Origin of the sequence: Teredinibacter turnerae T7901 (assembly GCF_000023025.1) — a bacterium.
GTDB lineage: Bacteria > Pseudomonadota > Gammaproteobacteria > Pseudomonadales > Cellvibrionaceae > Teredinibacter > Teredinibacter turnerae_B.
This window is the reverse complement of sequence record NC_012997.1, coordinates 692,059-749,729: the sequence shown is the minus strand read 5'-3', so window position 1 is coordinate 749,729 and position 57,671 is coordinate 692,059. Positions and strand designations below refer to the sequence as shown.

General features: G+C 50.6%; 41 protein-coding genes and 3 rRNA genes. 16 read left to right on the top strand and 28 right to left on the bottom strand.

Features of this window, described 5'->3' with window-relative positions:
* The first annotated feature begins 31 nt into the window (after positions 1-31).
* Together gcvP and TERTU_RS03140 are read left to right on the top strand one after the other, a co-directional pair.
* A complete protein-coding gene (gene gcvP, locus TERTU_RS03145) occupies positions 32-2,917 on the top strand; it encodes an aminomethyl-transferring glycine dehydrogenase (protein WP_015820082.1) in 2,886 nt (961 codons plus the stop codon).
* Between the two features lie 58 nt (positions 2,918-2,975).
* Positions 2,976-3,833 carry a type 2 periplasmic-binding domain-containing protein gene (locus TERTU_RS03140; protein ID WP_015817377.1) on the top strand — a complete coding sequence of 286 codons (858 nt, stop codon included), beginning with the start codon at positions 2,976-2,978 and terminating at the stop codon, positions 3,831-3,833.
* Positions 3,834-4,100: 267 nt separating this feature from the next.
* Here TERTU_RS03140 and TERTU_RS03135 read toward each other — a convergent pair whose 3' ends face one another.
* On the bottom strand, positions 4,101-4,517 hold the full coding sequence (locus TERTU_RS03135) for an ExbD/TolR family protein (protein ID WP_015820376.1): 417 nt from the start codon (positions 4,515-4,517) through the stop codon (positions 4,101-4,103).
* 783 nt (positions 4,518-5,300) lie between these two features.
* The gene (dinB, locus tag TERTU_RS03130; protein WP_015816804.1) at positions 5,301-6,383 is read right to left on the bottom strand and encodes a DNA polymerase IV; all 1,083 of its coding nucleotides are present in this window, start codon (positions 6,381-6,383) and stop codon (positions 5,301-5,303) included.
* 348 nt (positions 6,384-6,731) lie between these two features.
* On the opposite strand from dinB, the gene TERTU_RS03125 reads away from it, so the two are divergent.
* Complete coding sequence (locus tag TERTU_RS03125; protein ID WP_015817399.1) at positions 6,732-7,610, top strand: hypothetical protein; 879 nt, start codon at positions 6,732-6,734, stop codon at positions 7,608-7,610.
* A 289-nt stretch (positions 7,611-7,899) separates the two neighbouring features.
* Here the strand turns inward: TERTU_RS03125 and TERTU_RS03120 are convergent, their stop codons facing one another.
* The 3 genes from TERTU_RS03120 to TERTU_RS03110 form a co-directional block, all read right to left on the bottom strand.
* Positions 7,900-8,394 carry a hypothetical protein gene (locus TERTU_RS03120; RefSeq protein ID WP_018015857.1) on the bottom strand — a complete coding sequence of 165 codons (495 nt, stop codon included), beginning with the start codon at positions 8,392-8,394 and terminating at the stop codon, positions 7,900-7,902.
* Positions 8,395-8,413: 19 nt separating this feature from the next.
* Positions 8,414-9,085 (bottom strand): flagellar brake protein, encoded by a 672-nt coding sequence (locus TERTU_RS03115; protein ID WP_015818574.1) that lies wholly within the window; start codon positions 9,083-9,085, stop codon positions 8,414-8,416.
* A gap of 827 nt (positions 9,086-9,912) precedes the next feature.
* A complete protein-coding gene (locus TERTU_RS03110; RefSeq protein ID WP_015818238.1) occupies positions 9,913-10,608 on the bottom strand; it encodes a cyclic nucleotide-binding domain-containing protein in 696 nt (231 codons plus the stop codon).
* Between the two features lie 485 nt (positions 10,609-11,093).
* Here TERTU_RS03110 and TERTU_RS22330 point away from each other — a divergent pair, with 485 nt between their 5' ends.
* On the top strand, positions 11,094-12,305 hold the full coding sequence (locus TERTU_RS22330) for a TonB family protein (protein WP_015818867.1): 1,212 nt from the start codon (positions 11,094-11,096) through the stop codon (positions 12,303-12,305).
* A 132-nt stretch (positions 12,306-12,437) separates the two neighbouring features.
* On the opposite strand, the gene TERTU_RS03095 is transcribed toward TERTU_RS22330, so the two are convergent.
* Both TERTU_RS03095 and TERTU_RS03090 read right to left on the bottom strand, forming a co-directional pair.
* Positions 12,438-13,004, bottom strand: coding sequence for a hypothetical protein (locus TERTU_RS03095; RefSeq protein WP_015819826.1), 567 nt, complete (start codon positions 13,002-13,004; stop codon positions 12,438-12,440).
* 395 nt (positions 13,005-13,399) lie between these two features.
* A complete protein-coding gene (locus TERTU_RS03090) occupies positions 13,400-14,599 on the bottom strand; it encodes a response regulator (protein ID WP_015817508.1) in 1,200 nt (399 codons plus the stop codon).
* Between the two features lie 202 nt (positions 14,600-14,801).
* On the opposite strand from TERTU_RS03090, the gene TERTU_RS03085 reads away from it, so the two are divergent.
* Both TERTU_RS03085 and sthA read left to right on the top strand, forming a co-directional pair.
* Positions 14,802-15,677: an HDOD domain-containing protein gene (locus TERTU_RS03085; protein ID WP_015820193.1), complete on the top strand. Its 876-nt coding sequence runs from the start codon at positions 14,802-14,804 to the stop codon at positions 15,675-15,677.
* Complete coding sequence (gene sthA / locus TERTU_RS03080; protein WP_015818464.1) at positions 15,674-17,095, top strand: Si-specific NAD(P)(+) transhydrogenase; 1,422 nt, start codon at positions 15,674-15,676, stop codon at positions 17,093-17,095. Before TERTU_RS03085 ends, sthA begins: the two co-directional genes overlap by 4 nt.
* 73 nt (positions 17,096-17,168) lie before the next feature.
* Here sthA and TERTU_RS03075 read toward each other — a convergent pair whose 3' ends face one another.
* The 7 genes from TERTU_RS03075 to TERTU_RS03045 all read right to left on the bottom strand — a co-directional run bounded on the left by TERTU_RS03075 (position 17,169) and on the right by TERTU_RS03045 (position 25,463).
* Entirely contained in the window at positions 17,169-18,242 is a 1,074-nt protein-coding gene (locus TERTU_RS03075) for an AI-2E family transporter (protein ID WP_015816948.1), read from the bottom strand.
* Between the two features lie 22 nt (positions 18,243-18,264).
* A complete protein-coding gene (locus TERTU_RS03070; RefSeq protein ID WP_026160632.1) occupies positions 18,265-18,837 on the bottom strand; it encodes a lysophospholipid acyltransferase family protein in 573 nt (190 codons plus the stop codon).
* A 53-nt stretch (positions 18,838-18,890) separates the two neighbouring features.
* Complete coding sequence (prfC, locus tag TERTU_RS03065; RefSeq protein WP_015819801.1) at positions 18,891-20,474, bottom strand: peptide chain release factor 3; 1,584 nt, start codon at positions 20,472-20,474, stop codon at positions 18,891-18,893.
* 201 nt (positions 20,475-20,675) lie between these two features.
* Positions 20,676-21,008, bottom strand: a complete 333-nt coding sequence (locus TERTU_RS03060) for a DUF3019 domain-containing protein (protein WP_228378252.1) — start codon at positions 21,006-21,008, stop codon at positions 20,676-20,678.
* A 91-nt stretch (positions 21,009-21,099) separates the two neighbouring features.
* A complete protein-coding gene (locus TERTU_RS03055; protein WP_015819765.1) occupies positions 21,100-21,969 on the bottom strand; it encodes a MipA/OmpV family protein in 870 nt (289 codons plus the stop codon).
* A gap of 263 nt (positions 21,970-22,232) precedes the next feature.
* Positions 22,233-22,348: ribosomal RNA gene (rrf, locus tag TERTU_RS03050) — 5S ribosomal RNA — on the bottom strand.
* A gap of 249 nt (positions 22,349-22,597) precedes the next feature.
* Positions 22,598-25,463 (bottom strand): 23S ribosomal RNA (locus tag TERTU_RS03045).
* A gap of 576 nt (positions 25,464-26,039) precedes the next feature.
* Here TERTU_RS03045 and TERTU_RS03040 point away from each other — a divergent pair.
* Genes TERTU_RS03040 through TERTU_RS03030 form a run of 3 tightly spaced genes read left to right on the top strand, consistent with a single transcriptional unit; the run spans position 26,040 to position 29,124 of the window.
* On the top strand, positions 26,040-27,128 hold the full coding sequence (locus tag TERTU_RS03040) for a glycosyltransferase family 9 protein (RefSeq protein WP_015820250.1): 1,089 nt from the start codon (positions 26,040-26,042) through the stop codon (positions 27,126-27,128).
* 20 nt (positions 27,129-27,148) lie between these two features.
* Positions 27,149-28,585, top strand: a complete 1,437-nt coding sequence (locus TERTU_RS03035) for a capsule assembly Wzi family protein (protein ID WP_015817467.1) — start codon at positions 27,149-27,151, stop codon at positions 28,583-28,585.
* Complete coding sequence (locus TERTU_RS03030; RefSeq protein ID WP_015817002.1) at positions 28,579-29,124, top strand: hypothetical protein; 546 nt, start codon at positions 28,579-28,581, stop codon at positions 29,122-29,124. The genes TERTU_RS03035 and TERTU_RS03030 overlap by 7 nt, the downstream gene beginning before the upstream one ends.
* A gap of 36 nt (positions 29,125-29,160) precedes the next feature.
* Here TERTU_RS03030 and lpxL read toward each other — a convergent pair whose 3' ends face one another.
* Complete coding sequence (gene lpxL / locus TERTU_RS03025; protein ID WP_015818339.1) at positions 29,161-30,084, bottom strand: LpxL/LpxP family Kdo(2)-lipid IV(A) lauroyl/palmitoleoyl acyltransferase; 924 nt, start codon at positions 30,082-30,084, stop codon at positions 29,161-29,163.
* A 9-nt stretch (positions 30,085-30,093) separates the two neighbouring features.
* Positions 30,094-31,152, bottom strand: coding sequence for a glycosyltransferase family 4 protein (locus TERTU_RS03020; protein WP_015817895.1), 1,059 nt, complete (start codon positions 31,150-31,152; stop codon positions 30,094-30,096).
* A gap of 114 nt (positions 31,153-31,266) precedes the next feature.
* Between TERTU_RS03020 and TERTU_RS03015 the strand changes: the two genes are divergently transcribed.
* Entirely contained in the window at positions 31,267-32,361 is a 1,095-nt protein-coding gene (locus tag TERTU_RS03015; RefSeq protein ID WP_041590037.1) for a glycosyltransferase, read from the top strand.
* A 4-nt stretch (positions 32,362-32,365) separates the two neighbouring features.
* Here the strand turns inward: TERTU_RS03015 and TERTU_RS03010 are convergent, their stop codons facing one another.
* The 5 genes from TERTU_RS03010 to TERTU_RS02990 form a co-directional block, all read right to left on the bottom strand.
* Complete coding sequence (locus TERTU_RS03010; RefSeq protein ID WP_015819689.1) at positions 32,366-33,184, bottom strand: glycosyltransferase family 2 protein; 819 nt, start codon at positions 33,182-33,184, stop codon at positions 32,366-32,368.
* 47 nt (positions 33,185-33,231) lie between these two features.
* The gene (locus TERTU_RS03005) at positions 33,232-34,071 is read right to left on the bottom strand and encodes a glycosyltransferase family A protein (RefSeq protein ID WP_015819188.1); all 840 of its coding nucleotides are present in this window, start codon (positions 34,069-34,071) and stop codon (positions 33,232-33,234) included.
* A gap of 189 nt (positions 34,072-34,260) precedes the next feature.
* Positions 34,261-35,791 (bottom strand): 16S ribosomal RNA (locus TERTU_RS03000).
* A gap of 776 nt (positions 35,792-36,567) precedes the next feature.
* Positions 36,568-37,488: a type 2 periplasmic-binding domain-containing protein gene (locus TERTU_RS02995; RefSeq protein WP_018016199.1), complete on the bottom strand. Its 921-nt coding sequence runs from the start codon at positions 37,486-37,488 to the stop codon at positions 36,568-36,570.
* 402 nt (positions 37,489-37,890) lie between these two features.
* The gene (locus tag TERTU_RS02990; protein ID WP_028876285.1) at positions 37,891-38,319 is read right to left on the bottom strand and encodes a hypothetical protein; all 429 of its coding nucleotides are present in this window, start codon (positions 38,317-38,319) and stop codon (positions 37,891-37,893) included.
* A gap of 86 nt (positions 38,320-38,405) precedes the next feature.
* On the opposite strand from TERTU_RS02990, the gene TERTU_RS02985 reads away from it, so the two are divergent.
* A complete protein-coding gene (locus TERTU_RS02985; RefSeq protein ID WP_015819706.1) occupies positions 38,406-38,639 on the top strand; it encodes a hypothetical protein in 234 nt (77 codons plus the stop codon).
* A gap of 140 nt (positions 38,640-38,779) precedes the next feature.
* On the top strand, positions 38,780-40,099 hold the full coding sequence (locus TERTU_RS02980; protein WP_015818146.1) for a GGDEF domain-containing protein: 1,320 nt from the start codon (positions 38,780-38,782) through the stop codon (positions 40,097-40,099).
* On the opposite strand, the gene tyrS is transcribed toward TERTU_RS02980, so the two are convergent.
* The gene (gene tyrS / locus TERTU_RS02975) at positions 40,096-41,394 is read right to left on the bottom strand and encodes a tyrosine--tRNA ligase (RefSeq protein ID WP_015819788.1); all 1,299 of its coding nucleotides are present in this window, start codon (positions 41,392-41,394) and stop codon (positions 40,096-40,098) included. The genes TERTU_RS02980 and tyrS overlap by 4 nt on opposite strands.
* Positions 41,395-41,765: 371 nt before the next feature.
* Between tyrS and TERTU_RS02970 the strand changes: the two genes are divergently transcribed.
* A complete protein-coding gene (locus tag TERTU_RS02970) occupies positions 41,766-43,076 on the top strand; it encodes an OapA family protein (RefSeq protein WP_187148800.1) in 1,311 nt (436 codons plus the stop codon).
* Between the two features lie 110 nt (positions 43,077-43,186).
* Positions 43,187-44,311, top strand: coding sequence for an anhydro-N-acetylmuramic acid kinase (locus TERTU_RS02965; RefSeq protein ID WP_015819570.1), 1,125 nt, complete (start codon positions 43,187-43,189; stop codon positions 44,309-44,311).
* On the opposite strand, the gene TERTU_RS02960 is transcribed toward TERTU_RS02965, so the two are convergent.
* On the bottom strand, positions 44,299-44,976 hold the full coding sequence (locus TERTU_RS02960; RefSeq protein WP_041590036.1) for an SOS response-associated peptidase: 678 nt from the start codon (positions 44,974-44,976) through the stop codon (positions 44,299-44,301). The two genes, TERTU_RS02965 and TERTU_RS02960, sit on opposite strands and share 13 nt — an antisense overlap.
* 90 nt (positions 44,977-45,066) lie before the next feature.
* Between TERTU_RS02960 and TERTU_RS02955 the strand changes: the two genes are divergently transcribed.
* The gene (locus TERTU_RS02955) at positions 45,067-47,004 is read left to right on the top strand and encodes a sialate O-acetylesterase (protein ID WP_041590035.1); all 1,938 of its coding nucleotides are present in this window, start codon (positions 45,067-45,069) and stop codon (positions 47,002-47,004) included.
* Between the two features lie 170 nt (positions 47,005-47,174).
* On the opposite strand, the gene TERTU_RS02950 is transcribed toward TERTU_RS02955, so the two are convergent.
* The 5 genes from TERTU_RS02950 to TERTU_RS02930 all read right to left on the bottom strand — a co-directional run bounded on the left by TERTU_RS02950 (position 47,175) and on the right by TERTU_RS02930 (position 56,682).
* Positions 47,175-48,518, bottom strand: a complete 1,344-nt coding sequence (locus TERTU_RS02950; RefSeq protein WP_015817477.1) for a DASH family cryptochrome — start codon at positions 48,516-48,518, stop codon at positions 47,175-47,177.
* A gap of 38 nt (positions 48,519-48,556) precedes the next feature.
* Entirely contained in the window at positions 48,557-49,555 is a 999-nt protein-coding gene (locus tag TERTU_RS02945; protein WP_015820387.1) for an NAD(P)/FAD-dependent oxidoreductase, read from the bottom strand.
* 297 nt (positions 49,556-49,852) lie between these two features.
* Positions 49,853-52,603, bottom strand: coding sequence for a beta-galactosidase GalB (gene galB, locus TERTU_RS02940; protein WP_015819694.1), 2,751 nt, complete (start codon positions 52,601-52,603; stop codon positions 49,853-49,855).
* Between the two features lie 340 nt (positions 52,604-52,943).
* Entirely contained in the window at positions 52,944-54,218 is a 1,275-nt protein-coding gene (locus TERTU_RS02935; RefSeq protein WP_015818324.1) for a hypothetical protein, read from the bottom strand.
* 289 nt (positions 54,219-54,507) lie between these two features.
* Complete coding sequence (locus TERTU_RS02930) at positions 54,508-56,682, bottom strand: YgiQ family radical SAM protein (RefSeq protein ID WP_015818046.1); 2,175 nt, start codon at positions 56,680-56,682, stop codon at positions 54,508-54,510.
* A gap of 271 nt (positions 56,683-56,953) precedes the next feature.
* Between TERTU_RS02930 and TERTU_RS02925 the strand changes: the two genes are divergently transcribed.
* Positions 56,954-57,667 (top strand): GntR family transcriptional regulator, encoded by a 714-nt coding sequence (locus TERTU_RS02925; protein ID WP_015817763.1) that lies wholly within the window; start codon positions 56,954-56,956, stop codon positions 57,665-57,667.
* Positions 57,668-57,671: the final 4 nt, after the last annotated feature.

Here is a 57,671-nt window from a genome sequence, read left to right as displayed (position 1 = left end):
ATCACCCGTTATATCTTACGGAAATAACTGTATGCCGAACACCGACTCTTTAAACAATTTATTTGCCAGCGATGAATTTATCTCGCGTCACATTGGCCCTGACCAAAATCAGGTAGAAAAGATGTTGGCCACGCTGGAAGTGGATTCGCTGGATGCGCTCATCGAAAAAACAGTTCCAGCAACAATTCGGGAGGCACAGCCACTGCCACTGGCAGAGCCCGTTGCCGAGCATACAGCGCTCGAAGAATTAAAAAGTCTGGCAGCGAAAAACGACGTATTTACCTCGTATATTGGGCTCGGGTACCACCCCACTCGCGTACCTAATGTAATTTTACGCAATGTGCTGGAAAACCCCGGCTGGTACACAGCCTACACCCCCTACCAGCCTGAAATCGCGCAGGGTCGACTCGAAGGTTTACTAAATTTTCAACAAATGATTACTGATCTCACCGGCATGGAAATGGCCAATGCTTCCATGCTGGATGAAGCGACTGCTGCCGCAGAAGCCATGGCCATGGCCAAACGAGTCGGCAGAAAAAATTCGAGCAACTGCTTTTTTATTGATAAAAACTGCTACCCGCAAACCATCGCAGTAATGCGTACCCGCGCCGAACATTTCGGCTTCGACATTATTGTCGATGCGCCCGAAAAAGCACTGGCGGGGGAAGATTATTTCGGTGCAATTTTACAATATCCCGGTGCCGATGGCGGTATCGGCGATATTGAGAGCTGGATTAAAACGATCCAGAGCAAAGATGCGCTCGCGATTGTTGCCGCCGACATTATGAGCCTGGTGTTATTGCGCTCGCCCGGCGATATGGGCGCAGATATTGTTATCGGTTGCAATCAACGCTTTGGAATTCCCATGGGCTTTGGCGGCCCGCACGCGGCTTTTTTCGCGTTTAAAGAAAAGCATAAACGTTCAACGCCAGGTCGTATTATTGGTGTGTCAGTAGACAGCCGAGGCAAGCAGGCACTGCGCATGGCGATGCAAACCCGAGAGCAGCATATACGGCGAGAAAAAGCGAACTCCAATATTTGTACTTCGCAAGTTTTGCTCGCCGTTATGAGTGCCTTTTATGCGATGTATCACGGTGCCGAAGGTGTGGACCGTATCGCCCGGCGTATTCACATACTGACCAAAATGCTCAGCGAGGGGCTGATTTCTCTTGGCTACAAACTTCGCCACACAACCTTTTTTGACACCCTGTGTATTGAAGTTGGGGACCAGCAAAAACCGCTGCTGGACCGAGCCCAGCATGCGCGCATCAATCTTTGCGCCATGGGTAGCGGAGCGCTATCTATCAGCTTAAGTGAGTGCACTACGCTGGACGACCTTACAGCCCTGATCGCCGTTTTTGCGGGTGGCGAATCGCCGCTGGATATGCCCAGCCTGGAAGCTAAAGCACAACAAAAAGCCGTGCTTTCGGAAAACCTTCTGCGCGATGGCCGCGCCTTACAGCACGAAATATTCTCGCAGTATCACTCTGAAACAGAAATGCTGCGTTATTTAAAAAGACTCGAATCCCGCGATATCGCGTTAAACCACGCGATGATTCCGCTCGGTTCCTGCACCATGAAGCTGAATGCTACAGCAGAAATGATTCCGGTCACCTGGCCGGAGTTCGGCAATATGCATCCGTTTGCACCTATTTCGCAAGCGGCAGGCTACGCCGAAATGTTCAACCAGCTACAGCACATGTTGGCAGCCTGCACCGGCTACGATGCTATCAGCCTGCAACCAAATGCTGGCTCGCAGGGCGAATATGCTGGCTTGTTGACCATTAAAAAATATTTCGAAGCCAAGGGCGAAGTGCGCAGCATCTGCCTTATTCCGCAATCTGCGCACGGCACCAATCCGGCATCGGCGCAGATGGCTTCAATGAAAGTCGTGGTTGTAAACTGTGACGATGACGGCAATGTCGACATCGCCGATCTTGACGCAAAAATTGCACAGCACGGCGAAAATATTGCTGCAATTATGGTTACCTACCCTTCAACCCACGGTGTTTTTGAAGAAAATATCACGCAAATCTGCGACAAAATCCATGCAGTTGGTGCACAAGTGTATATTGATGGCGCCAATATGAATGCTCTCGTGGGCATCGCCTCACCCGGGCATTTCGGCGGCGACGTTTCCCACCTGAATCTACATAAAACATTTTGTATTCCTCACGGCGGCGGCGGTCCTGGCATGGGCCCCATCGGCGTTAAGGATCACCTCGCACCCTATCTCGCTGCACATCCATTGCAAGAAATACCGGGCACGGTTGCGGCCAACGGTACTGTGTCTGCGGCCCCTTGGGGCTCGGCGAGCATCCTCCCGATCAGTTGGATGTATATCCGCATGATGGGTGCCAAAGGCATGAAAATGGCCAGTGAGTACGCTATTCTAAATGCAAACTACATTGCAAAACGCCTTAAAAATCACTTCCCTATTTTGTATTCGGGCAAGCACGGTTTTGTGGCGCACGAGTGCTTGTTAGATCTGCGTCCTTTAAAAGAGGCGAGTGGCGTATCGGAAGAAGATATTGCCAAGCGGCTGATGGACTTTGGTTTCCACGCACCAACGATGAGTTTTCCGGTGGCTGGTACATTAATGATCGAGCCTACAGAATCTGAAAATCAATTTGAGCTGGATCGCTTTTGCGACGCGATGATTCAAATCCGCGAAGAAATTCGCAAAATCGAACAGGGAGAACTTCCTGCGGACGATAACCCGCTGGTCAATGCACCACACACCCTCGATGATGTGTGCAACAGTGAGTGGAATCGCAGTTATACACGCGACCAGGCCTGCAGACCCTTGGATTATTTAAAACACCACAAAGTATGGCCCACGGTAAATCGTATCGATAATGTCTACGGAGATAGAAACCTTATTTGTTCCTGCCCCGGGGTCGACGACTACCGCTAACCCTCACTTGCCGCCCCGTAAACAGCGAAAGCGGGGCGGCGTAAAAACGTTACTATTTGTGTCTTTTATTGCAGGCGCCAGTGCCTGCAATAGCCAAAGCAAGCCCTACACCCCGCCCCCTACCAAGCTCCATGTCACCTACCCCGAGCCCAGCGACCGAAACCCTCATGGATTTGATGCCTATGTACTCACGCTGCTGCGCCTGGCGCTGGAAAACAGCGGTCACCCGTTTGCGCTCACCCCAGTAAAGCGGCCAAGTTTTGGCGAAACCCGCAGCGAAAACTTTTTGCAAATGCGTGAATACAACCTGCATTGGCTCAATACCAACCTCCACAGGGAGAAACTGTTGCGGCCAATTCGTTTACCGCTTTTTCGGGGGCTGATAGGCTGGAGGCTTGCTCTGGTAAAACTGGGTGATGAGAGACAATTCGAAAATACGCACAATCTCACCCATCTGAGCCACTTTAAAGCGGGCCAGGGACACAACTGGCCCGATAATCCAATACTGCGCCGCAACGGTATCCCACTCCAGCTTTCCGCCAGTTGGGAAGGTTTATTCAAAATGCTCGACCAGGGCCGCATTGATTACTTTCCCCGCTCGGTTATTGAAATTTGGGATGAACAATCGTTGCCGCTTGCTCGTGGGCTTACGGTGGAACCCAATATCGTTTTGCACTACCGCGCCGCCTATTACTTTTTCACCAGAAGGGATTCGCCAGAACTGGCAACCGCCATAGAAAGCGGCCTTTACGCCGCAATCGCCAACGGCGACTTCGAGCGCACATTCAACCAGTTTTATGGACGCGCAATCCAGCGCTCGCAACTCGGTACACGTCGTATCATTGCATTGGAGCGGAACGACCTGAATTTTCCTGTTGCCGAGTTGCTCTGGTACAAGCCACCTAAACGCGAATAACCGAGTTTCTAACTCAATATTTTGCTAGCGATTGAAAATCGCTCTAACTGGCTCGCTCAAAGCATACCTGCGGTGCTGAAAGCGGTTGTAGTGTTTAGGAACCTCTTAACCCAGTGATTCCTGTAAGCCCTGTAACACCCACGGGAATAAAAGCGCGGCCTGCAGCAATCATTTGTGGCGCAGCCTTTTCAAGTTTTGCGTCACGTCAACTTACAGACATAAAAAAAGCCGCACAAGTGCGGCTTTTCGTAACCTAGATTTGCCAAATTATTTAGCGCGCGGCACCAGCGATACGTTGTAGATATTAGCTTCGCGGGCAGCATCTGCTATAGCGACGTAAGTTGAGGTAGACGCTTGCTCGTTCGCCATAACAACAACGCCACCCTCAGGGTTTTCTGCGCTCTTCTGTGCGATAAGTGAACGTACCGAGCGAATATCAACACGACGCGAATCGATGAAAATTTCATCGTTAGCATTCACCTGAATAAGGATACTTTTGCTTTCGCTATCGGGTGGTGGTGGGTTATCAGTGTTCTCGGGAACATTCAAACCCAGCGACTTCTCCTTCACAAAAGAAGCAGTCACAATGAAGAAGATCAACATGATGAACACCACGTCGAGCATGGGTGTCAAATCGATTTCAGCCTTGTCTTCGGCTGATTGCTTACGTTTTCTACGACTCACAGTTTATTCTCCAGTTAAAATAGCGTGATCGCGGAGTTCATGGCCTATCTGCTGATAAGTGCCACCCCGATTGTACTCCACAGCGCACTGCGAGCATCGCGACCTCATCGAAAGGCTACCAGCAAGCTGACAACAAAGCGCTAAGTGTAGCACCGGTTTAACCGGCCGGCTGCTGCGGCGCAGCAGGTTTATCGACAGCTAAGTCAGCGCATTCTACACGATCTTTTCTAAGACTGCTTGCATCCAATGCATTCACTCAGTATCCAGGTCAAATTTCTGTCTGTAAGGGCTCTAGCGCCCAATTATGATCAATAATTGGCCTAATATCCTGGGGCTGAGTCCATCAGCCTCGTTAATCAGTCATCCGTCCAACAACGTCCGGTAACCGAATGGGGGGATACCATCATAAAAAACATGGATTTATCGCCATACCAGAATCAAGAACAAACAGGTTATCGAGCTATTTTGATCAGTATTCAGCGCTACATGACTCACAGCACTTACCGTACATTGAGCTCGAACAGCACACTCTGAATTGAATTTTCGAATGGAGGCTCAATTTCAAGTAAACCGTTGGTAAAAGATCGACTTGAAGTAGTTATTTGGATGTATAAAAGCCCCAAGCGTCTCCACGTTTTGGTGGACAAATAACTGCCGAAGCAAATGTATAATCCGAGCCAATGCCGTCGCGCCTAAACAAATAACGGCCTCAAGACTCGCCTATTTCACAACTGAAACGAAGCAATCACAATTCCAGCGCATTAGCGTTAACAGGTAATTGGCTTAGTTCGCAAAAGGAAAACTCAATTGCGCTTGAGGGTGAGACCGCTCCGCAAAACTCAAACCGACGCCCAGCAACCTTAGAGGTCTTTTTTGACGAGCCCAAGCGGCGTAGCACATTCGCTCAAACTCTTGCGAGGAGAATATTTTCCCGCACCGGCTCACCGACGATTCGAGTGTAGTTTGAGTGAAGTCGTCGAACTTTAGTTTCACAAATTTCTTACTGACAGCAACTTTTCTCTGGAGTTTGTTGTAGCGCTCCTCAAGGCCAACAACCAACTGGTCAATTTGATCCGCAATTTCCCCTGGGGAAGAAATGTCCCTAGCAAAAGTTGTTTCGATACTGAGCGATTTTCTCTCTCGGGAGGATTTTACCTCTCGCTCATCGATCCCCACGGACATGCGTTTGAGATTCGCGCCGAATCGTCCAAAACGTTGCACCAACTCATGTTCGGAATAAGACTCCAGATCGCGGCAATACAATAAACCTTCACGAGCCAGTTTTTCGCGAGTGACTTTACCTACGCCAGGGAGCTTTTGAAGCGGTAGATCCTTGACAAATTCTGTCACTTTATCTGGAGTAACCGTAAATAACCCGTTCGGTTTAGACCAATCGCTTGCAATTTTCGCTAAAAACTTTATTGGAGCCACTCCTGCAGACACCGTAATCCCCAACTCAGTCTCTACCTGCCGCCTTATTTCTCTCGCGATAAGCGTAGCGCTGCCATGGAACTGCTGACAGTCGGACACATCTAAAAACGCCTCATCGAGCGACAGCGGCTCAATTTTTTCACTAAAGCGGGTAAAAATTTCAAACATTTGCGCAGAGACCTGCTTATAAAGTGGGAAATTCGAACTCCGAATCACCAATTCAGGGCAAAGACGTTTAGCGTGTGCAGAAGGCATTGCGGAATGAACCCCGTATTGACGCGCTAGATAATTACACGTGGAAATAACGCCTCGGCGTCCTGGATCACCGCCTACCGCCAATGGGAAATCGGCCAGATCAGGGTTTTCCCGGATTTCCAGCGCGGCAAAAAAACAATCTGCATCCAAATGAATAATTTTACGAGGAGAGTTCAACATGGCTCACCGCCTGAAACTGAAATTTTGTAAGGATAACCCGCCGACAAATACTGTATTATTATACAGTTAATTTGGTGAAAATTTATTGCTTTTTTAGTGTTTAAATCCTAAAAAAACGTCTCCATATTGAGCGCACTAATTTTTTTCAAAAATCGTCCGTCATCCCGTTTTTTTTGAAGAATTAATTAAATTTCGCTAATTCTCCCCCCGCGACTTAAAAAATTTAAAGAAAAACACCATAAATCGTCTCTAAATCGATGAAAAAACTTGAATTTTTCTTGTTATTTCGTAATGTAGTGCTACAACTTCAAATAACATGATCAACCAAGGGTAAAAAAGGTAACTACTATGGCCGCTAAGAAAGCAAAAGTTGTAGATTCCGTGGCTGCGCTGGAGAAGGAACTCTCCGCGTTAAAAGCCAAGTTAGAACAGGCACGAACTTCAGCTGTTAAAGCTGCTGAAATGTCCGTCGCCAAAGTAACAAAAACCGCTGAAGCTGCAATCAAAAAAGCTGACGCTGCGAAAACCAAACTTGCTGCGGTTCGCGGCAAGAAGAAAACTCCAGCGCAAGCTAAACAATTGGAAGCTGCCCGCACCAGCGCTACTGCCGCGAATGCCGCAGCTGCAGCCGCAAAAAAAGAGCTTTCTCAAGTAAAAGCCGAATTGGCAGCAGCTAAAGCCGAAGCTCAGCAAGCCGCTGCGCTGGCAAAAGCGGTAGCTAAAGAAGAGGCTGCATACCTGAAAAAGGCTAATGCCGAAGCAAAAGCGGCAGCCAAGAAGCAGGCGGTGAAAGACAAGGCCGCAGCCAAAAAGGCCGCGGTAAAAGCCAAGGCGCAAGCGAAGAAAACCGCCGCAGCCGAAAAAGCTAAGGCCAAAAAAGCAGCGATTGCCGAAAAAGCCAAAGCAAAGAAAGCCGCCGTTAAAGCAAAAGCCGCTAAAACTCCCGGCAAACGCGGGCGTCCAGCGACCAAGGCAACAGCAACCGGCACCGCCGCCGCACCTAAAAAAACTCCGGGTAAACGCGGACGTCCAGCCACCAAGAAAGCCGTAGATACAACCACAGCGGCAGCACCTAAAAAGACCCCAGGTCGCCGCGGTCGCCCGGCAACTAAGACTGCAGCACCTAAAACTGCTGCAAAACGCGGACGTCCAGCAGCGAAAAAAGCTGCACCAGCTGCAACCGGCGCAGCACCTAAGCGTCGCGGTCGTCCACCTAAAAACCCATAATTGGCGTTTTAACTTAGCGACCAAGCAAAAAGGCCGATCACTGATCGGCCTTTTTCGTATCTGTTCGTGGTGTGCAAATCAATACCTGCACAACAAGTACCTGTCTAATACACCCCAAAGGTATAGGTAATAGGAAGCAGACTCCAAAAGTCAAAAGTCGGTGTTTCCACAGAATAGAGCCCGTAAAGCGGCGTATAAAGAAAGTAAGATAGGGCTGAAGTTACTTTTTGGCAGGAATCTGCATAATAGCCCCAGGAAACCTGGCTTGCTCAGATGCGAGCGCGATGGTTCAGTCTGAAGCTTTTCTTGCGCGAATAAAAAACCGGATTGTGTCCTTCTCTACAATGCATTTCGCTCGATACTTTAATGCTACACCTGCAATGTCTTTTGCGTTGAAGTCAACAATATATAGTGTACGGTCTTCGGTGAGGCGCTGTGCGACAGGCGGCATTTCGGTCAAAACGTTCATCGCGCGCATTAATCTGGTTTCGTTTTCGAAAGTATCTTTACACTTTTCCCAAAAGACTTCTTTCGGAACAGGAGGTTCAACTCCAGCAATATTATAACTTTTACCGGCTTGATCCCTGCAAATTATACTAAATACGGGGTTACTCGGTGTCGATTTTGAGAAGTTCAACTCTCCTCTGATGACTTTCACACAGCGATCTGAGAGTTCGGCACGTTCAGCTTCTGTTTTTAGTTGTAAATAATATTTCTGATACTTCAAAGGCAGCCACAACCGACTTTCATCGACAGCGGGCGCTACGGATGAAATTGTAAGCATATACAAAACGCCAATCCGCTTACTCCAACTTATTGGCGTCAGACATGGCAAGTGCACTGTAGATAAAGCCGAACAGCACCAGCTGCTTGTCTTCATCCTGCTCAAAAAACTGAATTCCATATTCATACCCCTGAGGCGTCTGCTTTTCAGTGCGAATCTGGGCAGATACAGAAAGTATGCGCTTGATCTGTGCTATTTCAAATTTACCTTTTAACTCAACTTCGTCGCCAATAGCACCAACCTGTTGGTCAAACACGACTTTGGCCCCACCGAGACTAATGTCCGACGCACGCCCGGCAATCGGGCCCAATTGCCCACTGGTTAGGTTAGACAACAGCACAGGAAGGGCGACATTTACCCGCGCAGCAACACGCACCTGACGGTACTTAATGGCGTTCGGGAAATCCAAATAAAGGATATAAAGCGGAACTTCGGCTATATGGAGAATCTGAGTAGGGAACATAGCGACGCCACCACTGGTCGTTACGCGAATAACGACGCGCTGCCCTTCCGAAAGCAGCGGGTATTCACCGTCAGGCGGCGGGGTGATCATAACCGTTTCACCAGGCAGGCAACCAAGTAACAGTGATTCGTATCTCTCACCGGGTTCCGAGGGATTGGGGAGCAGCTGGAGGCGCTGCCCAAATTTGAGATTCAGCTGATCAAAATGTAAATGGGTTTCTTCCGTCATATGTCGCGGTGTATTTACTGTGGGAAATGAAGTTATCGTTAATTTGCCATACCCAAAACAGGCGGGGTATTTCTGCCTTTCGATGCTGCACGGGTTTCGGGGTATATAGGCTAAAAACCGGGTTAGGGCTATCCAAAAGCTGGCGCTTTATATAACCTATTTAAAGATAGCTCAAATCCTGGGGAAACTCGGGGGAATCCAATGCCTTTATTCGTGCCGGTAAAACCCACCGACCTGCAATCTGGTATTCGCCTAAAATAGGTACTCCAGCATCCCCTCATGGTCAGACCGAAAATGCAGCTCGAACGCTGCGAGTTTAGATGTCGATCTCAATCGAGCATTTCATTGCCTTAATTGGCAGTATTGGCAGGAAAGCACTCGTCGGCCGACCTATTTTGGTTATGCGCCGTCTGTGGAAGACTGGCTGCTCATCCCGCCGCACATCAGGGCCCCGTAAACGTCGCACCTCTACCAGAGTCAGAACGCCACACCCTATTTGCTAGCTTTGCGGAAAGCTTGCCACAAACCAATTAAACAAGCGTTTTGACCTTAAGGAGGAGACTATATTGAGCAGTTGTTACGGAAGAGTGCGAAACCTCCACTACACAGCCTTGCTTGTCTGGGAAATAGAAATTTGGTGGGGTTGAGGCTATTAATAATATTTTGCTTAACACCGCAGGTAATACTAATCGCGGCTTCAAAGCCCTATGCATCGGAAAACGCACCTCGCACCTCGCAGCTCGCAGCAAAGTCAGCAAGTGATTATTAACATTGCAGGCAACAAAATATTTTATATCCTGTTGGAGGTTGTGTATCGGCTAAGCGGCTCAATCGCCCAAAGCAATCATCGATTGATAATCGAAATGTTCACGCGGAGCAATAGAGAGCCGTTCAAATTCCAAATTCCAATACACTAACATCCGGGCTAGCGCACGAGCCTGCTCATCAAGGCTCACCAGCTCGTCGAGCGTGCCTTTTGTCCCCATGTAGAGTTTTACTTTGCGATGGTTGGATGCGAATGATTGATCGGGATAGGTCATGCGATATACCTCCAGTTTCCAGCGCAAGTTATGAACCATATTCCGGTAGTATTCGAGTTTGGTCGCCAAAGTAATCTGGGTAAAATCACGCAATTCTCCGAACACACAAAAATCAGTCGCGAACACGCGAACAGATTTGCAGTGCGGATCGGCTACCACCGTTGCAGTGCGCCGGTGATCTATCAGTACAGCGAGATCACCAAATACTTCCCCGGGGGTAATGTAATTAACCACCTTGCGTGATTGCGACTCATCGCCAACCACTACCGCCAGCTGCCCCCGCATTAAAAAGTAGAGCCACTGATCAGGTTGACTTTGCTCAAGTACAATTTCGCCTGGCCGATACTCGATAATTCGGGAATAACTCATCAACAGATCGTATTGCCATTGATCCCGCAGACGAACCGCTTTATAAAAGGGGATGGAGGAAAGCAGAGTGTCCAGCGACGCCTGCCCATAGCGGTGGAGTGAATGTACTTCCATAACCTGCCTTTGCTGCTTAGAGGTTAGAGATTACTCTCGCTTATCTTTATAGTGACTGCCAACCGATTGGTGAGCGGTTGCGAGAAAGCCAAGATTCTCATAAAAAATAGCTGCTTATCCGCTTGGTGATGCGTTTTTGGGAGGTGTCTCGCGCTCTTTTCACAGAGTTGCCGTGAGTATCACGGGTCGGATTTGAACTGAGCCACATTTCACGACTACAATCGGTTAGCCGCTCCATTTTTGGCGCGCTAAACAACACAAATAACAAACGTCGCAGCAGAACGACGTTTGTCTGCAATTTCGGCCTAACTCGCTTGAGTTGCGGTATATTTTGTGTAAAGTGGTACTTTAGTTTTAATACAGATACATCCTCCATCCGCGCCCTGCGTTCATCCGAATAGCCCGACATGCGGTTACGTTAGGCTGCTGGTACGCAGCGATAAAAAACTATTAAAAGTGAGTGAATACTAACTAACGGGTGCTATATGCGAATACCGACAATCCCAAAATCATTGATTTTGCTAGCCATGCTATTACTCGCGGGCAAAGCGTTGGCTGCGCCAGCGCTTAACGGCCTCGCGATACATACTGAGCTCGGCAAAGAGCAGTTTATAGCTGCACTTCTGGTTGCAAATCCGTCCACCGATGGTCGCGACATTCTGATTAACAACGAACCCAAGCAAATCCAGGTGCGCATTGTTGCGCCGCGAGTCTCCTCGCGCAGCTTCAAGCGAATGTGGATTGAGGGCATGGCGATTAACTCCAGCTCAAGCGAACTGTCAGAGAACGCGGAGGCCATGGCCAGATTCAGTAACCTGCTGAAAATAAAGCTAATGGAAGGCGATATATTCACCATTGACCGGGGTACAGACGCTGTAACTATCTACTTGAATAGCGTGAAGCTTGGCGAAATTAACAGCGTCGCTTTCTTCGACCTGTTACTGCGCACTTTAATTGGCCCAGTCCCCCTTTCATCGCAGTTCCGAGATGGATTGTTGGTGGCGGGAGATATTGATGCAGGCCTGCTCGCTCGTTTCGACTCAACAGTTCCCAGCGAGGACCGAATTGCCGCTGTGAAAACCGCCGTATCGAATCAAGAGCAACCCGCACCCAAGGTTGCTACGGAAGAGCCACAGGTAACCTTAGCTCCGGTCGCGGTCGCTCCAGCCGTTACCTCGCCTGGCGTGGTAGCAACCAAACCGGTTGTGACACCCGATCTCGCCTCCGCAGCACCCGTAGAGACTACGCCGACACCCGTCCCTGCCGCGAAACCTTCACCATCACCCAAGCCTACGCCTAAACCAACAGTGAAACCGACGCCTGTGCCGCAACAAGCATTGCTGGATGCAGACGCGGTAGAAGAGGAAGAGGACGACCTGGACTTTACCGCTGAAAGCCTGTTGCAACAGCAGCTTTACATTGCGCAACTCAAGCGCCACACCTACAAGTACCTGAATTACCCCAAACGCGCACTTGACCGCGGCTGGGAAGGTAACGTGCGCTTGAACATCACCATCAACCGGTTCGGCAAGGTTCAAGACATCATTGTGGTAGAGGAGTCAGAATATAAAACACTGACCAAAGAGGCGGAAAAGGCTGCGGAAAGGGCCAGCCCATTCCCCGCAATGCCTGAAGATTTACGCGGAGAAACTTTTGCGTTTACTCTGCCTGTCGTGTTCAAAATTCGTTCTGAATAACGCCCCATCAGCTACAAAAAAACCGCCAGCAATGGCGGTTTTTTTTCGCGCTAATTTTCTTTGGAGACAGAACCGGCGAACGACAACATCAAAATGGCTGACGCTTAGCTGCACATTATTCAGTCGCTAGGGCTAGCTGCGCCGGGCGGCCAGGCTGTGTAATCGCTCCAACACCACGCGCTCAATATCCTTCAACTCCAGCATAGACAGCCCCCGAAGAGCCGCGAGGTTCAGCATGTGAAGGTGTAAGCAGGGTGTATCCGAATCCAGCTCACGGAGGTCGCCTTTTACTAACACAGGAAGAAAGGGTCTGTTTGGGGGGCGCTTCTGGTTGATCAATTTCAACCCAATTTCCAACGGCACTGGGCGACCAGCCCCACCATGGGCGGCCTTTAACGGCAGGATGATACTCAACCGTTTTGTGGCCTCGGTAGGGTCCGAAGGTACGATAAACAAACCCGTCGGCTTGACCACCTCCTCACCAATCCCTTGAAATGTGTCGTGATGCGCATAAGGGTTCGGCAAGATAACGAGTTTGCGGTTCTCTTCTTTCGGAAAAAAGATGTTGTAATTCGTATAAAGCTGCTCAACAGATCCGGAATACACACATAGTTGGTTTTCAAAACCTAGCACAAAGTCTTGGGCTCGCTTGCGCTTTTGAAAAGCGTCGAGATCCCAAACAAGGTCTTTATTATCCATAGATGTAAGTTGCAAACTTCATACGATTGGTTGGTAGGAAAGCTCAAGCAAAAAACGAACAACCCCCGCGCTCAACTGGCCCACATACCGCGCGCCGAGTGACAGTAGACTCCTATGCCACTGGGGCATGCGTTGACAAATGCGCCAAGGTAGCTCCCGCATATTAACACTGTTGCTTGATATTAGGAATCTAGCTGAGAATGACACGCAACTTATCACACATAAGGTGTGGGGCGCCTCGAAGATAGATGACCGATTTGCATGACTTTCTGTAACAAAGCCCGAAAAGCAGCACGAAGCAATAGGATTCATGAGGAGGGACAAAGGACAAACACAGCAGGCGCTACTCTTGAGTGCGCTTTAAGAGCGTGTGCGGGTTTGAAAATCAACAAGTACTAAAACAAATCGATAGAGCTGTCTGTCTGATTACCCGATTTTACCCGCGAGGCACTGCTTTCGAACTCGGCCGGGGTTTCCACAGAGGTAAGACTGCTTTCGATCGCGGATTCCAGTTTCTCGAAACACTCATCGATTTTAAGGCCATCGTTGAATACGCGATTTGTTTCACTTACTACGCGCAACGTGGCTTCTTCAAGAAACTGTTCATGCGCCTCGGATAGCGCCAGTGCGGGCAACTTTAACTGAATGAGCTCGGCGACATTTTCCACCTCGTTAACGATATCGCGCATCACCTGTTGATAAGAATCTTTCAGCGAAACCATCACCATCCCAACATCTTCGGATAATTTAAGAAGTGATGCTTTCTCCTGTACCAGACGATAGCGATCTTCCAGCGCACGTATTCGGGCATTAACACCCTGTAATAACGCAAAAGTGTTGTCTTTCACCGCGCCGTATTTGTCCGCATCCTGCACCGGCATATTCTTGATAAGTAGCGACACCTTATCGTAGTTCACAATTGTGCGATTACCAAAATCGATATAACGACCACCATCGGCGAGCTGAGCTAACAGCAGAGACTCAAGGTCCTTCGCCATACCATGATCTTCCATGTTTTTATCGCCCATCACGCTGCGCATCTGCAAGCTGCAGTGGAGGCCATAACGTCGTAACGTCGAGAATAACTGCTGACCGAGTTCGTCCAGATTGTCGGAATCATTAATTGCCAGTAAAAACTGTATATTCGCACCCAGATCACTGTTATCAGCCATCGCGGTGTGTGCAGTGACATTGGCCTCGGTAAGCCGGCTCTTGAGCTGTTGCTGTGCTATCTGGTGAAAAATACTTTTCGTAATCCGTGCGCAGGCTTCATCACAACCCATCGCACTATCCAAAAAGTCATCGCAACCTATTTCGAAAGCTTTCAGGCGATCTTTTATCGCACCGCGATCAGAAAGCACCAACAACGGAACACCCGCGATATGCTCGCTTTGCAGCAGTAATGTGCAATCGTCGAGACTTGGCCCGGTAAATGGGATCGCATCATACACTACGGCTTTGACACTCCCTTGTTTCAGAAACGCCAAGCCCTCCTCTACGCTAGCCGACCGATCAGCTTCAAACTGGTCCGCGATCTGAGCCCCCATCGAAGATAGCTCACCCGCATAAATCATCAGAATTTTATGACGATTCATTCTGTATCCCTTTCCCAACCATTGTGCACACGTGCACATAAACGTACTGCAATCTTTGCAACCCCTCTCAACATAGCCCACAGCTATAGCTTTTACCAATTGCTGGGCGCCAGTAATGAACGTGTAATTTGGCGCGTACGTGCTAGATTTAAATAATGCCCCAATGTTTTTATGCCTCAATTCGTTAATCTAAGGTGCTTATATGACGAGCGCGAAAGTCTCCCCTCAACCCGGCGCGGCAGCGCTGGAGCGAGCCATGGAAAAACTGGTAAATACCGGCGCGATAGACGTACCCATGCTGCCGGAAGTTGCAGGGAAGGTTGTTCGACTCGCTCAAGATGCCGATTCAGATGCGGCCGAGCTGGCAAAATTAATCCAAAGCGATCAGATTCTCGCGGGCCACGTTATGCGCGTGGCCAATTCAGCGCTCTATACCCCGAATGCCTCGCTGGTTTCTCTGCAGCAAGCCATTGCGCGCTTGGGTATGAAATTGATTTCCGAAATAGCACTTGGCGCGTCCATTAATTCGAGCCTGTTCAATGCACCCGGATACGACGATCACATCCAGTACGTCATTCGCCATTCACTGCTTTCCGGGCTGTGGGCGAAAGAAATTGCACGAGCGTGCCGCCGCAACGTCGAAGCGGCTTTTCTTACTGGGTTATTGCACGACATCGGCCGTCCGGTAGCCACCCAGGCAATAATCACCAAAGCGAAAAAGCTCGAAATTCCCGTCCAAAAGCCGGTGCTCTTCGCGCTTGAAAATCAATTTCAACGCACCATTGGAGTCAAGGTTGTCGAACAATGGGAAATGCCAAGCACAGTAGTGGAAGTCGTGCGCTACTTCGATGACTACAACGCCGCTGGCGAAGCTAAAAATCAAACTATGATTGCCTGCGCAGGCTCTCTCTTTGCATCGCATTTTATGTGCAGGCCCGGCGACGAGGGCTGTATGACTCGAGGCGAATTAATAGGCCAGGCAGTACTTGGTGACCTGGATCTTTACCAGGACGAGGTAGAAGAAATTCTGGAAAAAGAGGACGCGGTGAAATCGGCCATGGAGGCGCTTAGCGCGTGAACAAACCCATTGCGTACGACATGCTGGTGATTGGCAGCGGCCCCGCGGGCCAGAAAGCTGCCGTAGAAGCTGCGCGCTCCGGCGCTAGCGTCGCACTGATTGAAAAAACGCGTAAGCTCGGTGGTGCCTGTGTGCAACGCGGCACAATTCCATCGAAAACGCTCAGAGAAAATGCTCTCCGCGTTCGCAACATGCGGATGAACGCTCAGCTCTCCAATTTCAAACTGGCAGAGGATACGGAACTCGCCACGCTGATTACCCGGCTGAACAACGTACTTAATGCGCATGACGAATACATGCGTAAGCAACTCGAGCGCACAAAGGTAAATCTGATACATGGCCGGGCAAGGTTTCTCTCCCCCCAAGATGTTGAGGTGGAGTCCGTGCGGGGAGAAAAGCAAACCTACAGCAGCGGCCACATATTAATTGCCACAGGTTCTCACCCGCGTAAACCGCCGGACATTCCCGTGGACCACGAGCACCTTTTTGATAGCGACTCGATCCTGTCGATGATGTACCTGCCGAAAAGCCTGACTGTGCTCGGCGGTGGAGTTATCGCCAGTGAATATGCCTCGATTTTCCAGGCGCTAGGTGTGAGCGTGACTATGATCGACAAATACCCACATCCTCTGGGTTTTCTCGATAACGATCTTACCCAGACGTTTTTGAATGACTTTACCCAGATGGGCGGTACCTGGAAAGGCAATACCAAAGTCACCCGCTGTTATTGGAACGGCATGGATGCTGTTATTACAGAGTGCGACAACGGCACAGAGGTGCGCAGCGAAAAACTGCTATGTGCTGCAGGCAGAGTGGCGAACGTCAAAGAATTAGAAATCGGCAATGCTGGCCTGGAGCTCAACGACCGCGGTCTGATTGATGTCGACGATCAGTTGGAAACCCAGGTGCGCGGTATTTACGCAGCCGGAGATGTCATCGGCCCTCCCTCACTCGCATCCGCATCAATGGAACAAGGTCGCAGAGCTGCCTGTAATTCGCTTGAAATAACCAGCGGACTGGTACACAGCGTAATCCCTGCGGGTATCTATTCAATACCGGAGCTATCGTCCGTTGGGATAAGTGAAACACACGCCCGGGAAAAATTCGGCGATGTGTTTGTCGGTATTGCACGCTTTGATGAAATCGCTCGCGGACAGATTTCCGGTGCTTTGAACGGCATGCTCAAAATTGTTTGCGATACGGATGGTAAAACTATTTTGGGCATTATGATTGTCGGCGAAGGGGCAACAGAGTTAATCCATATTGGACAAATGGCGCTGATTAATAACAGTCCTGTCGATATTTTTGTTGAAACCGTTTTCAATTTCCCGACACTTGCAGAAGCCTACCGCGCTGCAGCATTGGAAATCATTCATCAACGTAAAAGCAAAGCTTCGCGAATTAAAGCCGGTTTTTAAAGTGCATCCAATCCGGGTATACAATATTAATCTGGATAAACAGTAATTATCTCGGCAAAAAATAGTAGAAAAATCACTTCTCTTTACTGGAAGCACCGATTGATAAGGTCATCTGCGTTTTAATGACGCTGCGCCCTGAACTGAGCAAAACGCCAATCCAACGGGTGTCGTCAAAGCTTTCGAGCGCGATTTTTACGGTCATGGTCAGCGGAATCGACAATAGCATGCCGACCGGGCCCAACACCCAACCCCAAAATACCAACGAGAGGAATACCACCAAGGTGGAAAGGTCAAGGCCTTTGCCCATCATTCGCGGCTCGATGATATTACCGACACCGAAATTCACAATAAGAAATCCGAGTCCGGTCAGAACCGCATCGCCAACCCCTAACTGCACCACGGCTAATAGAACCGCAGGGACTGCGGCAAGGATACTGCCAAGAGTCGGAACAAAGTTAAGCAGAAATGCCAGCAACCCCCAAAGTACGAAGTAGTCGACACCTAGAATCCAAAGCCAAATCAAAATTAGCGTGCCGGTCAAAAAGCTCATCAACGCTTTAATCGCCATGTAACGGTTAACACCTGCACTGAATTGATTGATCGCTTTGATGGTCTTCTGAGAATTGCGCGAACTGCTCTGTAATTTGTCTGAGAACCCCACTTCCTCGCCGAGAATAAACACAACTGTCAGTAATATAAGAAAGGCATTGGTCATCAGATTACCCAGCGAAGCCAAGGTGTTGCCAGCCAGTGACAGTGCAGCTGCGGGATTGAAACTAGAGCGAATCTGGGTAGGATCAACGTGCAAGCCTAATTCTGAAAGCCGTGTGATAAGCCCGCCAGTCAAATCTGACAAGCGCGCCTGGTAGAGCGGTAAATCCGCTCTAAAATCGGATATTGCGGCCCCAACCACAATCCCTATTAGCACTCCTAAAACGACGACATTCGCAACTACGATCAACATCGCAAGCCATCCCGGCAACCCCTTCCCTTTTAACCACATCAATGGCGGTGTGCAGATAACTGCGATAAAAAGTGATAACAAGAAGGGTACCAGCAGAGTTTCTGCGGACTTCATACCCGCTACAACCACCACAAATGCGGCCAGTCCCAATAAAAAACGCGCGATAGGGGAGTGAGTTTCCATGGTAGTTTCCGATGCTCTTACTCTATTGATTTTCCGGATTTTGACCGGTGTAGCGCGTGCAGATATATTCGCGTATCGACGCTAAGTCCGCTTCGTAGTCGCCGCTAACGGGCCAGACAGGCCCAATATGCATGGTTTTTGACGGGTAGTCCCAGGCGACAAGACACACCGGCACCTGGGCGCTATCGGCGATGCGCAAGAAACCGGTTTTCCAGCGCGAGACCTTTGCGCGCGTTCCTTCGGGTGTAATGACCACCCACACTTTTTCGTGGTCGCGATACCACTGGGTTACCTGCTCAACGACATCCGTTGCCGCTTTTCTGTCAATCGGTATTCCGCCCAATTTCATAAAGAGAGCGCCAAAAGGCCAAAAGAACGCTTCTTTTTTCATCATGTAAGAGACTCGCACACCCAGCGCCATAATCACAAACATGGCTATCACAAAATCCCAGTTGGATGTATGTGGCGCGGCAGCCAGAACCATTTGCCTGTGGTGCGGAAATTCGCCCTCTAAGCGCCAGCCAGAGAGGCGCAACAAAGTACGACCAAGCCAACGCCTGGCGGCACCACCAGCCCTCGGCACAATTGCTGGCATTTCAGGTAATAACTCTGTGTCCTTCCTTGAAAACAGGCCCACACGCGATCTCCTTAGTGCTCTCGAGTCGCGCGGAAGGCAACATCGGGGTAACGCTCTTCGCTAAGCGAAAGGTTTACTCTGGTTGGAGCGAGATATGTCAGGTGTCCACCGCCATCCAACGCCAGGTTATCCGAGCATTTACGTTTGAATTCAGCCAATTTTTTATCGTCAGAACAATCCACCCAACGCGCGGTATTCACATTCACCGGCTCGTAAATCGCTTCCACTTTGTATTCATCTTTTAGACGATACGCGACAACCTCAAATTGAAGCACACCAACTGCCCCCACCACGATATCGTTGTTGTTCAACGGGAAAAAAACCTGCGTAGAACCTTCCTCAGACAACTGTTGCAAACCCCGCTGTAGCTGTTTTGTTTTCAAAGGGTCTTTTAAGCGAATACGTCGAAAAAGCTCTGGCGCAAAATGGGGAATACCTGTGAACTTAAGAATCTCGCCACTTGAAAAGGTATCCCCAATCTGAATAGTGCCATGATTGTGCAAACCAATAATATCGCCCGAGATAGCCTCCTCTACCTGACTTCGATCCCCTGCGAGAAAGGTTACGGCGTCCGCGATTTTGACATCTTTGCCCAATCGAACGTGCCGCATTTTCATACCTTGCGAGTAACGCCCTGAGCATACGCGCATAAACGCAATACGGTCGCGGTGTTTCGGGTCCATATTGGCTTGAATCTTAAATATAAAACCAGAAAATTTATCTTCGTCTGCGGCCACCTTACGCTCCGCGGTGTCGCGATCGAGAGGAGCTGGCGCCCACTCGACAAAGCCATCCAGCATTTCCCGCACACCAAAATTACCCAGCGCCGTCCCAAAAAACACGGGGGTCAGCTCACCAGCATGGTAGGCATCCAGATCAAATTCATGAGTGGCGCCACGCACCAATTCAATTTCTTCGCGAACATCTTCAGCGTAAGCGCCCAAAAGTGCGCTCGCTTCTTCACTATCCAGGCCTTTAATCTGAATATCTTCAGGGATTGTATGCCCCTGGCCATGCTCGTATAGGTGAATGGTGTCAGTGTACAAATTGTAAACACCCTTGAATTCCTTCCCCATACCAATCGGCCAGTTTATCGGCGCAGCGGCAATTTTGAGTACGTCTTCAATTTCGTCCATCACTTCTACGGGGTCTCGAATATCGCGATCCATTTTGTTGATAAACGATAAGATTGGGGTATCACGTAAACGGCAGACTTCCATCAGCTTGATGGTACGGTCTTCGACCCCTTTCGCACCGTCGATCACCATCAATACAGAATCCACAGCGGTAAGCGTTCGGTAGGTATCCTCCGAGAAATCTTCGTGTCCAGGCGTATCCAGGAGATTAACCACACGCTCTTTATAGGGGAATTGCATCACCGATGAAGTTACGGAGATTCCGCGCTCCTGCTCCATCGTCATCCAGTCAGATTTTGCGTGTGGCCCTCGCTTTCCCTTCACCGACCCAGCTAACTGAATGGCATTGCCGAATAGCAACAGTTTTTCGGTAATTGTTGTTTTACCGGCATCGGGGTGAGAGATGATCGCAAAGGTTCGTCGTTTCGCGATTTCTTTGGCAAGCTGACTGGAGGCCATGGGGTTAAAACCTTACTAATATGAAAAAGCTTTCGCCGAATGGGAGTTCCGCGAAAAAAGGCCGCTATTGTAGCGGACAAGTGCCGTGCAATACATTAATCCACGAGTCCAATGCAGTAATCGTCTAACGAGGGGAAAGGGAGGGAGTAAATGGATCGCGAAACAAGCTGCATTAAAACAGTCTGCAGTGGTTCCACTACTTTAGAATAAGCGCCAGCCAGTCGACACTTTTTTGCCACTTTTGTATACCCATGCGACATCGACTGCTGTTTCGGCCACCTTATCGCCGGACACTTCATCACGAATGAAGAATTTTTGCCCCTGCAGCGCTTTGAACTCATAGTCATACTTGTGCAGTTTGGTACCTTGCCAGCACACCAGTGGCGCTTCCTGTGATTCCAGGTACAGACAATGCTCAGTTGCACCGTCTACATACCAGCGAAACTCCACTTTCTGGTAGCAGAACTGGCCTTGCCGCAATGCGATACAACGGTTGGGCTTGGCGTTGAGGACATCTTCGCGAGTTTTCGTCAAAGCTCCAGAATCATCAGCCCCAACGCTAAAAACTGCGATTAGCGGCAAACAGCAAAGCATCCTAACCCAGGGTTTAACATCCATGTCTCAGCTACATCTCCCAGCTAAACACCCGGTTAATGGACAACGTCCAATAAAACTCATCACTATCGTCAACAAATGGACTGTTTCTAGCTTCTTTGGTGTGTTGGATCCAGCCAGCGAAAGCTTTAACAACCCACTTTTCAGTCAGCGGTTTTGCCAATCCAAGCTGCAGACTGCCCGAAACGCTGGAACCTGGACGATATGCAGGATATTTTTCGGTGGCGACACGCGAGTCAACCCCAAACCAGTAGTTGTTAGTCGTTTCTGATGTGTAGCCAACACTGGCAATTGCGTGAAAATTCCAATTTCGATACTGCCAACCGCGCCCCAGACGCAAAGTGCTCATCAAGCCGTTATCGTCCAGAGTATCCGTCACCAACCGATATTGGATAACATAATCATCGATGTAGTGAGAAACCCGCACGCCGGTGCCCATGTACAAGCTATGTCGGTTGTACAACTTCCGGTTGCGCGTTTCTTCATCATCGCTCGACTGAATTTTGGTGTCTAGTTCTGTGTCATAAAATCGGTTGGCGCTTGCGGCGAGGAAATCTACCGACCAACGTTTGTCTTGCCAAAGGTTATAACCCAGGTTCACACCGTCCTGAGTGTCCTGTACGGCCTCCAGAAATAAACCGCGATAACGAAAAACCGCACTACCCTCAATATCCCCGTAAAGATCCGCAAAATCTTGTTCCTGGCGCGTGTTGTAAGGGTTATGGATATAACCTATACCAAGCCCAAATTCCCAGTATCCGCCGTCCTCGCTGAAACGCATGCCCGCACTCTGGACATCACCAGCGATATCCGTCGCGAGCACCTTTGCAGGGGCGTGACTAAAAATAAGGGCAATCAAACAGAGCCAGACAAAACGCATTATATTTCCACCGGTAGAATTCGCGGCGTAAAAGGGTACGGAGATTAGAGAGGATGAACTGTAACTGTATGTTACATCCAGAAGCTAGCAATGTAACCGCAGAAATTTCGCAAAACCAGTTAGGGCGCTGGCACCCCCCCCCCGAGCACCAGGGGTGGTGCGAGTCTCCATGACCGTAGGTCACTGGCAGGCCCGGAACACATTTTTTCATAGCACATAGTAAAACGCCCCGGCTCTTTCGAACCAGGGCGCTTTTGTTAGAAGCCTGACGATGACCTACTCTCACATGGCGAAACGCCACACTACCATCGGCGATGCATCGTTTCACGTCTGAGTTCGGGATGGGATCAGGTGGTTCCAATGCTCTATTGTCGTCAGGCAAACCGGTATGGCTTACGCCAAAACTGTTTGCCTCGCTCACAAAACAACCCGTGAGCCAGCATGATGTCCTCGGTCTTACCACAAAGGTGCCCGGTGTCATCAAATAAGGGGAAACGAAAGTGTTTTTTCCATTGCATTCACAGCGAGTGTCACTTATCCGCGCTGTTATCAACAGCTAGTGAGATTCACTCATGATTGTATCGAACAATTATCGACTCAACTCATTCAACAGAGTTTGCTCTGTTATATGGTCAAGCCTCACGGGCAATTAGTACTGGTTAGCTCAACGCCTCACAGCGCTTCCACACCCAGCCTATCAACGTCGTAGTCTTCAACGGCCCTTTAGGGGGTCAAGCCCCAGGGAAAGCTTATCTTGAAGGAGGCTTCCCGCTTAGATGCTTTCAGCGGTTATCCCGTCCGAACATAGCTACCGGGCAGTGCCACTGGCGTGACAACCCGAACACCAGAGGTTCGTTCACTCCGGTCCTCTCGTACTAGGAGCAACTCTTCTCAACTTTCCAACGCCCACGGCAGATAGGGACCGAACTGTCTCACGACGTTCTAAACCCAGCTCGCGTACCACTTTAAATGGCGAACAGCCATACCCTTGGGACCGGCTTCAGCCCCAGGATGTGATGAGCCGACATCGAGGTGCCAAACACCGCCGTCGATGTGAACTCTTGGGCGGTATCAGCCTGTTATCCCCGGAGTACCTTTTATCCGTTGAGCGATGGCCCTTCCATACAGAACCACCGGATCACTATGACCTACTTTCGTACCTGCTCGTCGTGTCTGACTCGCAGTCAAGCTGGCTTGTGCCATTACACTAACCTCATGATTTCCGACCATGATTAGCCAACCTTCGTGCTCCTCCGTTACTCTTTGGGAGGAGACCGCCCCAGTCAAACTACCCACCATACACTGTCCCCAATCCCGATAAGGGACCTAGGTTAGAACCTCAAACATACCAGGCTGGTATTTCAAGGACGGCTCCACATAAACTGGCGTCTATGTTTCAAAGCCTCCCAGCTATCCTACACAAGTAGGTTCAAAGTTCAGTGCAAAGCTGTAGTAAAGGTTCACGGGGTCTTTCCGTCTAGCCGCGGGAACACAGCATCTTAACTGCGATTTCAATTTCACTGAGTCTCGGGTGGAGACAGCGTGGCCATCGTTACGCCATTCGTGCAGGTCGGAACTTACCCGACAAGGAATTTCGCTACCTTAGGACCGTTATAGTTACGGCCGCCGTTTACCGGGGCTTCGATCAAGAGCTTCTCCGAAGATAACCCCATCAATTAACCTTCCGGCACCGGGCAGGCGTCACACCCTATACGTCCACTTACGTGTTTGCAGAGTGCTATGTTTTTAATAAACAGTCGCAGCCACCTGGTCACTTCGACCACCAACAGCTTACGGGGCAAGCCCTTCACCGTCAGCGGCGTACCTTCTCCCGAAGTTACGGTACTATTTTGCCTAGTTCCTTCACCCGAGTTCTCTCAAGCGCCTTGGTATTCTCTACCTGATCACCTGTGTCGGTTTACAGTACGGTCAACTGTTACCTGAAGCTTAGAAGATTTTCTTGGAAGCAGGGCATCGACCACTTCGTCCCAAAAGGAACTCGTCATCAGCTCTCAGCCTTAGGGACCCGGATTTGCCTAAGTCCCCAGCCTACTACCTTAAACATGGACAACCAACGCCATGCCGGCCTAGCCTTCTCCGTCTCTCCATCGCAGTAACAGTCGGTACAGGAATGTTAACCTGTTTCCCATCGACTACGCATTTCTGCCTCGCCTTAGGGGCCGACTAACCCTGTCCCGATTAACGTTGGACAGGAAACCTTGATCTTCCGGCGGAGGGGTTTTTCACCCCTCTTGTCGTTACTCATGTCAGCATTCGCACTTCTGATACCTCCAGCATGCCTTACAACACACCTTCACAGGCTTACAGAACGCTCCCCTACCATCCTTACGGATCCGCAGCTTCGGTTACCAGTTTGAGCCCCGGTAAATCTTCCGCGCAGGCCGACTCGACTAGTGAGCTATTACGCTTTCTTTAAAGGGTGGCTGCTTCTAAGCCAACCTCCTAGCTGTCTAAGCCTTCCCACATCGTTTCCCACTTAACTGGTATTTGGGACCTTAGCTGGCGGTCTGGGTTGTTGCCCTCTCGACGACGGACGTTAGCACCCGCCGTCTGTCTGCCATGATTGCACTCCACGGTATTCGGAGTTTGCATGGGGTTGGTAAGTCGGGATGACCCCCTAGCCCAAACAGTGCTCTACCCCCGTGGGTGAGACATGACGCACTACCTAAATAGTTTTCGGGGAGAACCAGCTATCTCCGGGCTTGATTAGCCTTTCACTCCGACCCACAGGTCATCCGCTAATTTTTCAACATTAGTCGGTTCGGTCCTCCAGTGCCTGTTACGGCACCTTCAACCTGCCCATGGGTAGATCGCCCGGTTTCGGGTCTATTGCCAGCGACTCGACGCCCTATTAAGACTCGATTTCTCTACGGCTCCCCTATACGGTTAACCTTGCCACTGACAATAAGTCGCTGACCCATTATACAAAAGGTACGCGGTCACTCCGAAGAGCTCCCACTGCTTGTATGCACACGGTTTCAGGTTCTATTTCACTCCCCTCACAGGGGTTCTTTTCGCCTTTCCCTCACGGTACTGGTTCACTATCGGTCAGTTGGGAGTATTTAGCCTTGGAGGATGGTCCCCCCATCTTCAGTCAAGATAACACGTGTCCCGACCTACTTAATATGGAACTAATGATCCTTCGTATACGGGGCTATCACCCTTTATCGCCAGACTTTCCAGACTGTTCTACTAAATCATTAATTCTCGGCTGCTCCCCGTTCGCTCGCCGCTACTAAGGGAATCTCGGTTGATTTCTTTTCCTCCGGGTACTTAGATGTTTCAGTTCCCCGGGTTCGCCTCTTACACCTATGGATTCAGTGCAAGATACCTCCTAAGAGGTGGGTTTCCCCATTCAGACATCTTGGGATCAATGTTTGCGTGCCAACTCCCCCAAGCTTTTCGCAGGCTCCTACGTCTTTCATCGCCTCCAACTGCCAAGGCATCCACCGTGTGCACTTATTCACTTGACCATATAACGGATAAAACTCTGACTCAGCTTTCTCACGGTAAGACTTGCCTACCATAAAATCCCTTCGTCAAACTCGCGCTAGTTGGACGTGAACAAGTATTGTCGACTTATTCGTTACAATTTCTCCTGGATCCGTCATACAAAATCCATACTTCCAAGGTTAACCTGACTATAGGATCAACCCGTTACTGAAAGCATTTCATCTGCATTAAGTCACCAGTCGATAACTGAGTGTCTCTACACATAATTTGAATGCTGCTGCATAACAACGCACCGGATAAGCAACTTGAGTTAACTTTCATCAACTCGTCGTTATCGCTATAAATGCAATGTTTTACAACTTTCGTTTCCGAATTTTTAAAGAGCTTCTCGTGTTGGCGTGTGCCGTCGAGAGGGTGCGTATCTTACACTCAGATTCCGCAGAGTCAACACCTTTTTTCATAAAAATTTAAACTTTCTCCAGGCCGCTACTGGAGACCCACGCCACCGGTAAAAACACCTAGATGTGTCCAGTGCGACAGGGGTTCGTGTAACATACGCAGTCAAGCAACTTTCGCTCTGGACCCAGTTGTCAGTCATGTCTCTAGCACCCAAAACCACATCACGCGAAAAGTCGATTTTAGTCGTCAGGTTGGGCGATATTGGCGACCTTGTGATATCAAACCCGATTGCATCGCTGATAAAACACCATGCCCACAATGTGCGGCAAACCTGGGTGATAGAAGAGTCCCAACTCCCCCTGATGCGGAATCACCCAGATATTGATCATTTGATTGTCTGGCAAAGCGATCGCTGGTCTCAGCTGCTCAAAAGTGGTCGATGGACCCAACTTGGCCGAGAGCTTAGGCACCTGAGACGCCAACTCAAAGAACGCCACTACGATATAGCGCTGGATTTGCAAGGGTTATTCAGTAGCGCATTTGTCGCTCGACTAAGCGGCGCTCGCATTCGAATTGGCCTCGGTTCCAAGCACGGCAGCTACTGGCTGGTGACAAAAACTATTTCACGCAATATCGGCGAGCAAACTCAGATGGGGTCGGAATACCGCTACTTGCTCAGTCAACTCGGTATGCCAGACGCGCCGTGGCAGACCTATATCGCCCAACCTGAACGGCGGCGAGCAGATATCACCGAGCACTTAGGTTTTGATTACACCCGCGAACAATATGCGGTGTTTGCCCCATTCACAACCCGCGCAGAGAAGCGCTGGCCAGTCAAATACTGGCAACAAATTGCGTTGCGCATTCGCGGTAGATACCAACTGAAAACAGTGATTCTCGGCACTGAAGATTTCGCGGAAGAAGCGCAAACGATCGCATCTGTGACCGGTGCAATCAATCTGATTGGTAAAACCCAATTAGACGAAGCCGCTGATGTTATTCGCCACGCCTCGCTATTTGTTGGTGTGGCCACGGGTTTCACCCATATGGCACACACGTTCAAAGTGCCTGTAGTGGGAATTTTTGGCCCTTCGTGCCCTTATTCTTACGCCGGCCCAGACACCAGCAAAGTGATCTTTCACGAACGTTTTTGCTCACCATGTCGCAAAAAACCGACATGCAATAACCGCTACGATTGCATGGTCGAAATAAAGCCCGACGAAGTTCTCGCAGAAATAAAGCCGCTTATGAAAGCGGCAGCCGAATTTCGAAAATACTCTTCTTAGCAAAACACAAGAACTCAACCATGACGATATTGAAAAGGTTCACGCTTGCCGTAAGTTGTGCAACCGGCCTATTCTTAACCAGTGAAGCAACTATTGCTGGATCCCTGTATCTGCCGACCAATTTGTCTCCAGAGATAGAGTCGCGTATAGCTCGGCTATTTGTCCAAGCCAATATGCCCGTTGTAAAACGCCCTATTTCGATCAAACAAGTCCAGTTGGCACTCGACAATCTGGGCTCCAAAGACCCTGATTTATCTGCCAGCGTACGCCGATACCTCGAGCGCTATAGTTCCAGGACCGGTGTAACACACACATCAGTCGCGACTTATGCATCTACTGAGGGCTACCATACCCTGCCAAACTCTCGTGGCACAGAAAGCGACTCTCAATACGAAGCATCTGCCCTCGCTTATCTAGCCCTGAATGATTGGGCGTTGCTAAATGTAGGGGGTTACGTAACAGATCGTGAAAACCGCAAGGATGAATTTCTTGAGGGGACATTTCTATCGATTGGCCCAGATCAGATGCAAGTGGATATCGGCTACAGGCCCCACTGGCTTGGCCCATTTCAAGAAAGCGATATGCTGCTTAGCACTAACGCTCCAGCACTGCCTGGCGTCACCCTTTCGAATATCCTTCCATTCAAGTTTTTGGGGATCAGCTACGAGCTGTTTCTTGCCGAGATGTCCGAGTCGGATTTGATCCGCAGCCAAGAAGATAGAGATACTCGCAACACGGGCAATCCCCGACTGTTCGGGTTACACCTGAGCTTCCAACCAGTGGATGGCTTTGCAATCGGGTTCAATCGGTTAATGCAATATGGCGGCGCAGACAGAGATGATAGTTTGAGCAGCCTCTCGCAAGCGTTTTTCAATGCTAAGGAAAACGATAACGTGGGCATCAAGGGGCGCGATTTTGGCAATCAACTCTCATCCATTACCACGAGCTACACGTTTACCGGGCGGTTCCCTGCAGCAATTTACATGGAATACGCTGGCGAAGACACTTCTTATAGTTCTGAGTATCACTTGGGCAACACCGCATTAATGTTCGGGATCCACTTGCCCAAACTCACCCGCTCACTGGATTTCTCCTACGAATATGCAGAGTGGCAAAACGCATGGTATACCAACGGTAATTATGGGGACGGTTTGCGTGAATACGAAATACCAATGGGACATTGGGGAGCAAACTACCGTGTGTTCAAAGACGCTGTCGGTGCCAAAGCAGAAACCGCAAAACTAATTTGGGATATCCGCAACGGCCACTCGTTAACATTTAAATGGCGGCAATTGGAAAATAAATACTATGCCTCGCGGGACTATGTTCCTGCAAAAGAAGGCAGCCTTGAATATGCGCTTGCTTCGGGCCCGTTTATTATAGGTGCGACGATTACGACAGGCACGACTGTATTTGACGAAAATTATTCCAGCTTAAGTGGTTTCTTCCGATGGTAAACAAACTACAAATATTTGTCCTTGGCAGCTTGCTGCTGTTGACCGCTGACGTCGGCGCGGCGGAGCTTTCTCTAGGTGTAGGCGCTACCGCTTACCAAACCGACTACCTCACAGGTAATGCTGAGTTCGACAGTGCCGATCACGATGGAACCGATATAAAAGCAACCTTTGCGATTCACAATGTTTACGGTGAATACCAGCGTCATAAAGTAGGCGTTGGGTTGGATTACTTTAATGTGAACGACCAGCGCTTAATAGGCTACCGCGCGCTCGACTACCGTTACCAAGTGTCAAGACATTTTCAAGGGGGGCTCTTTCTCGGCGCTGCGTCTTTGGACTCTGGGATTCCTCAAAATGGCTATTATGGTGGTGTAAACCTGGGCCTGCTCGATGTAGTTTTTGATACCGATATTGTGTTTGAAATCAACATTGGCAGCGGTCTTGCCCGCGACCGTACAAGCAAGGATGTCCCGGGAGAAAAACCGGATATTTTTCTCGATTTTGTCGCCAGCTCAATTACGCTGCAAAAGCGGTTCTAAGCGATCCACAAAGACTACTTCGTACTTCCGCCGTCGTCAGGAGTAGATGGAGGGCTCACCCTCGGGTCGCGTTTTAAACCGCCGGTGCACCCACAAATACTGCTCGGGAATTTCGCGAACTCGCGCTTCGATAAAACGATTAATTACTGCTGCATCCTGTGCCTCATCACCAGTTAACTCTGCGGTAATGGGCGGATAAATCTCAATTTCGTAGCGCCTGTTCTTCAATCGCCGCGTTACCCATGGCACAATCTCCGCGTTGCCAGCGCGAGCCAACTGCGCTGGCGCCTTTACCGTGGCTGCAGCTATACCAAAGAACGGCGCAAACACGCTGCGCCGACGACCGTAATCCTGATCGGGAGCGTAATTAACTGCCCGACCATTACGCAACGCCTTAATTATCCCACGCACGTCGCCATTGGGAATAACGTCACTTTTATTGTTTCGCCATATTCTCCCCACCGCCTGAACATACTCGTAAACCGCATTTTTATGCGGACGGTAAAACCCGTCTATAGAAGTCACGGTGTTCACGCACGCCGCACCTATTTCGATGGGAGTGAAATGTATCCCCATAAAAAGAACACCGCGACCAGACGACTGCGCGAGTTTCAAGTGCTCCAATCCTATAACGTCGAAGTGCCGCCGCAAACGAAAATTCGGCCAAAACCAGGCGGCTCCGCTTTCGAAAACTCCAATGCCCGTTGCTCGTAACGTGTCCCTCACCATTAACTCTTGGCGTTGTGGATCCATATCCGGAAAACACACAGCAATGTTTTGGCGAGCAATTTTTGTGCGTGATACATTAAGCTTGAGCAGCAAATCTCCGAGTCGATTCCCCAACCAAAATTGCGCCCCCAGAGGCAGAAGCTGAACGAAGAGCCACCACAATACCATCCCCACCCAGGAAACCATAAACTTGGGATGCAACAACCGACGCTTAAATGGAATTCGACTCATGCTGATCGTCTATTGGAGAGTTTTAAAAAAATCGCAAAGCTCACGCGCTTCACGCTCAACCGTATACTTTTGCAAAACCAGATCGCGACCCTTTTCAGCCATGGTGCGTCGCATATCCGGATTCGCTAGCAACCATCTCATCCGCTCCGCAACAGCCTCAACATTATTTACAGGCACAACAAAACCTGTTTCCCCTTGCGTAATAATTTCTGGCCATGCGCCCGCTTCACTGGCAATCACTGCCGCTCCTGTTGCCATAGCCTCCAACACCGTGAGGCCAAACCCCTCATTCTGGCTCAATGCAGCAACAACGTCCATCGCTCCAAACAAACGCGGTACCATGTCAAAAGGCTGTTCGCCCAGAAAACGGATTCTATCCTGCAAACTAGCCGCTTGTATTTTTTCTTTTAACTCGGCAACCAGGGCTTCATTGGAGTTATTGATTGCACCACCAATAACCGCAACAGCGTCGGGAAAATCCGGAAATACGTTCAAGCATGCATCAACAAACACATGCACCCCTTTTTGTTTGCGGACGCGACCAAAAATTCCAATCGCAGTCGTTCCACGCAAACCTAAATCAGAGAGAATCTGTCGCTTGTCAGCAATAGGATGAAATGTATCCTGACGAATGCCATGGGCGATTATTTTATCTGGAGCAGACTCCAGATAAGACGCAGCTGCACCACAAGTTGATATCACCGCATCCATTTTACTCAGCAACCAACGCGTGTAACGGGAATGATGCCGCTGAGCTGTGGAGGTAAACACGATCTTGAATTTCGCCCTAAACAGCCATCTCAACACCAGTGCCTGCAACATCTCATCGTTGCGTCGGGCGTGAAAAATACGATACCGGCCGTCCAAACGGGGATTTCTGGCAAGCTTGGCGAGCTGCCAGAAACTAATCGCGAGGGACTTATCTTGAAGATGGTGCTTGCCTAGCACTCGCACACTCATAACTCTTTGCTGGAACTCGAGATTTTGCAACATCGTCGAAGTCACCCCGGAAAATCGAGGGTTGGAATTGCCTAAAATGAGTTCGCAATCGGCATTTTTATTGATCATATTCACTTTGTCACAGAGCAAAAAGTTCCAGCGGCTTAACGTATTTCATCAAGCCAGTAAATTCGCACAGCCACCAAGAGGAGTGCGTAAATCCACCAGAAACGACAGGCATTATTGGGTTCGAAAACCCTGATAAATGTTTATACTAGAGAGCATGTATCGCACTACCAACAGGCCCTTACAGTGAAAATTGCGCACATTATACTCTCTCGCGGCTTCGCAGGCACTGAGCGTTCAACAGTAGAATCCTGCAATACGCAATGCCAGGATCACGAGGTATTACTGATTCTGCGAAAAAATCAGGCAAAAAAAAGTGGTGCAGGAATCCGGGATCGACTGGACCCTAAAGTGACTGTAGCAGAGGTCAGTAGCCGATTTTTTACAAGAGCTGCAATCCAGAAAATTCTAAATCAGTGGCAACCAGACGTGGCCCACGCCCATTTGCGAAGAGCGACCAGACTTCTTGCAAAATGTAACACGTCCGCAGCAAGAATCTCGACACTCCATATCGGATTTAACGGGCCACACTTCCTAGCGATGGATGGAGTGATCGCAATCTCTCCTTGGCAGCTCAATCATATTCCTGCCGGTTTCAACGGACATATTCGCTGGGTTAGAAATTCACTGGAGCCACACCCAAAGCCAAACAGGGGAAAGATCGAAGAGTTAAGAGGGAATATGGGAGCCGCGACGGGAACTTACCTGATTGGCGGCGTTGGCAGACTATCCCGAAGCAAAGGATGGGATCTGTTAATTCCAGCGTTTAAAGCGGCAGCTATTCCCGAAGCTAAGCTGTGCATAATTGGCGAAGGCAGTCAGGAGGAGAAGCTGAAATCACTGGCGGGGAACAGCAAAAATATTGTATTTCTCGGCTATAAAACCAACGTTAAAGACTATTATCCAGCATTTGATCTTTTCGTATGCCCCTCGCGAGAAGAGCCTATGGGAAGAGTTGTACTCGAGGCTATGGACGCAGGCGTCAAGGTAATAGCGTCCGATATCGAAGGGCCAAGGGATATGCTCGAAGAATTTTCGGGAATCATGTTCAAAAGCGACGATATTGATTCGTTAACAGAAGCGCTCAAGCATGCCTATAAAACCCGCAATCAAGCCACCCCACAACAGGATCTCTCTCCACACTATGCAGACGCAGTCAATCGGGATATGGTTTCTTTCTATCAAGAAACGTTATCCCGGCTGAAAAAATAACGGGTTAACTCGATGCCTGCTTTATACCCGCCGGTGTTTCAACCAAACGTTCACGAATCGATGTTTTGCGAATGATGCGGTTACGCTTCCAGTCCTCGTCATTGACGTAGCCACGGGCGTGATCAAGATGAACACAGATCGCTTTATAACGAATTTGATTTGCTTTGATACCTGCATTGAGTAATCGACCGCCGAATTCGCAATCCAAGCCGCCATATTTCATCCGCTCATCAAATCCGTTTACAGTGAGCGCATCAGCTTTCCAGCAGGAAGCGTTGTGACCATTCCAAGAGCGCTTGGTAGTCGTCAGCGTATTTAATACAGACGAAACCATTGGGGATTGGGTGAGTTTTAGAAACTTGAGGCTTGGCTTCACCCCATTCTCAACCAACCAAGACTTTTTAAAACAGGCTCCGCTGGCGATATCATCGAGCGTGATCGCTCTGCTTGTGGACATTGGCAACTTAAAGTAACCGCCGGAGAGGAAACAACCTGGACGAGCTGCCGCTCGATGAGCTCCGATAAAGTCGCTACGGGGAATACAGTCGCCATCGGTCATAACGATATATTCACCTGCCGCCGCAACGATCGCTTTATTTAAAATTTTACATTTCTGGAAGCCGTCATCCTCGTGCCAGATATGCTGAACTGGACGATGCGTTTGACTCTTGAAGCTTTCCACCAACGCCCGAGTCTCTTCACCAGAGCCGTCATCAGCGATCACTATTTCGAAATTGTCATCCGTTTGATGATGAAAGCCCCAGAGCACTTTCTCAAGCCATACGGGAGAATTATAGGTAGTAAAAATAACGCTGATTTTCAAATTACAACCTTCTCAAATTGAGAGATAAGCTCACAGGATGCACAACACTACCGCGCCTGTAACTCCATGAGCTGTTTGAGACTATAACGCGCATCCAATGCTTGCCACTGAACCAGATTTCCATCCGAGCGAACATTGCTGTGCTTAAGTGAATAACGCTGTGAAAACGCAATAGGCGTTGGCTTTTCAGCCGGCACCTTGGCTCGTCGGGTACGGGTTTTAACCCGCAGGGACATTGCCTTGAACCACAGGTCGTCCGCGCGTGGCGCTAGCGCATCATAGAGTTCACGTTGCGCAACGTCCGGATGAAGACAACCCGGCGGATAAAGCACGCCACTGTAGCCGATCGCTAAAGTATAAGGTGACGACTCTCCTGCAGAAACGCCTTTCCATTCCCAGTAAGGAAGAGCACAACCTTCAGCATCATAACGTACATGCCGACACTCGTTCCCAATAACGTCATCAGGATGCATCTGGTGTTCGGTCCACAATTTTTCAAGCCAGTTCGGCGGGTACATTACATCATCGTCACAGGTCACTATCACCTTATTGGCGAATAACCGATGAGACTCCACCAACTTACGATGGGCACAAGTTTCTTCTGAAAAGCGAACTTCGAACTTATCACTCAACAACCTCGAAACGGCCGCAGGAATTTGATTTTCCAGCGATTGATGAAGCCACAAAACAATTTTTTCCGGACTAAGAGTCTGGCAGAGGAGACTCCTGACCGTTAGATGGAGAATACTCAGCCGTGACGGAATAGAAGTGAAACTGACAATACAATTATCGGCCTTAGCTCGGCTTACACCTATCATCTGCTCACCACTCATACGGCTCAACTTCCAACTCAGTGCGAGCGATTTAGGCAGTTCTTTAAGCTTCATCGATAAACCTGTGGATTGTCTGACGTTCAAGTAATGCGCGAATGATAGTACATTGAACGCAAATACAGAAAGCGCCGCTCAGGCATCAGTAGGTATCTTTAAGGTAGATAAACAGGAAAGAGAATAAAGGAAGATTAACAAATAGTCAGGCAATGCGTGTGGGAACTTATGGGAGGTGTGCGTTATCGTTAAGGAGGTGATCCAGCCCCAGGTTCCCCTAGGGCTACCTTGTTACGACTTCACCCCAGTCATGAATCACACCGTGGTAACCGTCCTCCCGAAGGTTAGACTAGCTACTTCTGGTGCAACCCACTCCCATGGTGTGACGGGCGGTGTGTACAAGGCCCGGGAACGTATTCACCGTAACATTCTGATTTACGATTACTAGCGATTCCGACTTCATGGAGTCGAGTTGCAGACTCCAATCCGGACTACGAACTGTTTTATGGGATTAGCTCCACCTCGCGGCTTGGCAACCCTTTGTACAGCCCATTGTAGCACGTGTGTAGCCCAGGTCGTAAGGGCCATGATGACTTGACGTCGTCCCCACCTTCCTCCGGTTTGTCACCGGCAGTCTCCTTAGAGTTCCCAGCCGAACTGATGGCAACTAAGGACAAGGGTTGCGCTCGTTACGGGACTTAACCCAACATCTCACGACACGAGCTGACGACAGCCATGCAGCACCTGTCTCTAGATTCCCGAAGGCACCAAAGCATCTCTGCTAAGTTTCTAGGATGTCAAGACCTGGTAAGGTTCTTCGCGTTGCTTCGAATTAAACCACATGCTCCACCGCTTGTGCGGGCCCCCGTCAATTCATTTGAGTTTTAATCTTGCGACCGTACTCCCCAGGCGGTCTACTTACTGCGTTAGCTGCGCCACTAATCCCTCAAGGAGACCAACGGCTAGTAGACATCGTTTACGGCGTGGACTACCAGGGTATCTAATCCTGTTTGCTCCCCACGCTTTCGCACCTCAGCGTCAGTATCAGCCCAGACAGTCGCCTTCGCCACTGATGTTCCTTCAGATCTCTACGCATTTCACCGCTACACCTGAAATTCCACTATCCTCTGCTGTACTCAAGTTACCCAGTTCTAAATGCAGTTCCCAGGTTGAGCCCAGGGCTTTCACATCTAGCTTAAATAACCGCCTACGCGCGCTTTACGCCCAGTAATTCCGATTAACGCTTGCACCCTCCGTATTACCGCGGCTGCTGGCACGGAGTTAGCCGGTGCTTCTTCTGCAGTTAACGTCACAGATGCACGCTATTAACGTACAACCTTTCCTCACTGCTGAAAGTGCTTTACAACCCGAGGGCCTTCTTCACACACGCGGCATGGCTGCATCAGGGTTTCCCCCATTGTGCAATATTCCCCACTGCTGCCTCCCGTAGGAGTTTGGGCCGTGTCTCAGTCCCAATGTGGCTGATCATCCTCTCAGACCAGCTACGGATCGTCGCCTAGGTGAGCCATTACCTCACCTACTAGCTAATCCGACGCGGGCTCATCTGATAGCGTGAGGTCCGAAGATCCCCCACTTTCTCCCTTAGGACGTATGCGGTATTAGCAGTCGTTTCCGACTGTTGTCCCCCACTATCAGGCAGATTCCCACGCGTTACTCACCCGTCCGCCGCTTTACTCACCCGAAGGCTTTCACGCTCGACTTGCATGTGTTAGGCCTGCCGCCAGCGTTCAATCTGAGCCATGATCAAACTCTTCAGTTTAAAGAGTCGACATTCCAATGAATCAAGAATGTCTTAATTTTGTCTCAGTTAAACAAACTAACTTGCTTTAACCAATTACTCTGTTATCTCAACTGCGCAAACAGTTGAAACGACGTAATGAATTGTTGAGTTACTTGTTCACTGATAATACTTTTGCTTCCGAATAAGCTGACGCATCACCAGCCCACAAGCACCCACACGCATTGCTTGATCTAGTTGTTAAAGAACATGCAAACAGCACTGAGTGCGCTTTGTTTGCTGGCTGAGTAGCTGTGTGCCCCCAACCGAGGATGCGCATTATACGCATCTGCCAAAGCTTGGCAACAGTAAAGTTAAATTTTTTTTAAACCCGTAAATCAGCGTGGTTTGTTGGCCTCTTTACAAGCGTTAAACGCCATTAGCAGACAGAGGAATAACTCGGGGGCAGCGTTCACTTTTCTTGCGCACAACAAATAGCCAGGCTCGGCATTTATCTGAGAAAGCAGGAGCTCCAGCAAGAAGTCCAGGGGAAGTCGAAAAAGTAGCTTATGGTACTATTGACAATAAGCTAGTCTTGGCCGACAATAAAAGCGCTTTAAGACCGCACGGCTTTAATCGAGGTTTTCAGCAAAATCAGCCCCAATCACTGATTTCTGCTGCTCGGTTTTTTGTACAGAGCCTGCGCGGTTTTGGGCATTTTCTCCTGGCGCTGAGCTTCCTTGTTCGTAGCTCAGACATAGACCAAATTGGGTCTTAGTAGGTTAGGTTGTGAGGGTGGAGCATGCTCCACCCTTTTTTTATCGATGCGCGACCGGCGCCGCCCTCTCGTTGTTCAACTTATACCAATACCCTTGCTTATCCAGCTCGACTCGCTCATCCAGCCGCGGGTAAGGAATACTGATAACCTTGCGTTGCTCGAGGTTTGAATGGCGAATATATTCGCCGAAATGCCTCATAAAAAGCTCGTCGAAGGAGCCGTTTTCGTGGGCAGTACGCAATCCTTTCGTCAACGCAGCAGCGAGTTGTTCATCCCCCTTCCTAACAAAAAAATAAAACGCAGAGGGGTATCGCAACACCAAGTGCTGCTCTATCGCCAACCCCGGCTCACCTAAGAGAGACCATTCATCGTATATTTCGGTGATGGATCTGGGGAAAAAATCCACCCGGTTTTTCAGCAGCATCTGCACAACATTATCGCGATGTAAACCGGTGCGCAGCTCCAACCCCGCAGACGTTAAAATAGAGTTGTCGGGATAATCGTACCCCTGCCCTGCGATAAGATTACGAAGATCTTCAACTGAATCAACTTGCTGAAAAGCGGCCACATCTTCCGCGCGAACAAATAGAAGCCGCCAGCCAATCAACCCTTTCAAAAGTGGGATTTTTACCGCAGTGAGCGACCGCTCAAGCGCAGGTGTGGTATGGATCCACGCGACATCGTAAACGTGCTGCTGAAGGTTTTGACGATTCCGGTCAGCACTGGACATTGGCAGTCCATAAGGCTTTAGCACAAAAGGCAGTTCACTCGATTCCAAAGCGAGCGCCAGCAGACTTTCGAAGTAAGCCAAGCGGTTGTTATAGGCTTTACCACCGTCGAGCTTGGGATAGGTGACCACCACAGGTTCGGCACCAAACGCGCCTCGCCCCAACGCACAGAGCAATACACAGGTGCAGAACCAGCAGCCAAACCGGAAAAGTTTTGTAAATAATCTGACCAAAGAACAAACCTCAGGCAGTGCCAAGCACCGCAGACATGTTCGTTATTATTGTTATTTTATGGAAGAGCCTGTTTAAAAAGGGCTAACGTACAGCGCAACCCTAGCGACTGGCCACGCTATCAACATGGTATCCCGACGCTTTAACTCAACAACTCGGCAAAATAGCCGGACCTGCACTCACATGTCACTTTTGACTCAAAACAGGATTTTGAACCGTTTTAGCAGCGACTCACTTTGTACCAAGTCGCGTCAAGTGTACCTCGTTAATCCGGTTTTGGCAGCTAACCGCTCCCTATTGATGAATAGCCTTTTCTATAGAAGTTAGCCTGCATAAAGACTTACACGCAAACAAATATATTTGCGCGCCATCCTTGAAACGCACCTCACTTGTCCTCTACCGACTCAATGTTGGGTAGCATGGCCCGAAGAGCATAATTGAGTTAGTTCGTCGACCACATTATAAAGGGTTAACAGCTGTTCCCGGCGAGACGCATCAAGTGCCGAGTCCCCCGCGCCCAATAAAACGTAGTCCCGCATCAGCCGTAACAGGCACTCGGTCTCATGCTGACAGCCGATAGCTACTAGAACGCGGCAGAGTTTGTCTCCGGCATCAACCAAATGGTTAACCGCGAAGTAAGCGTTGACCTTGCACCCCGGGTGCACATGCATAAGCGCAAGCTCCCAAGCGCAACCGAAAAACGCGCGCGCATAGCTGTGCCGATTTTCCTTAATTGCATGTTGGCCATTGCGCATGGCGCCCTCCCAGCAACTCAGCGCCTCCCAAGGCTGCGCGGCCAACGCCGCACGGTGCCGAGAACATAAATATTTCATAACCAGCCTCACTTTAAATGCGAACAATTATCATTTATATTAAAGCTGGTTCGTTTTTATTGCAACCCATACGGGAGTCAACCACAGTGCCAGACAGAATCACGCTTGAAATGGATACCCAAAGTCTGTTCAGCCTATTGGCTGGCCGACAAATAACCCTCGCGGAAATCCATTGTCCTGAAAAATCTCAAAAAGACGTGGTAATGCGATTCGTGCTGGAACTCACCAAAGCACAATTGCAAAAAAATTCGAAACTGATGGTTTCCGGCCAAACCTCTGGGGCAAATGGCGTGAAAACTGTTAAAGTACGTACAAGGTGAGAGGTTATGATTCGTTGCACCTCAACTGGCGCGAATATCTACCAATACGCAATTATCGACTAAGGTAGTTATAAAGACTCGTTAGGTACCCGCGTCGAGCGTACGAAAGCCATCACAACAACCTAAAAGTATGGATACTTATGCCTAGCTCCCCGTCCCAGATTAGGCTGCGCTGGATCTATATAGCGTTTTTATTGTCCCTTCTGGCGATTCTCGCACACGGGTTGATCCCGCATCGCAAACTTGAGCTTATTCCAAGCGCCGACATTACGAGTCTCTATTCTGACGAGCAAAGTGGCGGCAACACACGAGCCGAGTGGATCGACCGGGACAGCTACCACTTTCGTTGCACCTACATTGATGAGCCTGCTTCATCAAAATATTGCGGTATGAACATCGCCCAGGGCGATGGTTTAAAGCAAGGCGTAGACTTTAGCCACTTCAAATATATCGCGCTCAACCTGGAGTACACCGGCAACGCGCCGATTTTACGCGTCTATTTTCGTCACTATGGGGAGAACTACTCGACCCGCTCTGACAGTCAGCGGACGGCGAAATACAACCGCAGTCTGATTCCCATCGAGCACCTGCACGGCACACTCACCCTAAACATTCGCCAATTTACCGTAGCCGATTGGTGGATAGCCCGATATGGCGCAACACAGGAACTCCTGCAGCCAGAGTTTACGAACATTATCAACCTCGGTATCGACACTCCCGCCAACACACCTGTGGGTGTACACGAATTTCGCGTGGTGTCCATGGAAGCGCATGGGGAGTGGATATCCAGAGAGCACTGGTATTTGGTTATTGGCTGCTTCTGGTTCGTTGCGCTGCTGTTGGTGTCGTTTCAAAAGTACGTCACGCTCAGGCGCCAGGTGAGTGATAGCGCGCAAAAATTAAACGAAGCCATCACCAAAGCGCGCAAACTCGAGGCTGAATCAGCCAAATACCGAGAACTTTCACAAATCGATCAGCTTACTCAAACCCTAAATCGGCGCGGCCTGATGCAAACGATCGACCGTTACGACCATGCAAAGAGCTGGTTCTCTACCGCCGTTATCCTTCTGGACGTCGACCACTTCAAACAAATAAACGACAACTATGGCCACAACTCCGGCGATAAAGTACTCGCTCAGATTGGCCGGATCTTGCGGGAGAACGTACGTACACAGGATGATGTAGGGCGCTGGGGAGGAGAAGAGTTTATTCTTGTTTGCCCCAAAACAACGGCGGCAGGGGCTACCGCCATCGCAGAAAAGATTCGTGCGATTATCGACTACAAAACCTTCTCCATCGAAAATGATTTTCGTGTATCTGTCAGCGTGGGTATCAGCATTGGCCATCGCAGTGAACATTTCGAAGACGTGTATCACCGCGCCGATCACGCCCTCTACGAAGCCAAAAACAGCGGCCGCAACTGTGTGGTTGTAGCCGCCGAGGATGCAACTATAGCTTAGCGTGAGAAAAGGAAGTTTTTCTTTTTACCGAGCTTAACCAGGTAAAAACGGTCATATAAGGCTCGCTCCACCGCGAAGCAGACACTGGCATTCATGTTGTCCTCTGCCCCATAGGCAGTACCGTTTATAAATACGGCCTTGCGCCCGAGGGCATCTTTCGCCTCCCTCGCAGCTTTCACCATCCCGCACTCGGCTAATAGTGACGTTAGCGGCTTGTCTGCGTAATCCGACGGGAGATCGCCTGACGGCAGTCCATCGAGCGCCAACTGCTCCAGATCGGTCTCGCTCAAATCTGCCAGATCACCACTGAACATCGCTTGGGTAATACGTTGCGCAGCAGCGAGCCCCTCATCTCCGTGAACCAGTCGGGTAACTTCTTCTGCCAAAATGCTCTGTGCTTGCGGGCGACCTTCAGCAGCTTTGTCGGTATCCTCAATTGCGTTAATCTCCGCAACGGAAAGAAAAGTGAAATACCGCAAAAACTTGTAGACATCGGCGTCGGCTGTATTCAGCCAAAACTGATAAAACGCATATGGAGAGGTTTTCGCTGGGTCCAACCAAATAGTACCTGTTTCAGTTTTACCAAACTTGGTTCCATCGGACTTGGTCACCAGCGGTAGTGTAAGACCAAATACCTGCCCACCGTGCAGCCTGCGGGTCAGATCGGTACCACCTGTAATATTGCCCCACTGATCAGAGCCGCCAATTTGAAGGGTACAATCGTATTGCTTGTACAGTTCGGCAAAATCGTATGATTGCAGAATCATGTAGGTAAACTCCGTAAAGGAAATACCCTCACCTTCCCGGTCGAGGCGCTGTTTGACCGATTCCTTCTGCACCATATTATTGATAGAAAAGTGCTTGCCAACATCGCGTAAAAAGTCCAACACGTTAATTTGGCCAATCCAATCGAGATTGTTGACGACTTCCGCGGCGTTCTCGCCGCAGTCAAACTCGATAAACTGCGACACCTGGCCGCGCAGTTTATCGACCCAGCCGGCGACGATATCCGGGGTATTCAATTTACGCTCTTGCGCTTTAAAACTCGGGTCGCCTATCAGTCCCGTCGCACCGCCCACCAGCGCCAGAGGCTTGTGGCCTGCCATTTGGAATCGTTTAAGCGTGAGCAAAGGCACCAGACTGCCAATGTGCAAACTGTCTGCGGTTGGATCGAATCCACAATACAGCGTTCGCGGCTGCTCCAGCCAGGCGTGAAGGGCATCGTCGCCAGTCATCTGCGCCACCAGGCCGCGGGCCTGTAAATCTTCCAGGAGTTCGTTGCTTGCCGCTGTCATTGGGATTTACCTTACATTCTGAGGAAAATGAGAAAGGCGCAAACCATACCGAAAAAGACTACTAAAACAAACCTCCGGCAGTGAGAAACTGATATATCTCACAAGCGAAACCTTCCTTCCCCAAGCCCCACTCTTCTGCTCGGTTCTGGCGAATGAGAACTCGAGACTAAATTGACATAAACACGAATTTTTACAGAGCAGCAGGGTGATATTTCGCCATTTTTCTGTTATAACTTTTGTAGTTACGCTCTCAAATTCGCCGACGTCTGAAGAAGCCAATGCAACCTATTGATCTTAAAAGAAATTCGCGAACCTCATCTCGCAAAGCGACTAACACAAAAGCCACTAAAGCTTTTCGATTATTACCCCGTATGCACCTAGTTGTGGTAGGCGGCTTGTCTTTGGCGCTGGCAACCACGTTGATGCTGCCGAGTAAAGAAACCCAGGCGAAACGCCAGCAGGAAATTGTGATTCCTGCATTAGCAGAAGCGCTAGAAACCTCCGGCCACGTTGGGGCTGCCACCGCGCCGGAGCCCACTGCCCCGATCGAGCCCGAAACCATCGTCCGAGAGGAAACCGTAAAATCCGGCGATAACCTTTCTTTACTTTTCAAGCGCGCCGGACTCACCGACCGCGATATGATGGAAGTTCTGGCGGCAGAAAACGGTAAGAAACTCGCAGCCTTGTACCCGGGCCACACCGTAGCGTTTACGCTCTCTAGAGACGGTAAGCTCGAAGGCCTTACCTACACCAAGGATCGCCTCACCAGTTTCAGTTTTACCCGTGCCGACAACCTGTTCACCTATAGCGAACAAAAACGCACACCTGACGTTCAAATTTCCACCCGTTCCGGGGTAATCACTGAATCTCTGTTTCTCGCCGGTAAAGAGGCGCAGCTTGACGATCGCCTAGTGATGGAGCTTGCCAGCATATTTGGTTGGGATATCGATTTCGTATTGGATATCCGCCAGGGCGACAGTTTCAAGGTCGCCTACGAGGAAAGCTATATTGATGGTGAAAAAATCGGCAACGGCAACATAGTCGCCGCGGAATTTACCAACCAAAACAAAACCTACCGGGCCGTTCGCTATGAGGATGCCAACGGTAACGTTCAATACTACACACCCGCTGGCGATACCATGCGCAAGGAGTTCTTGCGCACCCCCATCGAATTCGCCCGTATCAGTTCACCGTTCAATTTGAAGCGTAAACATCCGGTACTCAATAAAATTCGCGCCCATAAAGGTACAGACTACGCAGCCGCGCGCGGGACCCCGATTAAAGCTGCCGGCGACGGCAAGGTAATCTTTGCTGGCCGCAAAGGTGGATACGGCAACGTCGTTATTATCCAGCATGGGCAAACCTACAAAACGCTGTACGCCCATATCAGCAAATTTCGCAAAGGTATTCGGGCTGGAGCCCGCGTCAAACAGGGTCAGACCATTGCTTATGTAGGGTCAACGGGGCTGGCAACCGGTCCTCACCTGCACTACGAATTTTACGTAAACGGCTCGGTTCGCAACCCGGTTACTGTTAAGCTACCGAAAGCCAAGGCCATTGCCAAAGCCGAGCTGCCGCGGTTTCTCAACGCAACCCAGCCTCTGCTGGCCGAGTTGGACCCCACCTCGGGCAGTACAAAACTCGCAGACAGCCATACAATAAGTACGACGAAGAATTTATAATCGTTGTCGCTGACGCACAGACCAGCGCACGTTCTGCGCGGGTCTGTGCCAGCTTTCCACAGCTCCTCTAACCGATCTCGTTCACCTACCAGCAGCTCACGAGGCACTATATGGCAGAGGCGAAAAGCCTTTTTATTGGCCTGATGTCCGGCACCAGTGCCGACTCAATCGATGCGGGACTGGTCGAGTTCAGCGAAAACTCATTTCGCCTCCTGGCCACGTACGACCTCCCCTACGATCCGCGCACCCGCCAAAAAATATTTGATCTGGCGCGCCCGGGCGATAATGAAATCGACCGCATGGGCGCCCTGGATCGCCAACTGGGTATGTTATTCGCCAAAGCAGTCAACCAGCTGTTGGAAGAAAATCAGCTTCGAGCGGAACAGATTACCGCCATTGGCAGCCACGGCCAGACTATTCGCCACAGAACACACAGCGCCGGAACCCCTGAACAGTTTTCTCTTCAGATCGGTGACCCCAACACTATCGCCCAGCTCACAGGCATCACTACAGTTGCGGACTTTCGCCGCAGAGACATGGCCGCCAGTGGACAAGGTGCACCGCTCGCACCCACATTCCACCACGCAATGTTTTCGAGCTTGAAGGAAAATCGATGCATTCTGAACATCGGGGGCATGGCAAACATTACATACCTGCCAACTGACGGCAGTGTCCTCGGTTACGACACAGGCCCGGGCAACGCACTGATGGACGCCTGGATTAACAAGTTCGGCACCAAGCGTTTCGATAAGAATGGTGAATGGGCGGGTGACGGCAAGATTAATCACGAACTCTTGGACACATTGCTCAGCCACTCGTTTTTCAAAATGCCTGCCCCGAAAAGCACCGGCAGAGAAGATTTCAACGTTCATTGGGTTAACCAGGCCGTGGAAGCGACCATAACGCCGTTTACCCCACAGGATGTTCAAGCAACACTCACGGAACTCACCGCGATCACCATAGCCGACGCCATTCGCCACTCCTGTACGACGGGCACTCATATTTACGCGTGCGGCGGCGGGGTGCACAACAGAGTGCTATTTGCCCGCCTCGCTGAACTCCTGCCTGGCTACACGCTATCCACCACCGACGATTTGGGATTACACCCGGATTGGGTTGAAGCGGTGGCATTTGCCTGGCTGGCGATGCGCACCTTGAATAAACTGCCAGGCAACCTTCCTGCCGTTACAGGAGCCGATCATCCACTCATTTTGGGCGGCGTTTATTTCGCGTAATCAGGCCCATCGTCGCTCAGCGGGTCAAGCAGGCTTGCACCGGCTTCACTCGCTTTGTTCACGCGTTTACTCACCGGGTAAAAGCTGAGATCCGCTCGCAACTCTCCGTGTGAAAGCGGTGCAAATTCGTAACCTCCTTCAAGCCAGGGGCGAGCGTTTTGCTCATTCAGAAAAACCGGCATTCGATGGTGCAGTTCGCTCATTTTCCCAGAAGCAGGCTCGGTTAACACGGTAAACGACACCATCTCACCCCGCTGCTCCCATAAACCCGCCATAGCAAGAATTTCCCCGCCATGTTGCTGTCTCACAAAGTACGGTTGCTTTCCATCGCCGCTTTGCACCCATTCGTAATAACCCAAAATGGGGACCAGGCAGCGTCGCTTGGCGTTCCAGGTACTGCGGAAAGTGGGTTTTTCAGCAACCGTTTCTATACGGGCATTAAAAGTTGCGAATTTAGGGCTGGCATCTTTAGACCATGATGGCACCAGTCCCCAGCGCATTGCGTATGTCCCGGCTGCGCATACCACCGGCACACTCTGTGTAGGTGCTATATTAAAACCTGTGGGTGCAACCGGCTCGCCATGCTCTATGTTCGCCGGCCAATGCTTTAAAATAGAAACCCAACGGTGCATATCTTGAACGTGATTGGCAAACCGTCCACACATATGTGCCACCTCTTCCTAGCAATTTGGAAGAAATATAATACTAAGTCTCAAGGCTTCTGCCACTTGCCAAAACAAAAAGCGAAAAAAACTATGAAGAACTTGCTGTTGTTACTGTTCACCCTCTCTTTCGCCCTCGCACAATACGCCAATGCTGCGGTCAAGCTGCCTCGCTTGCTCAGCGACGGCTTGATTCTACAGCGCGAAACTCCCAACACCATTTGGGGCTGGGCTTCGCCAAATGAAAAAATCTCTGTCTCCGTTGACGGAAAAACATTCAAGGCGAAAGCCAGCACCAGCGGCGACTGGTCTGTAAAAATTCCTGCCTACGATGCCGGCGGTCCATACACGATCTCCGTCGAAGGCGAAAACACCCTGACAATCAAAGACGTTTACTTTGGTGATGTGTGGGTTGCTTCCGGCCAGTCGAATATGCAAACCACGCTCAACAGAATCGAAGAAAGATACCCCGACCTGGTAGCCAACGCTAACGACCCACTTATTCGTGAATTTACCGTTCCCAGAGAAATGAACTTCAAAGGCCCGCAAAAGGATATAACGGGTGGAGAATGGCAAGCCAGTGTGAGCGACAAAATCGGTGAGCACTCTGCAGTGGCCTATTTTTTCGCAAAAAAAATACAGGAAAAACAAAATGTACCCGTAGGTATTTTAGGAGCGAACTTCGGGGGCTCACCAGCCGAGTGCTGGATTAGTCGCGACGACCTTAAACAATACCCTGCGCAATACAAGTCAATCGAGAATTTTGACGACGATGGGTATCTTCAGTCCATAAAAGATGCTGATCAACAGGAAAGCAATGCCTGGTTCGCCAAGCTCAACGGTGGCGACAAAGGTATGCAGGGAAAAGTTAAATGGTACGAAAACTCGTACGACGATGATCAGTGGAAAAGCCTGAACATGCCCTCTGTATGGGCGGACGAAGGCATTAAGCCCATGACAGGCATCGTCTGGTTTCGCAAAGAAATCACCCTACCAGATAGCGTAAAAGACCAGGACGCGTTTCTACGCCTCGGCGTTATTGTCGATGGTGATACCGCATACATCAACGGCGAACAAGTAGGCAGCACCGGGTACCGATACCCACCGCGCCGCTACAAGGTCAAGCCCGGCGTGGTCAAACCCGGTAAAAACATTATCACCTTGCGTGTTCAGGTAGATAATGGCCAGGGCGAATTTGTTTCCGAAAAACCCTATTACCTGCAAGTAGGCGATACTAAAATCGACCTGAAAGGTGAGTGGAAATACAAAGTCGCAAACGTTATTGAGCCACCCAAACCGAAACGCTTCATTCCCTGGAACGAGCCACTCGGTTGCTACAATGCAATGCTCGCCCCACTCTTTAATATGAATATTAAAGGCGTTATCTGGTACCAGGGTGAATCGAATACGGGCAATCCGCAAGAGTACGCAACACTGTTTCCACACCTGATCAAAAGCTGGCGTAGAGATTGGAATCAAGGCGACTTCCCCTTCCTGTTCGTGCAGCTAGCCAATTATATGAGCGACCCGCAAGAGCCATCTGAGAGCCAGTGGGCAGCCACACGTTTTGCCCAATTTCAAACACTGGACAAGGTCGACAACACCGCTATGGCAGTGATCTCCGATGTCGGCGAATGGAACGATTTACATCCACTCAATAAAAAAGCCGTTGGTGAACGCCTGGCGCTTGCCGCCGAAGCTTTAGCCTACGGCAACACGGATATTGAATATTCTGGCCCCCTGTTCAAAAACCTGGAGCGTAAAAAGAATAAGCTGATTATCAGTTTCGATCACGTCGGCGACGGACTTATTGCCAAAGACGGAAAGCTCGGCGGATTTGCGATTGCCGGCGAGGATGGAAAATATGTCTGGGCGAAAGCGAAAATCAAGAAAGGCAAAGTAGTGGTGTGGAGCAAAGAGGTAAAAAATCCGGTGAGTGTTCGCTACGCGTGGGCTAACGATCCCAACACTGCAAACCTGTACAACAAAAACGGCCTTCCTGCATCCGTGTTTGAGGCAACCGTGAACTAGCGTTAGTTTAAGCTCTCGCTAACGTAAAGCCGGTTTTGCACAACCGGCTTTTTTATGGCTGAAAGAAATTGATAGGTAACACAGGGATTATCCCCTATTAACCCGGCGATTAACTTTGCAACGTTCATTGCCAAGTTAATAAGAATCACAATTCACTCGGTTGGTCTGCCTCATTCGTCCGCTAAAGGCCAATCCGCCGCATCCACCGAATTCACCTCAGCCGTTGCGCTTTCTCCGCCCCACTTAGCGATAAAGTCGCCCTCCGGGTCGAATATTTCCCGTTGTTTATCCAAATTAAAATGTCGTCCACCGCGCGGATCCGCTCCGACGCCCGCAATGTACTGCCAGTTGCCCCAGTTGGATGCGACATCGTAGTCGATAAGTTGCTGCTCAAAATAAGCCGCACCGTAGCGCCAGTCCAGCGCCAACTCGTTAACCAGACAGCTGGCTGTGATCTGTCGCCCGCGGTTGGACATATATCCCGTGACGTTGAGTTGTTTCATCAATGCGTTCACCAACGGGAATGGCGTACTGCCTTCACACCACTGCATAAACCGCTGTGAGTAAAAGGTGTTCAGCTTTTTACTACCGTTAATGCCATCCCGCGCAAACAAACGGGCTCCATGTAAATACGCCGACCACTGAAAGTACTCTCGCCACAATAACTCGAAACTTATCCAGTAGGTGGATTCATTCGCCGAATATTGTGCTTCATACTCACCCAACGCGAGTAAAACTTGATTAACCGACAGGCAACCATTCGCAAGCCAGGGCGATAATTTAGTGGAATTACCCCAGCCATCCAGTGCGTTCCGTACAGTTTTGTACTCGCTGGGCGCCGTTGTATGAAAATACCCCTGCAATTGCTGAATGCCAGCCTCAGCCCCGCCTTTGAATATTGATCTGCTTTGGTGTTTCAGTAACTCCCGTCTAAAGGTGTGGTCGCGTTTCAGCCCCCGGGGCGGCGGCGGAAGATCGCAAACGGGCAACAGGTTCCGGATATCGGCCAGCGGTTCCACTTTTTTTCTAAACTGCGAAAAGGTTTTTGGCAGATCGGTGAGCGGAAAGGGCAGAAGATCTTCGTCGTTAAACAACGTATGGGTCGCGATATCCTTAAAGCTGATTAGGCGATAGCGGCGCTGCAACATTGCCCACTGCTTGTATTCGTAGAAGCCTGCTTGTCGACTGCGTACAACCAAGCCGGGATCATACTTACCAATTAACTGCGCCATCGCCTGCAACGGCGACTCTCGAAGAACGAGCAACGTCTGGCCGACAGCATTCAGATCGACGGACAATTGCGCGAGCGATTCCTGTAAAAATCTGTCTCGCATCGGCCCCATGGATCTGAGGCCGTAGCGATTGGGTGCATACAAGCGAGGATCAAGAATGTAAACGCAGATTAAGGTCTCACACGACTGGGCCGCATAATTCAATGCAGCGTTGTCGGTGATTCGCAGGTCGTTGCTAAACCAGAACACACCGACTCTGCTCTTGGGCAATATCGCAGCCACTCAATACCCCTCTCGCTATGGCCCGTTGCTTGATCAGCTCATAGCCCAGTCAGAATCTGCTCAGCCGCAGCCAGGCCAGATAAATAAGCGCCCTCGACTCGGCCACCAGCGACCCAGTCACCCGCCACAGCCAGCCCAATGTCAGAATCAACAATGCAGGCTTGCGCCAACGGTTGCCCTATAACCCTCGCGAAGCGCCAAAAATGACTATAGTGCTCTACTACCGTCAGTGGTCGTGAGCGGTATCCGGACAGTGCTCGATTCAGCCATTGCGATCCAGATTCCACCAGATCCAGCGCGGTATTTTTACCCTGTATTTCCGACCAATTGCCGGCGAAATGCAGCATCCACAGATCGTCCCAATGTGCGGACGAATCTCGCATCGGACGCGACGATAAGCGGGATACCCAGGACACGAAATCGTCGCCAAAAAAGCCCTTTATGTCGCTCTCCACATGTCCGCGTGTCGCCAGCGCCAGCGCCCAACACGCCTGGTGAACCTCGGTGGGAATACGGGACGCAATCTCATACTCGTGCAGCAAAGCTTTGCTCTGGTTAGCAGGTAAACACACAATCACCCGATCAAATCGTGCTTCATCTCCCGTTGAATCATTGCCTGTGACCACATGCCACTGCCCGTTAGCGACTAACAAGCGCTCGACTCGAGAGTTAAGACGCACGTCCAGATTTTCGGCAAGTTCATGCGCCGCGCTGTTCATTGCCGGCACCCCCACATAGCGGGTCTGGCCATCCTCCCGCGCGCGCAACCCTGTCTCGCACAGTTCGTAGGGGGAGAACGACCAGGGTTCCACCACTCCAGCACGCAACCACTCGGCCACCTTCGTGCGAAACCGTGGATCACGCGCAGTAAAGTACTGCGCGCCTAAATCCAGCGATGCCCAAGGCAGTCGTTTATTCGCCAAGCGGCCGCCGACGCCTCTGGACTTTTCGAACACACGCACCTTGGCGCCCTTTGCCTGCAACAGGTTTGCAGCAGTCAGGCCAGCCAAGCCTGCACCAATAATCGCAATATTCATGGTTCAGTTTTGTAGTAGTTTAGGAGTGGTGTTACGAAACGGCGATAGGTTTGGTTTAAACCGGAATACGCCGACTCAATCCGCATTCTTTCGGCGATGCTCGGCATTTCAACATACCCGAAGCAATGATACTCGCCCCACAATCCAGACAAACAAAAAGAATCGGGAACACGAAGACAGAGCCGGCAGAGTTTTTCTTGTGCAGGCCAGTTTCGATGGCGCCATTAACGGCGAAGAAGAGGTTGCGGTAGCGTTATTGTGAAGTACTAAAAATTAACGCTACCGCTCGGACAGGCACTATTTCTTGCTGTTCAGATCTATCATGGCGGAAGAAAGGTTCTCGCCAGCAACAGTCACGTTGATGGTACCGGTGCTACCAGGTTTTGCACGCACGATGGCCAAAGCAAGTCCATTAAACGCGGAACGTTTCGCCGATGGGAATGCCACAAGATCTGTAGCATCACCATTGTCAGTGGCAACCAACTCGCCTGCCCCACTTACCGTAAACGTCAACGCAGGTTTCGCGGTGGGAACCATGCGGCCGTTTGCATCCACCACGGTTGCAGTGACAAAAGCGAGGTCTTTGCCATCCGCTTGAATGCCGGCGCGATCCACAGTCAAGGTTAAGCCTGCGGGTTCACCCGTTGTCACCACAGAGTCTGTCGCCCATTCTTCACCGTTTTTGTAAGCGACCACGCTCACCTCTCCCGGCTGATAGACAACATCGTCCCAACGCAGTCGATACTCCAGATCGCCCTTTTGCTTGCGCCCTTGGGATTTGCCGTTGACAAATAATTCAGCTTCATCGCCGGACGTAAAAACGTGCACAGGCGTGACCTTGCCCACCCGATCTGGCCAGTTCCAATGGGGCAGAATATGAGCCATGGGGTAGTCGGGGCGCCAGTGGGCCTGATAGAGATAGAAGCGATCTTTTTTGAACCCGGCGAGATCTATGACGCCAAAATACGAACTGCGCGCAGAATAATAGGGTGTGGGTTCGCCAAGATAATCCCAACCGCTCCACACAAACCCACCAGCAACATACGGATGCTGCGCAAGCGAGCGAAATACCTTATCGGCAGATGAGCCAAAAGGTGCGGTATAGAGTTCATAGGCACTGACCTGGGCAGAAGTTGGATCTCCGCCTTTGCCATCGGCAACCGGCGCACTGATGCCACGCGCCACCGGAAATAAATATTCTCCGCGCGAACTCACCGCGGCCGCGTTTTCACTGCTAAAAATCGCCTTGCCCGGAAATGCTTTGTGAAACTGCGGGTAACTTGGCGGCGTACGAATACCGTTTAAATGCGCGTAGGCCTCCGCATCGCGTATGCCCTCTCCCTGGTAATTCAGGCTAATGGTATCCATAGTTTCGGGGAAAGGCATGTGCGCTTTGGCGTAATTCATCGACGCCGCCGTCGGCCGGGTCGGGTCCTCCGAATGCGCAATATCATGCAAGCGCTGGCCGACTTTTGCTCCGTCGGTGTCGGTGTACTGCTCGCCCACTTCGTTGCCTACACTCCACATAAATACGGAGGGATGATTGCGGTCGCGGCGAATCATCGAGCGCAAATCGGCTTCTGACCAGTCGTCGAAGATCAGATGAAAATCCAGCGGCGTCTTTTTGCGCTGCCAGGAATCAAACACCTCATCAATCACCAGAAAACCCATTTTATCGGTGAGCGTGAGCAGCTCGCGGGCAGGTGGGTTGTGAGCCAGACGGATTGCGTTGGTTCCCATTTCCTGCAACAGCTCCAATTGCCGTTGCGCCGCTCGCACATTAAATGCGGCACCCAGCGCGCCCAAGTCGTGGTGTTGGTTCACCCCCTGAAGATAAATAGGTTCACCGTTGACGAGCACGCCGAGGTTCGGATCAATCTCGATAGTACGTATCCCGAACGGGGTACGGTACTCATCGACTACCTTGCCTTGCGCGACTACTTTGGTAATCGCCACATAGCGGTTCGGTGTCTGGGTTGGCCGCGGCCCCCACAGTTTGGGATTTATCACCCTGAAGCGAGAATCTACCGTTGCCGCACCCTTGCCTTCGACATCTGTGCTAATCGGCCCCACTTTCGCGACCGCCGCTCCCACAGGCTCGTCCTGCTCGTTCAGTTCGAAAACATCGGTTTCGACTTGCACCGATGCAGCGGCAGGCGATTGATTATTCAACGCGACAGACAAGCGCACTGTCGCTTCCTGTTCATCCGCCGCACTAACAACAATGTTCGTCCCCCACTGCGCCACGTGCACCGGCTGTGTTTTTTCCAGCCATACATTGCGGTAGAGACCGCCGCCGGGGTACCAGCGGGAGGATGCGGGCGGATTATCCACCCGAATTGCAATTTGGTTCGGTTTACCTATCTCCGCGTAAGGGGTGAGGTCCACGCGCCAGGAGGCGTAACCATAGGGCCAACCGCCCACCAAATGACCGTTGAACCACACCATTGCGTATGACATGGCCCCGTCAATATCCAAAAACAGGGATTTACCGGCATCCGCTTCCGTCAACATAATCTGCTTGCGATACCAGCCAACACCGGGGCTTGGCAGTCGGCCCATGCCACCGCCAACCGGTGCCTTATCACCCTCGTAAAACGGCCCCTGAATTGCCCAGTCGTGAGGGACGGAGACTGTCTGCCAGTTGCGATCGTCGAACTCTGCCTGAATAAACGGGAAATCGCCGTGGGGAGGCATGCTTGCGGGGGCGGCATAATGCTGAGCCGGGTCGGCAATAAACGGGTTCGCCATCGGCAAAATCCAGGGGCGTAATACATTGCTCCCGCCGTGTACGGTTACCGCCTCGGTCGGCTTCGCATCGGCGGCTTTATCGTCCTGGTGCTCACTGTGATCCGGGCGGATGTCGTACACAAGCCCATCGGCGTCAGCGGCGTCTTCATACTTCATAAAACGCCAGCCATCGTCCAACAGAATCCGCTCCCGCGGCGAAGAAGCTGACTCGTTTGAGGGCTTGGTCCATATACACGCGCTGAGCATGCCTGCTGATATGGCGAGAGCCAGCCCAACTACGGCGGCTTTTGTTCTCATAGAGATCTCCCGGTGACGTTGATTTATAGTTATATGGCGCCTGTTGATGCACTTGCATAACTCGACTACGCGCAAACCTCACACTAGTATACATGCAATTAATTATGCCAGTTACAAACGACGCCAGACGGACTGGGCTCAATGATAAGCGTTACATTTTTTGGGGGGTACTGACCGGCTTCGGCTGCTACAGCCCAGGGAGATTCTACGTTCTCTAACTGAAGTCCTGTTAAGCAAAGCCCTGTCAAGTGTAGGACTGTTTCACATTTGCTGCGAACGGCACAATGGCTTCGACTCAAAGCGCAAAAATCAGCCGCTATTGGCGACCGCTCTTTCACTTTTAGACCTGATGACCACCAAGCTCCAGGTCAGGCTCATCATCCAGTTCCACGCCACTGTCACGACATTTTTCCAGACACATACCGATAAGCTTAATAATACCGTGGAGCGTACTCATCGCAGAACCTACGATCATAAGCACCACACCGATGTTCACCGTCGGGTCATCCTCATCGTCCTGCCGATCAGCCGACACGATAGTGCCATACACGTAAAGTACCCCTCCGATACATTTCAGGAGTGAGGCTAACAATGCCGCGATGGGTTTTAGGTAAGCCGTGTAGCTCTTTCCCTGCGTGATGTTGGTAATGAGGATATCCAACTGCAGAATAATGTTAGTGGCTTCGGTCAACGCCCAGGTGGCGGTGGATAAAACCCCAGCCAAGGAGGCCGACGCCTCGTGTTTTAGCAGTTCCAGAATAGCGGATTCAATACCGTACGCACCGCTGGCCATGTTCGATAACCCCATGAGCACAGTGTAACCAGCCTCTCGCTTATCCTCAGACGCGGTTGCGCTGCCTAGCTGATTTAGTCCGTCAAACAGCAACTTACAGCCGCTGGCTAACACCCCACTACTGCCAATAGTCAGCAGGGCGGAGGACTCAGCGGTATCCGAAATGGTATTGGCGACAGCCCCCAGCAGGTTGGAGCTATCACCAAAAGTACGGCCGCCGAAGGCTTTGTCACGTATGCGCTCGCCAATACCTCGCGGCTCTTCTTCCCCCATGTCGATAATAAAGTGATCTGGATGCTCGACATCATTCTCCGGCACCAGCGCTTCATCCAGCCCATCATGGTCAAGTGGGTTTAGTGGCGGGTTTATTAGTGGGTCTTGATCCTGGTGATGCGGCGGGACAAATATTTCTTGATTGGGAGCGTCCGGCTGCACGTTGTTCGCAGGGTTTGGCGCGGGGCGTGGTCTGCGGCCAACCGGGCGGGGAGCTTTACCCTGTTGACCGATAGTGCGCCTGCGCCGATCCTCGTCCTTCGGTTTGTTCCGCTTGGGTATTTGTGGCCGCCCCCGCGCCTTGTAGTTGCTCTGGCGGCCCTTAAAATCACCACCACCAAATTGCGCGATTCCGGAGTTAGCCTTTGCAGCACCGCGATTCGACACCTCCGTGCTCGGATCACTGCCACGCGGCGACCGCAGCTTTGCCAATAATTGCAAACGGTGCTCAGGCATTGATCGCAGATCGCGAAACTGACACGCCGCTGCCGCCGTCGCCGACATGTGAGCGGGGTGCGCGCTGGACGCTTCTCTTTCAGACTTTTCCACATGGGGCTCCGCAGTATTGGTGAATACGCGTTAAGCTGGCACCAACGCCGGTCTTGCCGCTATGGAGCCGCGCTCGGCGTGCGTATTTTTGCGTGAACTGATGCCGCTACCGGAATTTGCCCCGGGCAGCGATATACGAACAGGAATAGTGCAAACCGGTTAGCACGAAATGAAATGAAAAAGCGTTATGAGCCTATAAATCTCTTTCATTCGACGGGAGATGTCATTCGTGACAGAGCGACGAGCACGGTGATCGGCCGCCCGCCCTCTGCCGAAAACACGAGCCGGCTTAATCGCGCCGCCTGCGCGGCGATTTCCCCGGCAATTTTTGATTGCGCTTATCGCCTCTCGCTTTTTGCGCTCGAGGTGAGCCCTGACGACGGTTCACGCTGCGCATGCGCAACTCGCGATTTTCGCTGGGCACCAGATGCTGAGGGGAATCGCCGATTAAGTCCGATCGCCCCATAGCCTTCAGGGCCTCTCTCAGCAATGGCCAGTTTTCAGGATCGTGATAGCGAAGCAGCGCTTTTTGCAGCTGCCGTTGTTGCTTGATCTTCGGCGTAAAGATTTTTTTAGATTTGTAAGTCAGGTGCTTTAACGGGTTGCGGTCAGAGTGGTACATCGCGGTTGCCAGAGACATGGGCGACGGGTAAAAGGTTTGTACCTGATCAACTTCGAAGCTGTGTCGTTTAAGCCACAGCGCCAGGTTAACCATATCTTCATCACTGCAGCCCGGGTGGCCCGCAATAAAATAGGGAATTAAATACTGTTTTTTACCGGCTTCTTTAGAAAACTGATAAAACATTTTTTCGAACCGGTCATAGGTACCCATGCCCGGTTTCATCATCATCGAAAGCGTTCCCTGCTCGCTGTGCTCTGGCGCAATTTTTAAATAACCACCCACATGGTGAGTCACCAGTTCTTTCACATATTCAGGGTCTTCAACCGCCAGGTCGTAACGCAACCCCGATGCAATCGCCACGGTGTGAACGCCTTCAACCCGGCGCGCCTTGCGATAGAGTTCGGTGGTTGGGCTGTGGTCGGTATTGAGGTTTTTACAGATCCCCGGATAAACGCAACTTAGCTTGCGACAAGAAGCCTGAATATCCGGATCCTTGCAGTTAAGCGTATACATATTGGATGTCGGCCCGCCCAGGTCGGAAATGGTGCCGGTAAACCCCGGCACCTTATCGCGGATCTCTTCAATTTCACGCAATATGGACGCGTGCGAGCGACTCTGAATAATGCGGCCTTCGTGCTCGGTGATCGAGCAAAATGTACAGCCGCCAAAACAGCCACGCATAATGTTCACGGATGTTTTTATCATGTCGTAGGCGGGAATCTTTTTGCCTTGATACATCGGGTGCGGCACGCGCGCATAGGACAAGCCGAAGACATGGTCCATTTCCTCGGTCGTCAGCGGAATCGCCGGCGGGTTAACCCACACTTCCCGTTTACCGTGTTTTTGCACCAGGGTGCGGGCATTGTGAGGGTTGCTCTCCTGATGTAACACGCGCGAGGCATGCGCGTACAACACTGGGTCTTTGCTGACTTTTTCGAACGATGGCAGGCGAATGCAGGTGGCATCCGTAGCAAGGTTCTGCTCCCACTTACGCAACGGCATGGGAACAATGCGTACCACCTCGCCCTGTTCGTTTTGTGCAGCCACCTCCCCACTGGTCTCTGAACAACTGTTCGCGCTGCGCATCTCGTAGGGGCTGGGCATCGCGTCTATGCGTCCTGGCCAGTCGATTCGCGACGAATCCAGCTCGGTAAAGCCACCGGGAACTGCAGGTAAAATAACGGTGGTACCGCGAATCCGGGTGAGCGCAGAAACCGGTTCGCCCGCCGCCAGTCGCTGGGTAACTTCCACAACAGCCCGTTCGGCATTACCGTACAGGAGTATATCGGCAGTGGAATCCACCAGAACCGAACGGCGAACTTCATCGCTCCAATAATCGTATTGGGCGATGCGTCGCAAACTGGCTTCGATGCCACCAATCACCACAGGAACGTCTTTCCAGGCTTCTTTGCAACGCTGGCTGTACACGGTCACCGCGCGGTTCGGGCGCTTGCCGCCTTCGCCACCTGGGGTATAGGCGTCGTCGTGCCGGATGCGCAAATCGGCTGTGTAACGATTGATCAGCGAATCCATGTTGCCCGCGGTTACCCCAAAATAGAGGTTCGGTTTGCCGAGGGCACGAAAGGGCTCTGCGCTGGTCCAGTCAGGTTGCGCGATAATACCTACTCTAAAACCCTGGCTTTCCAATAAGCGGCCAATAACCGCCATACCAAAGCTCGGGTGATCCACATAGGCATCGCCGCTGATTAACACTACATCACAGGAATCCCACCCTAATTCGGTCATCTCCGCACGACTGGTTGGCAAGAACGGGGCAATACCGAAGCACTCCGCCCAATACTTAGGGTAGCGGGTCAGTGGAGCAGCTTGAATCTGAGGCATAAAGGGTTCCTGGGGGCATACAGCAAGGCAGCGCATTTTACATACAATAGCAGCGCACTTCGAGCACACCCAGCATTCTGGGCACGGTTAATAAATGTGCACGCGTCATCACATAGCCGCTTAAAACTTCATCGCACGCAAACACTCGTGTAAACTCCAAAAAACCACTAAATCAGCGTGGTTTGTACAGGAGTCTTAGCGATAGTATTCGTCTTTCCTGTGCGTCTCGCTACCGACGCCCATCAGACGCCCATCAGGAGTATCGGCAACCATGAAAAAAAGCGGCCTTGCAGGTGTTACCGATAAAAACAACTACAACATTAATTTCGATCACCCCACGCCAGACCAGATTTTTGCTTTCATACGCGATGAAATTGTCGGCATGGTACTCAAGCCCGGTGAAAAAATTCCCGAAAACCAAATGGCAGAAAAATTTGGCGTAAGCCGAACACCGGTGCGCGAGGCCATAGTGAAGCTCGCGAACCTCGGGTTTGTCGAGGTGCGCCCGCAACGCGGGACATTTGTCACCAAATTAAGTATGCCTTTGATTCTGGAAGCCCGTTTTATTCGAGAAGCTATCGAAATTGCTGTTGTCAGCTCCCTCGCGCAAATGGACGACCCCAGTGTATTGCACGAGTGTGAAAACATTCTCGAACAACAGGTGGTAGCTGCGAACGCGCAAGACGCAATGACGTTTCAATACCTGGACGACGAATTCCACCGCGCGCTGGCAGGTGCGACCGGTTACAGTCGGGTCAGTAAAGTGATAGAAGCCGAAAAAGCCCATATGGATCGCGTACGCAACCTCAGCCTGGTAGAACTGACCGGCCAGTACGAACAGGTGCTCACCCAGCACAAAGCCATTATTAAGGCGATTAAAAGCGGTTCCGTCGAAGACGCCAAAGCCGCGATGGGTTATCACATGAAAGACGTGTTCAACATTCTTCAGGTCGCCCCGGAACAACACCCCGAGTATTTTATATAGCCCT

Bases quoted from the DNA above. Each gene is read 5' to 3' on its own strand.
- gcvP (WP_015820082.1), top strand. From the start codon at position 32: ATGCCGAACACCGACTCTTTAAACAATTTATTTGCCAGCGATGAATTT.
- dinB (WP_015816804.1), bottom strand. From the start codon at position 6,383: ATGTTGAACTCTCCTCGTAAAATTATTCATTTGGATGCAGATTGTTTT.
- TERTU_RS03125 (WP_015817399.1), top strand. From the start codon at position 6,732: ATGGCCGCTAAGAAAGCAAAAGTTGTAGATTCCGTGGCTGCGCTGGAG.
- TERTU_RS03120 (WP_018015857.1), bottom strand. From the start codon at position 8,394: ATGCTTACAATTTCATCCGTAGCGCCCGCTGTCGATGAAAGTCGGTTG.
- TERTU_RS03115 (WP_015818574.1), bottom strand. From the start codon at position 9,085: ATGACGGAAGAAACCCATTTACATTTTGATCAGCTGAATCTCAAATTT.
- TERTU_RS03110 (WP_015818238.1), bottom strand. From the start codon at position 10,608: ATGGAAGTACATTCACTCCACCGCTATGGGCAGGCGTCGCTGGACACT.
- TERTU_RS22330 (WP_015818867.1), top strand. From the start codon at position 11,094: ATGCGAATACCGACAATCCCAAAATCATTGATTTTGCTAGCCATGCTA.
- TERTU_RS03095 (WP_015819826.1), bottom strand. From the start codon at position 13,004: ATGGATAATAAAGACCTTGTTTGGGATCTCGACGCTTTTCAAAAGCGC.
- TERTU_RS03090 (WP_015817508.1), bottom strand. From the start codon at position 14,599: ATGAATCGTCATAAAATTCTGATGATTTATGCGGGTGAGCTATCTTCG.
- TERTU_RS03085 (WP_015820193.1), top strand. From the start codon at position 14,802: ATGACGAGCGCGAAAGTCTCCCCTCAACCCGGCGCGGCAGCGCTGGAG.
- TERTU_RS03075 (WP_015816948.1), bottom strand. From the start codon at position 18,242: ATGGAAACTCACTCCCCTATCGCGCGTTTTTTATTGGGACTGGCCGCA.
- TERTU_RS03070 (WP_026160632.1), bottom strand. From the start codon at position 18,837: ATGCCAGCAATTGTGCCGAGGGCTGGTGGTGCCGCCAGGCGTTGGCTT.
- prfC (WP_015819801.1), bottom strand. From the start codon at position 20,474: ATGGCCTCCAGTCAGCTTGCCAAAGAAATCGCGAAACGACGAACCTTT.
- TERTU_RS03055 (WP_015819765.1), bottom strand. From the start codon at position 21,969: ATGCGTTTTGTCTGGCTCTGTTTGATTGCCCTTATTTTTAGTCACGCC.
- TERTU_RS03040 (WP_015820250.1), top strand. From the start codon at position 26,040: ATGTCTCTAGCACCCAAAACCACATCACGCGAAAAGTCGATTTTAGTC.
- TERTU_RS03035 (WP_015817467.1), top strand. From the start codon at position 27,149: ATGACGATATTGAAAAGGTTCACGCTTGCCGTAAGTTGTGCAACCGGC.
- TERTU_RS03030 (WP_015817002.1), top strand. From the start codon at position 28,579: ATGGTAAACAAACTACAAATATTTGTCCTTGGCAGCTTGCTGCTGTTG.
- lpxL (WP_015818339.1), bottom strand. From the start codon at position 30,084: ATGAGTCGAATTCCATTTAAGCGTCGGTTGTTGCATCCCAAGTTTATG.
- TERTU_RS03020 (WP_015817895.1), bottom strand. From the start codon at position 31,152: ATGATCAATAAAAATGCCGATTGCGAACTCATTTTAGGCAATTCCAAC.
- TERTU_RS03005 (WP_015819188.1), bottom strand. From the start codon at position 34,071: ATGAAGCTTAAAGAACTGCCTAAATCGCTCGCACTGAGTTGGAAGTTG.
- TERTU_RS02990 (WP_028876285.1), bottom strand. From the start codon at position 38,319: ATGAAATATTTATGTTCTCGGCACCGTGCGGCGTTGGCCGCGCAGCCT.
- TERTU_RS02980 (WP_015818146.1), top strand. From the start codon at position 38,780: ATGCCTAGCTCCCCGTCCCAGATTAGGCTGCGCTGGATCTATATAGCG.
- tyrS (WP_015819788.1), bottom strand. From the start codon at position 41,394: ATGACAGCGGCAAGCAACGAACTCCTGGAAGATTTACAGGCCCGCGGC.
- TERTU_RS02970 (WP_187148800.1), top strand. From the start codon at position 41,766: ATGCACCTAGTTGTGGTAGGCGGCTTGTCTTTGGCGCTGGCAACCACG.
- TERTU_RS02965 (WP_015819570.1), top strand. From the start codon at position 43,187: ATGGCAGAGGCGAAAAGCCTTTTTATTGGCCTGATGTCCGGCACCAGT.
- TERTU_RS02960 (WP_041590036.1), bottom strand. From the start codon at position 44,976: ATGTGTGGACGGTTTGCCAATCACGTTCAAGATATGCACCGTTGGGTT.
- TERTU_RS02955 (WP_041590035.1), top strand. From the start codon at position 45,067: ATGAAGAACTTGCTGTTGTTACTGTTCACCCTCTCTTTCGCCCTCGCA.
- TERTU_RS02945 (WP_015820387.1), bottom strand. From the start codon at position 49,555: ATGAATATTGCGATTATTGGTGCAGGCTTGGCTGGCCTGACTGCTGCA.
- galB (WP_015819694.1), bottom strand. From the start codon at position 52,603: ATGAGAACAAAAGCCGCCGTAGTTGGGCTGGCTCTCGCCATATCAGCA.
- TERTU_RS02930 (WP_015818046.1), bottom strand. From the start codon at position 56,682: ATGCCTCAGATTCAAGCTGCTCCACTGACCCGCTACCCTAAGTATTGG.
- TERTU_RS02925 (WP_015817763.1), top strand. From the start codon at position 56,954: ATGAAAAAAAGCGGCCTTGCAGGTGTTACCGATAAAAACAACTACAAC.